Origin of the sequence: Chryseobacterium sp. RU37D (genome assembly GCF_900156075.1) — a bacterium.
Classification (GTDB): domain Bacteria; phylum Bacteroidota; class Bacteroidia; order Flavobacteriales; family Weeksellaceae; genus Chryseobacterium.
Window position 1 is genome coordinate 57,672 of record NZ_FTMM01000008.1, and the last position, 57,671, is coordinate 115,342.

Annotated in this window: 58 protein-coding genes and 1 pseudogene (2 of these 59 cut by a window edge); 31 read left to right on the forward strand and 28 right to left on the reverse strand. The window is 35.1% G+C overall.

Annotated features, from left to right (window positions below; translation table 11 throughout):
* From BW926_RS05640 to BW926_RS05705, 14 genes are all read left to right on the forward strand, one after another.
* A protein-coding gene (locus BW926_RS05640; protein WP_076445019.1) for a polysaccharide biosynthesis C-terminal domain-containing protein crosses the window boundary here: on the forward strand, positions 1–378 show its 3' portion. It extends 741 nt beyond the left edge of the window; only the last 378 of its 1,119 coding nucleotides appear in the window; the start codon falls outside the window, past its left edge; it ends in the stop codon at positions 376–378.
* 4 nt (positions 379–382) lie between these two features.
* Complete coding sequence (locus tag BW926_RS05645) at positions 383–1,642, forward strand: O-antigen ligase family protein (RefSeq protein WP_076445021.1); 1,260 nt, start codon at positions 383–385, stop codon at positions 1,640–1,642.
* Positions 1,590–2,726 (forward strand): non-hydrolyzing UDP-N-acetylglucosamine 2-epimerase, encoded by a 1,137-nt coding sequence (wecB, locus tag BW926_RS05650; RefSeq protein WP_076445023.1) that lies wholly within the window; start codon positions 1,590–1,592, stop codon positions 2,724–2,726. Before BW926_RS05645 ends, wecB begins: the two co-directional genes overlap by 53 nt.
* Positions 2,727–2,730: 4 nt before the next feature.
* Positions 2,731–3,945, forward strand: a complete 1,215-nt coding sequence (locus BW926_RS05655) for a glycosyltransferase family 4 protein (RefSeq protein ID WP_076445025.1) — start codon at positions 2,731–2,733, stop codon at positions 3,943–3,945.
* An 8-nt stretch (positions 3,946–3,953) separates the two neighbouring features.
* The gene (locus BW926_RS05660; RefSeq protein ID WP_076445027.1) at positions 3,954–4,565 is read left to right on the forward strand and encodes a sugar transferase; all 612 of its coding nucleotides are present in this window, start codon (positions 3,954–3,956) and stop codon (positions 4,563–4,565) included.
* On the forward strand, positions 4,558–5,526 hold the full coding sequence (locus BW926_RS05665; protein ID WP_076445029.1) for an ATP-grasp domain-containing protein: 969 nt from the start codon (positions 4,558–4,560) through the stop codon (positions 5,524–5,526). The genes BW926_RS05660 and BW926_RS05665 overlap by 8 nt, the downstream gene beginning before the upstream one ends.
* Positions 5,516–6,157, forward strand: coding sequence for an HAD family hydrolase (locus BW926_RS05670; RefSeq protein ID WP_076445031.1), 642 nt, complete (start codon positions 5,516–5,518; stop codon positions 6,155–6,157). Before BW926_RS05665 ends, BW926_RS05670 begins: the two co-directional genes overlap by 11 nt.
* 39 nt (positions 6,158–6,196) lie before the next feature.
* Positions 6,197–7,333 carry an aminotransferase class I/II-fold pyridoxal phosphate-dependent enzyme gene (locus BW926_RS05675; protein WP_076445033.1) on the forward strand — a complete coding sequence of 379 codons (1,137 nt, stop codon included), beginning with the start codon at positions 6,197–6,199 and terminating at the stop codon, positions 7,331–7,333.
* Positions 7,334–7,344: 11 nt separating this feature from the next.
* Positions 7,345–7,917, forward strand: a complete 573-nt coding sequence (locus tag BW926_RS05680; RefSeq protein WP_076445035.1) for a sugar transferase — start codon at positions 7,345–7,347, stop codon at positions 7,915–7,917.
* A 40-nt stretch (positions 7,918–7,957) separates the two neighbouring features.
* On the forward strand, positions 7,958–8,503 hold the full coding sequence (gene rfbC / locus BW926_RS05685) for a dTDP-4-dehydrorhamnose 3,5-epimerase (RefSeq protein WP_076445037.1): 546 nt from the start codon (positions 7,958–7,960) through the stop codon (positions 8,501–8,503).
* Positions 8,504–8,600: 97 nt separating this feature from the next.
* The gene (rimO, locus tag BW926_RS05690) at positions 8,601–9,902 is read left to right on the forward strand and encodes a 30S ribosomal protein S12 methylthiotransferase RimO (protein WP_076445039.1); all 1,302 of its coding nucleotides are present in this window, start codon (positions 8,601–8,603) and stop codon (positions 9,900–9,902) included.
* A 393-nt stretch (positions 9,903–10,295) separates the two neighbouring features.
* Positions 10,296–10,976, forward strand: a complete 681-nt coding sequence (locus BW926_RS05695) for a hypothetical protein (RefSeq protein WP_076445041.1) — start codon at positions 10,296–10,298, stop codon at positions 10,974–10,976.
* A 278-nt stretch (positions 10,977–11,254) separates the two neighbouring features.
* Positions 11,255–11,737: a hypothetical protein gene (locus tag BW926_RS05700; RefSeq protein WP_228403404.1), complete on the forward strand. Its 483-nt coding sequence runs from the start codon at positions 11,255–11,257 to the stop codon at positions 11,735–11,737.
* A gap of 370 nt (positions 11,738–12,107) precedes the next feature.
* Complete coding sequence (locus tag BW926_RS05705) at positions 12,108–12,479, forward strand: septal ring lytic transglycosylase RlpA family protein (RefSeq protein ID WP_076445045.1); 372 nt, start codon at positions 12,108–12,110, stop codon at positions 12,477–12,479.
* A 57-nt stretch (positions 12,480–12,536) separates the two neighbouring features.
* Here BW926_RS05705 and BW926_RS05710 read toward each other — a convergent pair whose 3' ends face one another.
* The 5 genes from BW926_RS05710 to hemB all read right to left on the reverse strand — a co-directional run bounded on the left by BW926_RS05710 (position 12,537) and on the right by hemB (position 18,007).
* Entirely contained in the window at positions 12,537–13,301 is a 765-nt protein-coding gene (locus tag BW926_RS05710; RefSeq protein WP_076445047.1) for an exodeoxyribonuclease III, read from the reverse strand.
* Positions 13,302–13,385: 84 nt separating this feature from the next.
* Positions 13,386–14,930 carry a T9SS response regulator signal transducer PorX gene (locus tag BW926_RS05715; protein ID WP_076445049.1) on the reverse strand — a complete coding sequence of 515 codons (1,545 nt, stop codon included), beginning with the start codon at positions 14,928–14,930 and terminating at the stop codon, positions 13,386–13,388.
* 224 nt (positions 14,931–15,154) lie between these two features.
* The gene (locus BW926_RS05720) at positions 15,155–15,712 is read right to left on the reverse strand and encodes a thioredoxin family protein (RefSeq protein WP_083672272.1); all 558 of its coding nucleotides are present in this window, start codon (positions 15,710–15,712) and stop codon (positions 15,155–15,157) included.
* Positions 15,713–15,729: 17 nt separating this feature from the next.
* Entirely contained in the window at positions 15,730–16,755 is a 1,026-nt protein-coding gene (locus tag BW926_RS05725; protein WP_076445053.1) for a YncE family protein, read from the reverse strand.
* A gap of 262 nt (positions 16,756–17,017) precedes the next feature.
* Positions 17,018–18,007, reverse strand: coding sequence for a porphobilinogen synthase (gene hemB / locus BW926_RS05730; RefSeq protein WP_076445055.1), 990 nt, complete (start codon positions 18,005–18,007; stop codon positions 17,018–17,020).
* 121 nt (positions 18,008–18,128) lie between these two features.
* On the opposite strand from hemB, the gene BW926_RS05735 reads away from it, so the two are divergent.
* The 3 genes from BW926_RS05735 to BW926_RS05745 all read left to right on the forward strand — a co-directional run bounded on the left by BW926_RS05735 (position 18,129) and on the right by BW926_RS05745 (position 20,809).
* Positions 18,129–18,479, forward strand: coding sequence for a T9SS type A sorting domain-containing protein (locus tag BW926_RS05735; protein WP_076445057.1), 351 nt, complete (start codon positions 18,129–18,131; stop codon positions 18,477–18,479).
* A gap of 105 nt (positions 18,480–18,584) precedes the next feature.
* Positions 18,585–19,496, forward strand: coding sequence for an ABC transporter ATP-binding protein (locus BW926_RS05740; RefSeq protein ID WP_076445059.1), 912 nt, complete (start codon positions 18,585–18,587; stop codon positions 19,494–19,496).
* A gap of 2 nt (positions 19,497–19,498) precedes the next feature.
* Positions 19,499–20,809 carry an ABC transporter permease gene (locus tag BW926_RS05745; RefSeq protein WP_076445061.1) on the forward strand — a complete coding sequence of 437 codons (1,311 nt, stop codon included), beginning with the start codon at positions 19,499–19,501 and terminating at the stop codon, positions 20,807–20,809.
* A 78-nt stretch (positions 20,810–20,887) separates the two neighbouring features.
* On the opposite strand, the gene BW926_RS05750 is transcribed toward BW926_RS05745, so the two are convergent.
* The 11 genes from BW926_RS05750 to BW926_RS05800 all read right to left on the reverse strand — a co-directional run bounded on the left by BW926_RS05750 (position 20,888) and on the right by BW926_RS05800 (position 30,313).
* Entirely contained in the window at positions 20,888–21,559 is a 672-nt protein-coding gene (locus BW926_RS05750; RefSeq protein ID WP_076445063.1) for a porin family protein, read from the reverse strand.
* Positions 21,560–21,580: 21 nt separating this feature from the next.
* Positions 21,581–22,453, reverse strand: a complete 873-nt coding sequence (gene sucD / locus BW926_RS05755) for a succinate--CoA ligase subunit alpha (protein WP_076445065.1) — start codon at positions 22,451–22,453, stop codon at positions 21,581–21,583.
* Positions 22,454–22,539: 86 nt separating this feature from the next.
* Complete coding sequence (locus BW926_RS05760) at positions 22,540–23,442, reverse strand: UDP-3-O-(3-hydroxymyristoyl)glucosamine N-acyltransferase (protein WP_076445067.1); 903 nt, start codon at positions 23,440–23,442, stop codon at positions 22,540–22,542.
* A 190-nt stretch (positions 23,443–23,632) separates the two neighbouring features.
* Complete coding sequence (gene efp / locus BW926_RS05765) at positions 23,633–24,199, reverse strand: elongation factor P (protein ID WP_076445069.1); 567 nt, start codon at positions 24,197–24,199, stop codon at positions 23,633–23,635.
* Positions 24,200–24,214: 15 nt separating this feature from the next.
* Positions 24,215–24,550 (reverse strand): hypothetical protein, encoded by a 336-nt coding sequence (locus BW926_RS05770; RefSeq protein ID WP_076445071.1) that lies wholly within the window; start codon positions 24,548–24,550, stop codon positions 24,215–24,217.
* Positions 24,551–24,568: 18 nt separating this feature from the next.
* The gene (lpxA, locus tag BW926_RS05775; RefSeq protein WP_076445073.1) at positions 24,569–25,363 is read right to left on the reverse strand and encodes an acyl-ACP--UDP-N-acetylglucosamine O-acyltransferase; all 795 of its coding nucleotides are present in this window, start codon (positions 25,361–25,363) and stop codon (positions 24,569–24,571) included.
* Positions 25,364–26,761 carry a bifunctional UDP-3-O-[3-hydroxymyristoyl] N-acetylglucosamine deacetylase/3-hydroxyacyl-ACP dehydratase gene (locus BW926_RS05780; RefSeq protein ID WP_076445075.1) on the reverse strand — a complete coding sequence of 466 codons (1,398 nt, stop codon included), beginning with the start codon at positions 26,759–26,761 and terminating at the stop codon, positions 25,364–25,366. It lies immediately after the preceding gene.
* Positions 26,754–27,785 carry a UDP-3-O-(3-hydroxymyristoyl)glucosamine N-acyltransferase gene (gene lpxD, locus BW926_RS05785; protein ID WP_076445077.1) on the reverse strand — a complete coding sequence of 344 codons (1,032 nt, stop codon included), beginning with the start codon at positions 27,783–27,785 and terminating at the stop codon, positions 26,754–26,756. Before lpxD ends, BW926_RS05780 begins: the two co-directional genes overlap by 8 nt.
* A gap of 80 nt (positions 27,786–27,865) precedes the next feature.
* Positions 27,866–29,083: an HD domain-containing protein gene (locus BW926_RS05790; RefSeq protein ID WP_076445079.1), complete on the reverse strand. Its 1,218-nt coding sequence runs from the start codon at positions 29,081–29,083 to the stop codon at positions 27,866–27,868.
* 133 nt (positions 29,084–29,216) lie between these two features.
* On the reverse strand, positions 29,217–29,948 hold the full coding sequence (locus tag BW926_RS05795; protein ID WP_076445081.1) for a hypothetical protein: 732 nt from the start codon (positions 29,946–29,948) through the stop codon (positions 29,217–29,219).
* Between the two features lie 74 nt (positions 29,949–30,022).
* Positions 30,023–30,313: a TM2 domain-containing protein gene (locus BW926_RS05800; RefSeq protein WP_076445083.1), complete on the reverse strand. Its 291-nt coding sequence runs from the start codon at positions 30,311–30,313 to the stop codon at positions 30,023–30,025.
* Between the two features lie 254 nt (positions 30,314–30,567).
* On the opposite strand from BW926_RS05800, the pseudogene lptB reads away from it, so the two are divergent.
* A pseudogene (gene lptB, locus BW926_RS05805) lies at positions 30,568–31,293 on the forward strand (LPS export ABC transporter ATP-binding protein); the annotation flags it as partial.
* Between the two features lie 466 nt (positions 31,294–31,759).
* Here the strand turns inward: lptB and BW926_RS05810 are convergent.
* Genes BW926_RS05810 through BW926_RS05815 form a run of 3 tightly spaced genes read right to left on the reverse strand, consistent with a single transcriptional unit; the run spans position 31,760 to position 33,431 of the window.
* Entirely contained in the window at positions 31,760–32,209 is a 450-nt protein-coding gene (locus tag BW926_RS05810; RefSeq protein ID WP_076445087.1) for an RrF2 family transcriptional regulator, read from the reverse strand.
* Positions 32,210–32,214: 5 nt separating this feature from the next.
* Positions 32,215–32,538 carry a ferredoxin reductase domain-containing protein gene (locus tag BW926_RS14520; protein ID WP_228403407.1) on the reverse strand — a complete coding sequence of 108 codons (324 nt, stop codon included), beginning with the start codon at positions 32,536–32,538 and terminating at the stop codon, positions 32,215–32,217.
* Complete coding sequence (locus BW926_RS05815; protein ID WP_228403405.1) at positions 32,490–33,431, reverse strand: globin domain-containing protein; 942 nt, start codon at positions 33,429–33,431, stop codon at positions 32,490–32,492. Before BW926_RS05815 ends, BW926_RS14520 begins: the two co-directional genes overlap by 49 nt.
* A 217-nt stretch (positions 33,432–33,648) precedes the next feature.
* On the opposite strand from BW926_RS05815, the gene BW926_RS05820 reads away from it, so the two are divergent.
* The gene (locus BW926_RS05820) at positions 33,649–35,376 is read left to right on the forward strand and encodes an ABC transporter ATP-binding protein (protein WP_076445141.1); all 1,728 of its coding nucleotides are present in this window, start codon (positions 33,649–33,651) and stop codon (positions 35,374–35,376) included.
* 60 nt (positions 35,377–35,436) lie between these two features.
* Positions 35,437–36,390, forward strand: a complete 954-nt coding sequence (locus tag BW926_RS05825; protein WP_076445088.1) for a helix-turn-helix transcriptional regulator — start codon at positions 35,437–35,439, stop codon at positions 36,388–36,390.
* A gap of 134 nt (positions 36,391–36,524) precedes the next feature.
* Here BW926_RS05825 and BW926_RS05830 read toward each other — a convergent pair whose 3' ends face one another.
* The gene (locus tag BW926_RS05830; protein ID WP_076445090.1) at positions 36,525–37,016 is read right to left on the reverse strand and encodes a DinB family protein; all 492 of its coding nucleotides are present in this window, start codon (positions 37,014–37,016) and stop codon (positions 36,525–36,527) included.
* Between the two features lie 377 nt (positions 37,017–37,393).
* On the opposite strand from BW926_RS05830, the gene BW926_RS05835 reads away from it, so the two are divergent.
* From BW926_RS05835 to BW926_RS05850, 4 genes are all read left to right on the forward strand, one after another.
* Complete coding sequence (locus tag BW926_RS05835) at positions 37,394–37,963, forward strand: cob(I)yrinic acid a,c-diamide adenosyltransferase (protein ID WP_076445092.1); 570 nt, start codon at positions 37,394–37,396, stop codon at positions 37,961–37,963.
* On the forward strand, positions 37,953–38,582 hold the full coding sequence (locus BW926_RS05840; RefSeq protein WP_076445094.1) for a thiamine diphosphokinase: 630 nt from the start codon (positions 37,953–37,955) through the stop codon (positions 38,580–38,582). The genes BW926_RS05835 and BW926_RS05840 overlap by 11 nt, the downstream gene beginning before the upstream one ends.
* Positions 38,583–38,787: 205 nt before the next feature.
* On the forward strand, positions 38,788–39,663 hold the full coding sequence (locus BW926_RS05845; protein WP_076445096.1) for a tyrosine-protein phosphatase: 876 nt from the start codon (positions 38,788–38,790) through the stop codon (positions 39,661–39,663).
* Between the two features lie 109 nt (positions 39,664–39,772).
* Entirely contained in the window at positions 39,773–41,167 is a 1,395-nt protein-coding gene (locus tag BW926_RS05850) for a type III PLP-dependent enzyme domain-containing protein (protein WP_076445098.1), read from the forward strand.
* Positions 41,168–41,275: 108 nt separating this feature from the next.
* Here the strand turns inward: BW926_RS05850 and BW926_RS05855 are convergent, their stop codons facing one another.
* On the reverse strand, positions 41,276–41,935 hold the full coding sequence (locus BW926_RS05855) for an HAD family hydrolase (RefSeq protein ID WP_076445100.1): 660 nt from the start codon (positions 41,933–41,935) through the stop codon (positions 41,276–41,278).
* 166 nt (positions 41,936–42,101) lie between these two features.
* Here BW926_RS05855 and speB point away from each other — a divergent pair, with 166 nt between their 5' ends.
* The 3 genes from speB to BW926_RS05870 all read left to right on the forward strand — a co-directional run bounded on the left by speB (position 42,102) and on the right by BW926_RS05870 (position 44,666).
* Entirely contained in the window at positions 42,102–42,959 is an 858-nt protein-coding gene (gene speB / locus BW926_RS05860; RefSeq protein WP_076445102.1) for an agmatinase, read from the forward strand.
* Positions 42,960–43,026: 67 nt separating this feature from the next.
* The gene (locus tag BW926_RS05865) at positions 43,027–43,869 is read left to right on the forward strand and encodes a bifunctional helix-turn-helix domain-containing protein/methylated-DNA--[protein]-cysteine S-methyltransferase (protein ID WP_076445103.1); all 843 of its coding nucleotides are present in this window, start codon (positions 43,027–43,029) and stop codon (positions 43,867–43,869) included.
* A gap of 188 nt (positions 43,870–44,057) precedes the next feature.
* Entirely contained in the window at positions 44,058–44,666 is a 609-nt protein-coding gene (locus BW926_RS05870; protein WP_410493249.1) for an alpha-ketoglutarate-dependent dioxygenase AlkB family protein, read from the forward strand.
* A 496-nt stretch (positions 44,667–45,162) separates the two neighbouring features.
* On the opposite strand, the gene BW926_RS05875 is transcribed toward BW926_RS05870, so the two are convergent.
* Together BW926_RS05875 and BW926_RS05880 are read right to left on the reverse strand one after the other, a co-directional pair.
* Complete coding sequence (locus BW926_RS05875; RefSeq protein ID WP_076445107.1) at positions 45,163–45,582, reverse strand: SH3 domain-containing protein; 420 nt, start codon at positions 45,580–45,582, stop codon at positions 45,163–45,165.
* A gap of 2 nt (positions 45,583–45,584) precedes the next feature.
* Positions 45,585–46,073 carry a BON domain-containing protein gene (locus BW926_RS05880; protein WP_076445109.1) on the reverse strand — a complete coding sequence of 163 codons (489 nt, stop codon included), beginning with the start codon at positions 46,071–46,073 and terminating at the stop codon, positions 45,585–45,587.
* A gap of 218 nt (positions 46,074–46,291) precedes the next feature.
* Between BW926_RS05880 and BW926_RS05885 the strand changes: the two genes are divergently transcribed.
* Positions 46,292–47,542 (forward strand): dicarboxylate/amino acid:cation symporter, encoded by a 1,251-nt coding sequence (locus BW926_RS05885; RefSeq protein ID WP_076445111.1) that lies wholly within the window; start codon positions 46,292–46,294, stop codon positions 47,540–47,542.
* 444 nt (positions 47,543–47,986) lie between these two features.
* Positions 47,987–48,700 carry a phytanoyl-CoA dioxygenase family protein gene (locus BW926_RS05890; RefSeq protein ID WP_076445113.1) on the forward strand — a complete coding sequence of 238 codons (714 nt, stop codon included), beginning with the start codon at positions 47,987–47,989 and terminating at the stop codon, positions 48,698–48,700.
* Positions 48,701–48,738: 38 nt separating this feature from the next.
* On the opposite strand, the gene BW926_RS14525 is transcribed toward BW926_RS05890, so the two are convergent.
* Together BW926_RS14525 and BW926_RS05900 are read right to left on the reverse strand one after the other, a co-directional pair.
* Entirely contained in the window at positions 48,739–49,134 is a 396-nt protein-coding gene (locus BW926_RS14525; RefSeq protein ID WP_076445115.1) for a hypothetical protein, read from the reverse strand.
* A gap of 371 nt (positions 49,135–49,505) precedes the next feature.
* Positions 49,506–52,307 (reverse strand): GH92 family glycosyl hydrolase, encoded by a 2,802-nt coding sequence (locus tag BW926_RS05900; protein ID WP_076445143.1) that lies wholly within the window; start codon positions 52,305–52,307, stop codon positions 49,506–49,508.
* 128 nt (positions 52,308–52,435) lie between these two features.
* On the opposite strand from BW926_RS05900, the gene BW926_RS05905 reads away from it, so the two are divergent.
* Together BW926_RS05905 and BW926_RS05910 are read left to right on the forward strand one after the other, a co-directional pair.
* A complete protein-coding gene (locus BW926_RS05905) occupies positions 52,436–53,542 on the forward strand; it encodes an Mrp/NBP35 family ATP-binding protein (protein ID WP_076445117.1) in 1,107 nt (368 codons plus the stop codon).
* A gap of 46 nt (positions 53,543–53,588) precedes the next feature.
* Positions 53,589–53,837 (forward strand): NifU family protein, encoded by a 249-nt coding sequence (locus BW926_RS05910; RefSeq protein WP_076445119.1) that lies wholly within the window; start codon positions 53,589–53,591, stop codon positions 53,835–53,837.
* A 352-nt stretch (positions 53,838–54,189) separates the two neighbouring features.
* Here BW926_RS05910 and BW926_RS05915 read toward each other — a convergent pair whose 3' ends face one another.
* From BW926_RS05915 to ppk1, 3 genes are all read right to left on the reverse strand, one after another.
* Positions 54,190–54,747: a Rossmann-fold NAD(P)-binding domain-containing protein gene (locus tag BW926_RS05915; RefSeq protein ID WP_228403406.1), complete on the reverse strand. Its 558-nt coding sequence runs from the start codon at positions 54,745–54,747 to the stop codon at positions 54,190–54,192.
* 72 nt (positions 54,748–54,819) lie between these two features.
* Positions 54,820–55,704, reverse strand: a complete 885-nt coding sequence (locus tag BW926_RS05920; RefSeq protein ID WP_076445121.1) for a Ppx/GppA phosphatase family protein — start codon at positions 55,702–55,704, stop codon at positions 54,820–54,822.
* A gap of 6 nt (positions 55,705–55,710) precedes the next feature.
* Positions 55,711–57,671 carry the 3' portion of a polyphosphate kinase 1 gene (gene ppk1, locus BW926_RS05925; RefSeq protein WP_076445123.1) on the reverse strand. The gene runs 103 nt beyond the window's last position, so only the last 1,961 of its 2,064 coding nucleotides appear in the window; the start codon falls outside the window, past its right edge; the stop codon is at positions 55,711–55,713.

Consider the following 57,671-nt stretch of genomic DNA (forward strand, 5'->3'; position numbering starts at 1 on the left):
AAAAATCATTATCCGGTTAAATTTACCCAACATACCGATCCGAGAGGAGCTTTTGTTGAAGTAATCCGACTCGGAATTGGAGGGCAGTGCTCGTTTTCAACGACAGTTCCGGGAATTACGAGGGGAAATCATTATCATACCAGAAAAATAGAAAGATTTGCTGTTATTAAAGGGAAAGCATTAATACAATTAAGGAAAATAGACACAGACGAAGTACTGGATTTTTATCTCGACGGGAACGAACCTGCTTATGTAGATATGCCGATCTGGTACACCCACAATATCAAAAATATAGGAGAAGAAGAGTTATATACGATTTTCTGGATTAATGAACCTTTTAATCCAGAAGATGCAGATACGTATTTCTTAGAAGTATAACCGGATGGAAAGAACAAGCCATTTAAAGCCGTCAATAATAAAAGATCAGGAAACGTATTTTCTGATCATGGTTTTATTTGGTTATATTCTTGCGTATATAGATCCTTTTTCATCCAAAGGATTTCCCTGGTATATCAATTTTTTAATCAGGGGCGGAATCTTTTTACTTTCAATATATTTTATAGTAAAGAATTTTCATATTGTTCAAAAAAGAAAAACAGTCATTATTGTATTTGCTTTGTTTTTCTCTTTTTATTTATTTAAACTTTATAAGACGATTCCCAGTTTTACCGTTCCTCCGGAAGTTTTTACCGGATTGAAGAATTCTATTTATTACTATGGGTTTATGGTGATCCCTTTACCGGTAATCGCTATTTTGAGCTTAAATTATCAAGAAATAGATTTTAAAAAGTTTTTCAGGATTATTTTTTTCGGACTTCTTATTATTTTCGGAATTAATTTTCTTTACACCCATTTTGTATTCGAATCGTACAGAAGCAACGGGAGAAGTGGTATTTTCCGGTCTTATTATATTCTGGTTGGGCATTATGGGTTGAGCCTGGTGATCATGTCATTATATGGCTATTTATTTTTAAAAGCTAAAGGATATTTTTACGCATTGGGGATTTTACTGGGATCTTTTGCCATCTTCGTTTCTGCTGCCAGAAGTCCTGTTTTGGCACTTTTTGTTATTCTCTTTGTCTTTTTGATCGCGATTAATAATAGAAAATATTGGCTCTGCTTTTTGGGAGCGGTTGTGTTGGCTTTTGTTGGGCTTTTTGTTATTTATCGAACCGGAATTGGTGAAAATTCTATTTTTTTTGAGAGGTTAAATGGGGCTATTTTCGAAAGAAATGCTTCCGGAAGATCATCATTTTTTAGCAGGGGAATAGAAATATTTCTCAATCATCCGCTGTTCGGAGGGAATGCATTATTTGAAGACGGTATGTATTCTCACAATATTTTTGTTGATATATTAATGTCAACAGGAATATTCGGTATAGCTCTGTTTATAATTTATTTTAAATTTGTAGTTCAGAGTTTTATTAAAATTTTGAAACATATTTATAAGTATAAAGAAAGCGGGGTTGTGATCTTCTTTTTCTTGCAATATTTTATTTTGGCTCAGACATCGGGAAATCTTTACTTATCATTTGAGTTTTGGTATTTTGGTGCGGCAGTTATAGGCTTAGGGTATATAAATTTTACAAATGAAGAAATTAAAAGTAATGACAGTCGTGGGAACACGACCGGAGATTATTAGACTATCAAGGGTATTATCGGCTTTGGATGCTTCTGAGGCTGTTGAGCATATCATCGTTCATACAGGACAAAATTATGATTATGAACTTAATCAGATTTTTTTCGAAGATTTAGGTCTTCGCAAACCGGATTATTTTTTAGAAGCCGCCGGAAAAACGGCTACGGAAACGGTGGGAAATATTTTAATTAAAATAGATCCGCTTCTGGAAGAATTAATGCCGGATGCTTTCCTTGTTTTGGGTGATACCAATTCTTGCCTTTGTGCAATTCCCGCGAAAAAAAGACAAATCCCGATTTTCCATATGGAAGCCGGAAACAGGTGTTTCGATCAGAGAGTTCCTGAAGAAACCAACAGAAAAATTGTAGATCATACCTCAGATATCAATTTAACCTATTCGGATATTGCAAGGGAATATCTGTTGAGAGAAGGGCTTCCTGCAGACAGAATTATTAAAACAGGTTCTCCCATGTTCGAAGTTCTCAACCATTATCTTCCCCAAATTGGAAGCTCCGATGTCTTGACCCGTCTAAATCTTGAAGAAGGAAAATATTTCGTTGTATCCTCTCACAGAGAAGAAAATATTAATTCTGAGAAAAATTTTAACGGATTAATAGAAAGCCTTAATGCAATTGCTGAAAAATTTGGTTTCCCAATTATAGTTTCTACCCATCCGAGAACCAGAAATATGATCGACAAAATGAAGGTGGAGGTAAGACCTGAAATTCAGTTTCTAAAACCTCTAGGGTTCCATGATTATAATGCTTTGCAGATGAGAAGTTACGCCGTTCTGTCGGATTCGGGAACCATTTCTGAAGAATCTTCAATTTTAAATTTCAGAGCCCTGAATATCAGAGATGCCCACGAAAGACCTGAGGCAATGGAAGAGGCATCTGTTATGATGGTTGGTTTATCTCCCGAAAGAATTTTACAGGGGTTGGTTCAGCTTCAGCAGCAAAAAACGGGAAAGGAAAGAAATTACAGACCGGTTTCAGATTATTCGATGCCGAATGTTTCTGAAAAAATGGTGAGAATCATTTTGAGTTATACGGATTATGTTAACAGGGTAGTTTGGAGTAAGAAATAATATAATGAACGTACTGTTTCTTACTTTAGTGAAAATTGATACTTTACAACAACGGGGTATCTATCATGATTTGATGCGCGAGTTCTCTGCTCATGGGCATAATCTTTATATTGTATCACCATTAGAAAGAAGGGAGAATAAAAAAACCTGCATTAAAACAGAGGGAAATACAAAATTCCTGAATGTAAAAACCTTAAATATCCTGAAAACCAATTTTATTGAAAAAGGAATTTCTACATTATCAATAGAAAAATTATTCTTAAGAGCGATAAAAAAGTATTTTTCTGATGTAAAATTTGATTTGGTTATCTATTCTACACCACCCATTACTTTTACAAATCTTATTAAGTTTATCAAAAAAAGAGATAACGCAAAAACATATTTGTTGTTAAAAGATATTTTTCCTCAAAATGCTGTAGATATGCAGTTTATGTCCGAAAAAGGAATTTTTTATAAATATTTCAGGAATAAAGAAAAGGAACTTTACAATATTTCGGATAAGATTGGATGTATGTCAAAAGCCAATGTTGATTTTGTTTTGAGGCACAATTCCTATATTCCAAAAGAAAAAGTAGAGATCAATCCAAATTCGATTCAAATACAAGGTTTTGAAGAAATATCCTGTGAAGATAAAAATCAAATTAAATCTAAATATAATATTCCGACAGATAAAAAAATATTTATCTACGGTGGAAATCTTGGAAAACCACAGGGTATAGATTTTCTCATTAAAACTTTAAATGCGGAAAAAGAAAATAAAAAAGGATTTTTCGTCATTGTCGGAGCTGGAACGGAATTTGAAAAAATTAAGGATTGGATTGATAAGGTAAATCCTCAAAACGTATTATTAATTTCATTTTTACCTAAAAATGATTACGATCTTTTAGTACGGGTTTGTGATGTAGGATTAATATTTTTGCATAAAGATTTTACGATTCCGAATTATCCTTCAAGATTGTTATCATATCTTGAGTACAAAATTCCTGTAATTGCGGCTACAGATAAAAATACAGATATAGGAGAGGATATTGTAAACAATAATTGTGGGGCAGCAGTTTGTTCAGATGATATAGAATCTATGATGAAAACCGTAAATTTGTTCGCTGAAATGGATAAAGCTGAATTTGAGAAAATGAGACAGAATAGTTGGGATTTTTTAGAAAGGGAATTTCAGGCTTATATGTCTTATGAAAAAATAATGAAATCGTTGAACGAATAAAAAACCAGGTGTACAGAAATTTCTTCAAAAGAATTACGGATTTTTTAGTGTCAATAATCGGACTGCTGATGCTAAGTCCTATTTTTCTATTGGTCATGATATGTTTATTTTTTGCCAACCAGGGTAAACCTTTTTTCTTTCAAAAAAGACCGGGAAAACATGGCGAGATTTTTAGTATCATAAAATTCAAAACCATGAATGATAAGAAAGATAAAAATGGAAATCTCTTATCAGATGCTGAAAGATTGACACCTGTTGGTATTTTTGTGAGAAAAACTTCTTTAGATGAAATTCCGCAATTGATCAATGTAATAAAAGGTGATATGTCACTCATCGGGCCGAGGCCTCTTTTGGTGCAATATTTACCCATTTACAATAATCATCAGGCAAGACGACATGAAGTAAGACCGGGAATTACAGGATGGGCACAAGTAAATGGAAGAAATGCTATCTCATGGAAACAAAAATTTGATTATGATGTTTGGTACGTGGATAATATCTCTTTTTTACTCGATATAAAAATTATTTTTCTCACCATAAAAAAAGTGTTTATCCGAGAAGGAATTTCCCAGGAAGGTCAGGCTACAATGGAATTTTTTACCAACAACGAAAATGAATAATATACTAATAACTTCCGCTGGGCAAAGGGTTTCTTTGGTTCGTGCATTTCAAAAGGAAATAAAAAAGATTGATGAGAATGGTAAAGTTTTCACGGTAGATCTTAATCCGGTTTTAGCGCCTGCTTGTCATGTTTCAGATGGATACAAACAAATTAACAGAGTTACAGAATCAAATTATATTGCTAATCTGCTAGAGATTTGTAAAAGTTGGAATATTAAAATCATAATTCCTACTATCGATACAGAACTTCTTATTTTAGCAAAACATAAATCTTTCTTTCTGGAAAATGGGATTATTCCTATTATTTCTTCAGAAAATTTTATTGAAAAATGCAGGGATAAAAGGATCATCAACAAATTTTTCAAAGAAAAAAATATAGAAATTCCAAAGCAATTCGATAAGGATAATATGTCGTTTCCTTTATTTATAAAACCTTACGACGGATCCTTAAGTAAAGATATATTTTTAATAAAAGAACCTTCGGAACTTACTGATTATCATATGCAAAATCCTAAACTTATGTTTATGGAGTATATAGATCAGACTATTTACGATGAATACACGGTGGATACTTATTATGATAAGAAGGGAGAGTTGAAATGCGTGGTTCCAAGAAAACGTATTTTTGTAAGGGCTGGTGAAGTAAATAAAGGGGTAACGCAGAAAAACGAGATAGAAAATTATGTAAGACAAAATATTCCCCAGATTGATGGCGCGGTAGGCTGTCTTACGATGCAGTTCTTTTTTCATCCGGGAAATAAAAGAATTATTGCCATAGAAATAAACCCTCGCTTTGGTGGAGGTTATCCTTTAAGTTATCTTGCGGGAGCAAATTATCCGGGATGGATTTTAAAAGAATATTTATTGGGTGAACATATTTCTTATTTTGATGGCTGGGAGAATAATTTATTAATGCTTCGTTATGATGATGAGGTTTTAATTCATAATTATGAAGGGTAAATATATTATATTTGATCTGGATGATACGCTCATGTATGAAATTGAGTATCTGGAATCGGCATATCATGAAATTGCAGAATTATTGGATATTCAAAATAAGGAAATGCTTTATCAGGATATGATCAATTGGTATCATGATAGAAAAGATGTTTTCGGAATTTTGGAAGGGAAATATTTACATGCAAAGATTGATTTATTGGATATTTACCGAAATCATTTTCCTAAAATTAAAATTGCGGAAGAAGTAAAATTTGTTTTAGATTATATTATAGGGAAGTCCTATAAATTAGGATTAATCACAGACGGAAGGTCAGTAACTCAAAGAAATAAATTACGGGCTTTGGATATTGAAGACCTTTTTGATAAGATTATTATTTCTGAAGAATTCGGAAGTTCAAAGCCGGATTTTAAAAATTATGAAGGATTCATGGGCACAGAAGATCTCGATTATTTTTATATCGGTGATAATACAAAAAAAGATTTCATAGCACCTAATAGCTTAGGCTGGATTACCATCGCATTGAAAGATACAGGAAAAAACATCCACAAACAGGATTTTGATTGGTCAGAACAACACAGACCACAAATAATAGTAAATAATATTAAAGAAATCATTAGTTATATAAACTAAGTATTTTTAAGTTTTGATTTTATAAAAAATATACACACAATGTCACAAAAAATCTGGTTATCATCTCCACATATGGGAGGGAATGAACTAAAGTATATCAATGAAGCTTTCGCTGAGAATTGGGTGGCTCCTTTAGGGCCGAATGTAAATGGTTTTGAAGAAGACCTTGAAAAATTTTTAGGAGAAAATACCAAGATTGCTGCCTTATCAGCTGGAACTGCGGCTCTGCATTTAGCCTTAATTCAGTGTGGAGTACAGTATGGAGATGAAGTGATTTGTCAGTCGATGACGTTTTCTGCATCAGCAAATCCGATCGCTTATTGCGGTGCAAGTCCAGTTTTTATAGACAGCGAACCGGAAACATGGAATATGTGTCCCGTAGCTCTTAGAAATGCTATTGAAGACAGAATCCGAAATGGGAAAAAGCCAAAAGCCATCATTGTAGTTCATCTTTACGGGATGCCTGCAAAAATGGATGAGATCGTTTCTATTGCAAAAGAATTTGATATTGAACTGATTGAAGATGCTGCAGAAGCATTAGGATCTACATATAAAGGTCAGGCTTGCGGAACTTTCGGACGTTTTGGAATTTTAAGTTTTAATGGAAATAAAATTATTACTACTTCCGGAGGCGGGGCCTTGGTTTGTCATTCTCAGGAAGATAAGGATAAAATCGTTTTTCTTTCTACTCAGGCAAGAGATAATGCACCTCATTATCAGCATTCTCATATTGGGTTTAATTACAGAATGAGTAATATTGTGGCCGGAATTGGCAGAGGGCAGATGGAAGTTCTGAAAAACAGAGTGGAAGCCCGCCGTTCTATGCACGATTTTTATGTGGATTTATTTAAAAGTATTGATGGAGTGACTGTATTTTCCGAGCCATCTTCAGATTTTTATTCTAATCATTGGCTTTCTGCAATTATAATAGAAACTTCTGTCACACGTAAAACAAGAGAAGCACTTAGACTGGCTTTATTGGAAGATAACATAGAATCTCGGCCGTTGTGGAAACCGATGCATCTACAGCCAATTTTTGAAAATGCACCGTATTATGGGACAAATGTTTCGGAAAAACTTTTTAATGACGGGCTTTGTCTCCCTTCCGGATCAAATCTTACGGAAGAAGAAAAGGTGAGAATCGCTAAAGTGATCAACAACTTTTTTAGCAATTAATTCTGGAATAAATGAATCAATACAGGTATTGGAAGGTTATTTTCGATTGTTTTTTTGCAGCAGTTCTTATCATTCTGTTTTTACCGTTATTGATTATATTATTTATTGTAGCAAGTGTAGACACCCGATCCAATGGTATTTTTTGTCAAAAGAGAATCGGACAATATGGAAAGCTGTTTATTATTTATAAATTTAAAACCATTCGGGATAAAGATGAATATTGTTCCAAAACCGGATCGGTATTAAGAAAATATAAACTTGACGAATTGCCACAATTATTTAATATCATAAAATGCGAAATGAGCTTTGTAGGTCCCAGGCCTGATATTGAAGGGTATTACGACAAACTTCAGGGTGACGACAGAAAAGTTTTAGAACTAAAACCCGGAATCACTTCAGAAGCAAGCATTAAATACAGTAATGAAGAAACAATATTAAAAACCCAGAACGAACCGTTGTTTTATAATGATGAGGTTCTATTTCCGGATAAGGTTAAAATGAATTTAATATATCTGGAAAATATGTCTTTGTCAAATGATATTAAAATCCTCGCAAAAACTATAATTAAAATATTCATAAAATAAGATTAAACTATTTAATTTATTTTTGCTCATTATTTAGATTATGAAAATAAAAGAAACCCCACTTAAAGACTGTTACATAATAGAGCCCACCATCTTTGAAGACGACAGAGGTTATTTTTTTGAAAAATTTAATGAAAAGAAATTCGAAGAACTTACCGGGATGAACGGGCACTTCGTTCAGGATAATATTTCAAAGTCTTCTTATGGAGTTCTTCGAGGGCTTCATTTACAGAAAGGTGAGCATGCACAGGCAAAATTGGTTTCCTGTCTGGAAGGCAAGGTTTGGGATGTAGCAGTGGATTTAAGGGAAGATTCTCCTACTTTCGGGCAATGGTTTGGAATAGAGCTTACAGAAGAGAATAAATTACAACTGTACATTCCAAGAGGATTCGGACATGGTTTTTCGGTATTGAGTGAAACAGCTGTTTTTGCTTATAAATGCGACAATTTTTACAATAAAGAATCGGAGGGAAGTGTAAAATACAACGCTCCGGAACTAAATATCGACTGGAAAATTGAAGACAAAGATGCCGTTCTTTCTGAAAAAGATCAGAATGCACCGAGTTTTAAGGAAAAGAATTTTTAATTCATCATATTGGAAGCCACTTTATTAAAGGTGGTTTTTATTTTTTAACCCAAGACTCTTCAATATTTTGTATCTTTGCAAACTCAAAATCAAAAAGATGCGCACAAAATCTGTAGGTAAGAAGAAAATTAATGTTGTAACGCTTGGATGCTCCAAGAACGTATATGATTCTGAAGTCTTGATGAGCCAGCTGAAAGCCAACGGTAAAGAGGTTGTTCATGAAGACAAGGGAGATATTGTGGTCATCAATACTTGCGGATTTATTGATAATGCAAAGGAAGAATCCATCAACACCATTTTGGATTATGTAGAAGCAAAAAACAGAGGTGAAGTTGAAAAAGTTTTTGTGACAGGTTGTCTTTCAGAAAGATATAAGCCAGATTTAATAAAAGAAATTCCGGATGTGGATCAATATTTTGGGACAAGAGATCTTCCGATTTTGTTGAAGCATTTAGGTGCAGATTATAAGCATGAGCTGGTAGGAGAAAGAATGACAACCACTCCGAAGCATTACGCTTATTTAAAGATTTCCGAAGGTTGCGACAGACCTTGCTCTTTCTGTGCAATTCCTTTAATGAGAGGAGGACACGTTTCCACGCCGATTGAAAAACTGGTTACCGAAGCACAAAAATTAGCAAAAAAAGGAACTAAAGAATTAATTTTAATTGCTCAGGATCTTACGTATTACGGACTGGATATTTACAAGAAACGTGCATTGGGAGATCTTTTGAAAGAATTGGTAAAAGTAGAAGGCATCGATTGGATTCGTCTTCATTATGCTTTCCCGAGCGGTTTCCCAGAAGATGTTCTGGATATTATCCGTGAAGAGCCGAAAGTTTGTAATTATATTGACATTCCTTTACAGCATATTAATACAGACTTATTAAAGTCAATGAAAAGGGGGACTACTCACGAAAAAACTGATGCTCTTTTAACAAAATTCAGGGAAAAAGTTCCGGATATGGCCATCAGAACAACGCTTATTGTTGGTTATCCCGGAGAAACTGAAGAAAGATTCCAACAACTGAAAGATTGGGTTAAAGAGCAAAAGTTTGACAGATTGGGTTGTTTTACCTATTCTCATGAAGAAAACACCGGAGCGTATATTTTAGAGGATGATATTCCACAAGAAGTAAAAGAAACAAGGGTAGAAGAGATAATGGAGCTTCAGTCCCAAATTTCGTGGATGAAGAATCAAGAAAAAGTTGGCAAAATATATAAATGTATTTTTGATAGAAAAGAAGGTAATTATTTTATTGGCCGAACTGAGTATGATTCTCCTGATGTAGACAATACAATTCTGGTTAATGCTGAAAACACTTATATATCTATTGGAGATTTTGCCGAGGTTAAAGTAATCTCAGCAGAAGAATTTGATCTTTATGGAGAATTGGTTTAAATTATTCCCATATTGTTGATTTTTATTTAATTTTATTATATAAAAATCATATTTTAAAGATTATTTTTAAGTGTTAATAAAATTTAACATTAATTAATTATTTTTAGCATATTTATTAATGTATTGATAATCATTGCTTTGTAGTTTTTTGTTTTTTATTTTTGAAACTTTTTGGTCTATTATTATGTAGATTGATAATAAAGTATTAACTTTGCGACATGGATAGACTATAATCAGTTTATTCATTGGATTGTAAGATATCTAATAAAATAATAAAAACTAAAGCAACAATTAAAATTTTTAGTTTAATTTAGTAACGCACAAGTTGGGAAAAATTCCCATTTGAAATATAAATATCATTGATGAAAATGTAATTTAAATCTTTAAAAACTTATGAAAAAAATTTTATTAACAGCGACTATGATAGTCGGCTTTGCGGCGGTTTCTCAGGCTCAGCAAGGGCGTGTAGGGGTTAATACAACAACTCCTGCAGCTACTTTAGATGTTGTAGCAAATACAACAGATGCTACTAGACCTGATGCGCTATTGGTCCCTCGTATGTCAAAAACTCAATTAGCAGCTAAAGATGCGGTTTATGTTGCAGCTCAAAATGGAGCTTTGGTATTTGTTACTGATGCTACTGGAACAGCAACAACAAAAACGGCAAATGTTAGTGCGCCTGGTTTTTACTATTATGATTCAGCAAACTCTGTTTGGGTTGCTGTAGGTGGTGGTGGTGCTGCTACCCCACAAAGATATGAAGTTATTAGAGGTAATGTTGCAACTGTAAATCAAGCTAACTATACAGTTCTACCGACAGATAATCTTGTTGTTACAACATTTAATGCTAATGTTAATATTACTCTGCCTACGCTTACGAATACCGTGGCTGATATTGGTCGCGTAGTTAAATTCGCAAACAACAATACAGCACCCAGTTCATTAATTTTCTTTGATGGAAGTGGAAATGGTACTGGAACAAGTACAATTCTGAAAGGTAACTTTATTGTTAATCAAAACAGAGGTATTGAATTAATTTGGACTGGAACTACTTGGTCGTCACCTCAAAAATAACCCTTTAAATTCAAAATAAGATGAAAAATATATTTAGTTTTTTAGCTATCGTAGCTTTCGGTTCTCTAATCAATGCTCAGGTAAATATTAATAACGGTTTTCAGACTAATATTAATGGTTCAAATGTAGCTTTAGATCTTAGTAGTGCTTTCAGTGATGAATCAGGTGCTGGTCCTTATATTGGTAAAGGGATTGTTATTCCAAGTGTTGATTTAGTAAATTTTCAATTTGATATTAGTTATGCAGATACTAGTACGTTACCTACTTGGTTTGATGGTATGATTGTTTACAACAGATCTACTGGTACGACTCTTACTACCGGTAATCGTTCTTCGACTGCTACTGCAGTAACCCCTGGTTACTACTATTTCTATAATCCGAATGGTAGTGCTAATGGAGCAGTACAACCAGGTGTATGGAGACCTCTAGGTAGTGATCCAAGATTTAACGTTACTACAAGCGAAACTACAACAAATACTCAGATTAATGGTGCTCCAGTATATGCTAAGAAAGGAACTTTTACAGTAAGTGGTTCTTCTACAGCTCCTACATCTTATACTCCAGCTCCTATCACAGTTCCTGCTAGTGGAACAGCTGGGATCTATAGAGTAACTGTTTACAAAGCTGGTACTGGAAGCGTTTTTGCTAACGGGGTTTATTCTTATGATATTACAAACGGTAACCTTATTACTGGTTCTCCAAGTATGTCAGTAGTTTATCCGGCAGGTACTTATGATTATGTAGTAGAATATACTAAATAAGAATTAATCTTTATAAAAACAAAAACCGATGAATTTTTCATCGGTTTTTTTATGTATTTATCTGGATATACTCTCTATTTTTTTTGAATAATATGTAAAGATTTTATAAATTGACGGATTTATATACTGCTGATTATCAATTTTTTATATCCTCAATATTGGAGAGATTATTTATAAACCGTTAATTTTGTTAACATTCATCTTTATTTTTTAACATTTTTTAACAGCATGCCGTGAAAGCCCTAATAATAGGTAGTTATAGGTTGAATTAAGATAATATTTAGTTTTTATTAACGTTTGTTAATGTTCTGACTAGGCACTTTAAAAGTTTCCTGATACATTTGCCCTGTCAAACCAATAAATATTCAAAGTGATGAAAAGATTTATTCTCGTAATCATAATGATGATTTCAACCTTTGGTATTTATTCTTTCAAGAATAATGCCACTGATGCAAAAAAAACAAGTTATGCATCTTACTACCACAATAAATTTAACGGTAGAAAAACAGCAAGCGGAGAGATTTTTGATAATTCAAAGTTTACCGCAGCAAACCGAACGCTCCCTTTCGGGACAACTATTAAGGTAACAAACCTTAATAATGGTAAAGAGGTAATAGTGAAGATAAATGACAGAGGGCCTTATCATTCTTCAAGATCTTTAGACATGTCTAAAGCTGCGTTCGACGAAATCGGAGATACCAAGAGGGGTACAATTCCGGTGGAATATGAAATTGTCGATTAAAAAATTTATGATTTAAAATTAAAAAGCCAACTGCTACAGTTGGCTTTTTGCGTGATATTATATCTCAAATTCCAGTAAGGCAGGACAGTGATCAGAATGTACCGCTTCCTTTAAAATTATTGCTCTTGAGAGTTTTTCTTTTAATGAATGTGAAGCAAAATTATAATCCAATCTCCAGCCTTTATTCTTAGCTCTTGAATTTTGTCTGTAACTCCACCAGGTATAATTATCGGGCTGGTCATTAAAGAACCTGAAACTATCGATTAATTCACATTCATTAATAAAATTGGTCATCCATTCCCTTTCCATTGGTAAAAAACCGGATACATTCTTTAGACGCACCGGGTCATGAATGTCGATAGCCTGATGACAAATATTGAAATCCCCGGAAATTGTTAAGTTGGGAATTTCTTTTTTTAAGTTTTTTATATATTCTAAAAAGTCATGGCAGAACTGCATTTTAAAATCCAGTCTTTCAATATTAGAAGCGGAAGGAACATATACGGAAATGGCAGAAAATCCATCAAAATCTGCACGAATGATTCTTCCTTCACTATCATAGCTTTCAATGCCGCAACCATATTCTACATGATTAGGCCTTATTTTTGAGGCAATCCCGACTCCACTATAGCCTTTTCTTATTGCAGAGTGCCAATAGCTATGATAGCCCAGCTTCTCAAGACTTTCGATATCTATTTGGTCGTTTCCGGCCTTGCTTTCCTGAATACAGATGACATCAGGATCTGCCGTTTTTAGCCAGCCTAAAAAATCTTTTGTGAATGCAGCCCTGATTCCGTTTACATTATAAGTGATTAATTTCATGTCTCAAAAATATTAATAAAAACGAAGCGGAAAAAATCTATAGATTTTTTCCGCTTCGTTTGGCCCAAATTTAGACTATGAAAATTATTTGGGCTCTAGAATACTTATAGGGATAATACACTCTTCTAATGAAATCCCTCCATGCTGGTAAGTTTCTTTATAATAGTTTACAAAGTGATTATAATTTTTAGGATAAGCTAAAAAGATATTGTTCTTTGCAAAAATATATTTTGAGCTTAGATTACCTTTGGGTAAAAACAGTTTTTCGGGGTTTGTGATTGCCCATACATCGCTATCGTCATAAGTTAAGCTTTTACCTGTTTTATATCTGATATTGGTTGAGGTTTCCCTGTCGCCGACTACTTTACTCGGTTTCTTTACATAAACCGTTCCGTGATCGGTGGTGATCACCAGTTTGAAGCCGTTTTCAGCAGCTATTTTAATAATCTTCATTAATGATGAGTTTTCAAACCAATTGAATGTCAGAGATCTGAAAGTTTTATCATCACGAATTAACTGATCTACAATGTGATTATCTGTTTTTGCATGAGAAAGGATATCAATAAAGTTGTAGACGATAACCAGAAGGTCATTGTTTTTATGCTGATTAAAATCATCAAAAATCTTTCTTTCAAAATCTGCATTCAAAACTTTTAAATATTTCATCGATTTTGATCCTAAGCCGATTCTTTTCATCTGATCCTCAAGGAAATCACGTTCAAATTCGTTTTTATTTCCATCTTCATTATCATTGAACCATTTATCCGGAAAGCGCTTTTCTATTTCAGACGGCATCAGACCCGCAAAGAATGAATTTCTTGCATATTGTGTGGCAGTAGGCAAAATGCTGTAATAATAATCCTCCGATATTTTATTGTAGTATTTTGTAAATAAAGGCTCTATTACTTTCCATTGGTCGTATCGAAGATTATCAACCATTAATAAAAGTACCTTTTCTTTTTCTACTTCCTGCTTTACTTTTTCTTTGAAAAGGGTATGGCTCATGATGGGCTTTTCCGTATCATGAAGCCAGTCTTCATAATTGTTTTCGACAAATTTTGCAAACTGAATGTTGGCTTCCTCTTTCTGAGTCTGAAGAAGGTCTGCAAATTCATTATCCGTTACTTTATCAAATTTGATTTCCCAATTAAGGATTTTCTTATAATACTCAGCCCAGTCCTGATATGTTCTTAAATAAGACAATTCCATAGAAAGGTTTCTAAACTCCTGCTGATATTGCAAAATAGTTTTCTGCTCAACCAGATTATCCTGCTGAAGGTTTTTCTTTAATGATAAAAGAATCTGATTGGGGTTTACGGGTTTTAAAATATAATCGGCAATCTGAGAACCGATGGCTTCTTCCATAATGTGTTCTTCTTCACTTTTGGTGACCATTACTATTTTTAAAGAATTATCTTTATCTTTAATCATAGGAATGGCTTCCAGCCCAGAAATTCCGGGCATATTTTCATCAATAAGCGTCAATGCGAATTTTTCTGAATCCATTAATTCCAAAGCCTCATTCACGTTGTTAACAGGGGTTACCTGATATCCTTTTTTTTCTAAGAAAACGATGTGAGGTTTGAGTAAATCTATTTCATCATCTATCCATAATATCTTTTCTGACATAATTTATTTTTTACATGGTTATAGTATCAAATTGCTGACCAAAGGTTTTTAAAATATCCCAATTTAGCGTGGTAAAAGGTTAAATATTAGTTAAAACCAATACTTGAAATCAACAATTAATCTGACTATGAATGTACTGCTTTTTATTTTTGAAAGAGGTTTTATCAAAAGTCATAAGTTTGAAAATAAAAACCAACTGCTATGTGCAATTGGATTAAATTGATTTACAAGATTTCCAGAATTTCTTCTACAATATCGAAGCCGTTGTTGTGATCATAATATTCATGAAGATCTTTTAAAAAATATTCTCTGGGATAATTTTCAGGATCACTTTTGAATTTTTCTAAAAGTTCTACTCCATGTTTTGTACGAGGCCCCCAATGGGTGATTAGATTACAATTGCTATCAAGAAATAACACAATAGGAACGGCCTCATTTCCGTTGGTCAGAAATAATTGCATCAGGTCAGGATTTTCGTCACGGTAAAGAATTCTTATCGGATTTTTGTCTCCGAAAAATTGCTTTATTACCGGTACCGACTGGCTACAGTCTCCGCACCATCCTTCTGCAATGATTAAAATATTTCCATTAAAATTCTTTGTGTTGAATTTTTTTCTTTGCTCAGGATCGGGATGATAATTTTTTATAACCCGTTCTGTTCTTTCAACGAAAAGCATATGTTTTGTTCCAAGCTCTTTTTCATCGTACATACCGGCTAAGTCCTGAACCCTGCTGAGATGTGACTCAAAAGAGATTCCTTTTTTCCAATAAGATTGTAACATGATTTGTGTTTTTAAAATTAATTTGTTTTTCTTTTATAATAAACAATTCCAAAAGGATTAGCTGCAGTTGTAAACGAAGCAGCATTGGATAAAGTCCCGGCTGAATTTATATTGTAAACGGAAACAGTACCTGCAGCTCCGGAATGTGTTACAAACATTTTGTCACCATGATTATTTGCCGTAATGTTATGCGGAATAGCAGCTGCTGAAGGAATGGAAGAGATCTGCTCTCCTGAAGTCGAATTAATGGAAAATAATTGATTTCCGGTAATGTTACTTACAAAAATTTTAGATTGATCCGGAGAGGCAAAAATCCCGTGTGCATTGGAGTAATCCTTCTCTAGGGTAACACTCATCGTATTAGGATTTACAACGTAAAGTTTACCGGATTGACAGGGAATATACAGATTATTGCTGTTTGAAAGATGGAATAAATGCGGTTCTTTCCCCACGCTCACTTCTCCTGTTTTTGTATAGCTGGAAAGGGAATATCTATAGACCTTATCAGCAGTTGAGCTACCCGTAAATACTGAAACAAAAGCCGTAGTGCCATCTTTGGTCAGAAATACATCATGGGGTTTCATATCTACATTAATAGTATTACTGACAGTACTTGTAGCAAGGTTGATCACAGATATTGTATTATCAATGTCATTCGTAACCCACAGCTCTTTGCCAAGCCCGTCTGCCCACATATGGAACACACCGTTTCCTATACTTATAGAATGTTCAACTTCCTGAGTTTTAGGATTAATAATATGTACTTTTTTCCCCATCCTGTCACCTATATAAAGCTTGTCATTTTGAGGAACATATACCACGTACATTGGCTCAGAATTAGGTATTGAAAGGGTTTTGGAGACACTATTATTCATAGCATCTACAAAACTTATGCTTCCTGCACCACGGTTGGTAACCACTACTTTTTCCTCAAAAGTTTCAGGTGCTATTGACATTTCGTTTTCACTGCACGAGACAGTAGCAATTAAAAAGATAGCACACGGCTTAAGCTTTAAGGGCTTGATTGAAAAATAATTTTTCATAAAAATTTGTTTTAATTCGACTTATATTTTAGTTCAGACATCCAGACAGTGGATGTTAGTTTTGCATAAAAGTCATCCCTTATAAGTAAAGTCGTGCGTATTTTGAATTCCTGACATTAAATATATGAAAAATATTTATATTTCATTTAATTATCTGTAATTCAATATGTTATTTTGTGATTCGTTTTTAATTTCAACGTAAAAAAAATAAAAAGGCCACAAAGATTTAAAATTTTTGTGGCCGAATAATTTTAGGCTTGATTTATTTATTTAAAAGCATTGCCGCTTCTTTTGCAAAATAAGTAAAGATCATATCTGCACCGGCTCTTTTAAAGCAGGTAAGACTTTCAATAATTGTTTTGTCATTATCCAGCCAGCCGTTTTGTGCGGCAGCTTTTACCATTGCATATTCACCGCTTACATTATAAACTGCTATCGGTAGATCAATCGCCTCACGAACTTTCGAAACGATATCAAGGTAGGGAAGTCCCGGTTTGATCATGATAATATCGGCACCTTCGTCAATATCTTTGAAAACTTCATTTAACGCTTCTCTCGAATTATGAAAATCCATCTGATAGGTTTTTTTATCCTTCGGAATTTCCATATTGTCTTTCGGAGCACTGTCTAATGCACTTCTAAAAGGGCCGTAAAAAGAACTGGCATATTTTGCAGCATAACTCAGAATACCCACGTCAGAAAATCCGCTTTCTTCCAAAGCCTCACGAATAACCTGGACTCTGCCGTCCATCATATCACTTGGCGCGACAATATCGGCTCCGGCTTCTGCGTGAGAAACTGACATTCTTGCTAGTGCGTCGTTGGTAGCATCATTTGCAATTTTTCCGTTTTCGATAATTCCGTCGTGACCGTAGATAGAGTAGGGGTCTAAAGCTACGTCCGGCATCACTACCATTTCGGGAACTGCATCTTTGATCGCCCTTATGGTATTTTGCATCAATCCGTTTTTGTTCCATGCTTCCTTTCCGGTGTTATCTTTCAGATCATCGGAAACTTTCATATATAAATTGACCGCCTTTACTCCCAAAGAAAATAATTCCTTACATTCTTTTATCGTCAGATCAATGCTTCTCCTGAAAATTCCCGGCATCGACAGGATAGGTTCCTCCTTATTTTCGCCCTCCATTACGAAGATCGGCATTACAAAATCATTGGTTGTAAGGGTGCATTCTCTTACAAGACTTCTCACAGACTCATTTACTCTAAGCCTTCTGTTTCTTGAATGTATCATTTTTGGAATACTTTTTGAATGAATTTTAATGCAAATTTACTATAACTTATACAAAAAACTATTGCGTAGAATTGTAGAATTATTTATTTTTGTTGTAAAATACTTGAGAAATTATTATTTGATGAAAAAACTTTTACTTTTATTTATCTTTTTAGGCACTTTTGTTGGGTTTTCCAACAATATGAAAGCTCAGATAAAAGAGCCAGCGTCCATCTCTCAGAAGTCTGATGATGGTGTGTTTGTTGCCTATCCAAATCCTGCGAAGGATTTCCTTATCATTAAGGCAAAAGATTCTAATTTAAGAATCAAAAGTGTGACTTTTTATTCAATCTTGGGTACACAGGTTGCTAATTATGCAGTGAATATGAACTCGGGGGAGATCAATATAGAAAAATTGAAACCCGGGAAATATCTCATTCGTTACATTTTGAGTGACAATACCATGAAGGTTACCCAAATCGTGAAACAATAAATTAATCCTGATAATCATCAGGATTTTTTCTTTTAGCTTAATTCTGTTTTAATAATTCCGTAACTTTCGGGACTTTATTATACTAACTAAAGTAAATACAATTTAATGCTAAAAGCTGAACATATTAGAAAGACCTATAATGCCGGTAAAAAGGTAGCTTTGGATGATTTCAGTATCCATGTCCCGAAAGGGTGTATTTATGGTCTTCTTGGCCCGAACGGAGCCGGAAAAACATCTTTTATCCGTATCATCAATCAAATTACACAGGCAGATTCCGGAGAAATCCAAATTAATGGACGTAATCTTAATCCTGATCATATCAAAGACATCGGCTATATGCCCGAGGAAAGGGGGCTGTACAAAAACATGACGGTCGGTGATCAGCTTCTGTACTTCGGTGAACTGAAAGGAATGAGTAAAAATGATGCTCTGCAGGAGGCTAAAAAATGGTTCGATAAGCTTCATATTGATCAGTGGTGGAAAAAAAAGCTGTCTGAGCTTTCAAAAGGGATGGCTCAAAAAATCCAATTTGTAGTGACTGTTCTGCACAGACCACATCTTTTGATTCTTGATGAGCCTTTTTCTGGTTTTGACCCGGTAAATGCGAATTTAATTAAAGATCAGATCATCGAGCTTAAAAATAACGGGACTACAATTATCCTTTCCACGCATAGAATGGAAAGTGTAGAGGAAATGTGTGATTATGTAGCTTTGATCAACAATTCAAAAAAGATTATAGACGGAAGGGTTTTTGATGTACGAGAAAAGTTCAAGAAAAATATTTTTGGAGTTACACTTTCTGAAATAAACGATTCTCAATTGGAAATTTTTAAAAATAAATATGAAATTTTCAATATGATATCAGAAAATAACCTGGTTTCTTTTGATCTAAAAAATGAAGCCGATCAAAACCATATTCTACTGGATTTGGTAAACGTAGGAAAAGTAAGATCGTTTGACGAAAAAATTCCCAGTATGAATGAAGTGTTTATTAATGCCGTAAGTAATCATTCTTAGTTATGAATAATATTTTTTTAATTACAAAAAGGGAATTTCTTACGCAGGTAAAGAAAAAATCCTTCATTATATTAACTCTCCTGGCTCCGATTATGCTGATTGCTTTTGGCGCAGTAATCGGATTGATGTTTAAAGCGAATGAGTCTCATAGTGTGATTGATGTGGTGGATAAGAGCGGACTTTTTAAAAATCAACTGAAATCCAATGATAAGCTGAACTATATTTTCGTTGCTGCAGCTGATGAAAAGTCTAAAATTAACAATCTGAAAGAGAATGAATCTCTTGATGGAATTCTAATTTTACCGGAACTGAAAGATCAAAATTTTGAAGACTTACAGAAGAATGCAAGGTTGGTTATCAATAGTAAAATAGCGTTTGATACGAAGCAGAAAATCATTTCGGATATCAGAGAAGTCATTAAAAAAGAAAAGATTAAGCAATTGGGAATTGCAGAAGCTCAATTGATTAATCTGGACAAAAGCTTTACCCTGAAAACCATCAATGTTTCCGAAAACAATAAAGAAGATTCTGATCTTGCCCTGGGAGTGAAAAGCGGATTGAGTATCCTACTGATGTATGTTACCTTCATGTTCATTATCATTTATGGGGTAAGGGTTATGCGCAGTGTTCTCGAGGAAAAAAATAACCGTGTAGTGGAAATTATTATTTCTTCGGTAAAGCCTTTTGAATTAATGATGGGGAAGATTTTAGGGGTAACTTTAGTTGCCTTGACGCAGTTTACGGTTTGGATTACCATGTCTGTGATAGGAGCTTTAGTCTTGAATACAGGATTTGCCTCTATACAGAAAAATATTCCGGGAGGAAATGAAGAGCTGGCCAGCAAGCTTGATATTACGCAAATCGCAACCCAGGTTTCTCATAGTTTACTCGAACTGAACTTTCCTTTGATTATCTTCGTGTTTATCGTATTTTTCCTTTTAGGATATATCTTTTACAGCTCTATTTATGCAGCAATTGGTTCTGCAGTAGATAATGAGACTGAAACGCAGCAATTCACATTATTTGCCATCCTTCCACTGATGCTTGGGATGTACGGAAGCTTTTCTCTGATGAATAATCCAGATGGTCCGCTTGGTTTCTGGTTGTCTATTATTCCGTTTACTTCTCCGGTTGCGATGATTGCAAGGATTCCGTTTGGTGTTCCGGCCTGGCAGATTGTATTGTCAATTACCTTGCTTCTGGGTACGACGATTTTCATGATTTTCGTTGCCGGGAAAATATACAGAGTAGGGATTTTAATGTACGGTAATAAGGCTACTTTAAAAGAGCTTTGGAAATGGATTAAAGGATAACATGCAGAGCAAAATGATCATATAAATAAAAAACCCGAAACTTAAGTTTCAGGTTTTTATATTTAATAAAATAAATTATTACTTAAAGATATAGCTTAAACTTAAGCTGAGAACCTGCTCAGACTTTTTCTTGTCGGATCCTTTTGGCTCATAAGTAAGTCCTGGATAGGTATTAGACAGGCCAAAATCATATCTTGCCGTAAGTTCTAATTGTCTTTTGTAGCTGTAACCAACACCTAATCCGATCGCGAAGTTGAAACCTTTAGCTTTTCCGTTCAGCTGCGGGTTTTCAGCTGTTGGCTGGAAATCCGGATCATAATAAGGTCTGGATATTGGAGCATTTTTCACCTTCTGACTTAATAAGAAATTAAATCTAGGACCAATCAAACCAAAGAATTCTGATTCAGATTCAGAGAAATAAGCTTTAAAGCTGATGGGAACACTTAAATAGTTATTGGCATAAACAGCGTCATAACCATCAGCTCCTTTAGAATCTTTGTTTTTACCAGTTTCTCCTGCACCATAGTATTGTACTTCCGGCTGAATGAAAAACTGATTTTCCGAACCTAGAGGAATCTGAGCTAAAACCCCGGCCTGAACTGAAAATCTTTTTCCTGAGGGATTGTGGGCATTTTTTACCCCTGAATAGTCGCCTCCGACACTTACACCAAATCTTGTACTCTTCAAATCTATCTGAGCGAAAGACATTGTAGAAAGTGCCATTGCGGAGGCTAATAAAAATTTTTTCATATTGTTGGTTTTTGTATTATTTTAAGCTAAAATTTTTGCTATAGTAGCACCGATGTCAGCCGGAGAATCTACAACAGTAATACCGTTTTCTCTCATAATTTCCATCTTAGCCTGAGCTGTATCTTCAGCCCCGCCTACGATAGCACCTGCGTGGCCCATTGTTCTTCCTTTAGGAGCCGTTTGCCCTGCAATGAAGCCTACAACAGGTTTTGTAGAACCGCTGGCTTTATACCATCTTGCTGCTTCAGCCTCAAGACCACCACCAATTTCACCAATCATTACAACCGCTTCTGTTTCAGGATCGTTGATAAATAGTTCCAAAGCTTCTCTTGTGGTAGTCCCGATAATTGGGTCGCCACCGATACCGATCGCTGTAGAAATACCGAAACCAGCTCTTACGACCTGATCTGCAGCTTCATAAGTAAGAGTTCCGGATTTTGAAACAATGCCTACTTTACCTTTTTTGAAAACAAAACCTGGCATAATACCAATTTTAGCTTCTTCAGAAGTAATGATTCCAGGGCAGTTCGGGCCGATTAATCTGCAATCTCTGTCAGCAATGTAAGATTTTACTTTCACCATATCCGCTACCGGAATACCTTCAGTAATACATACGATCACTTTGATCCCAGCTTCAGCAGCTTCCATAATAGCGTCAGCGGCAAATGCAGGCGGTACGAAAATAATACTTACATTAGCTCCAGCCTTTGTAACAGCATCAGCTACAGTATTGAATACAGGCTTTCCTAAGTGCTCGCTTCCTCCTTTTCCCGGAGTAACACCGCCTACAACGTTTGTTCCGTATTCGATCATCTGGCCAGCATGGAAAGTACCTTCGTTCCCTGTAAATCCTTGTACAATTACTTTAGAATCTTTGTTTACTAAAATTGACATTTTTATTATTTATTTAATTTATTAATTTTTAGTGCACACAAATTTAATTAAATTTCTTTGATTAAAGATAAATCTAAAGAATTTGTTTATTTGAGATTTCTCAGCTTTACTTCTTTTTTCAAATATGATTTGAAATCTTCTGCAAACATGCCGATGTAAGTTCCTTTTTCAAGATCCCTGTTGACTCCTGTTTTTCCTAAAAGTACAGACCCACTTTCAATTTTATTTCCTGAAGCGATACCAACCTGTCCCCATAAAGTTACTTCATCACCAATCACACAACATCCTGCGATTCCCACTTGAGAAGCAATCAGACATTTTTTACCAATAATTGTATCGTGGCCAATCTGTATTTGATTGTCTAAAACTGAGCCCTCGCCGATAATTGTAGAATCTGTAACCCCTCTGTCGATGGTACAGCCGTTTCCAATTTCTACATTGTTTTCGATTACAATGTTTCCTACCGAGATCAAGCGGTCAAAATTTCCATTTAATTTTCTGTAATAAAAAGCGTCACCACCTAAAACAGTATTCGCCTGGATGATCACATTATCACCTATCACCGTTCTGTCGCCGATTACAACATTTGGAAAAATAAGAGTGTTTTTTCCTATTTTTACATTATTTCCGATCACAGCGGAGTGGTGGATCTTTGTTCCTTCGCCAATTTCTGCATCGTGAAGCTCTTCGGTGAAATTATATATTCTCGTAAAGTGAGTATTAATTTTATTAAAATCCCTGAAAGGATCATCAGAAACCAAAAGCGCTTTTCCTTCGGGGCAATCTACTTCTTTATCAATTAGGATAATGGTAGCAGCGGAGTTTAGGGCTTTGTCATAATATTTGGGATGATTTACAAAAACTATATCTCCCGGTCTTACCATATGGATCTCGTTGGTCCCCAGTATTTTAAAGTCTTCAGGACCGACAAATTTAGCTCCGATAAGATCTGCAATAGTTTTCAGTTTTTGTGGCTGATGAAACGTCATATTTTCTAAAAATGTTTTAAATTTTCAATCGTGTTAAGGTTCCAAACTTTGTCACGGTTTGGTTTTTCAACTTCAAATTGCAGCTGGTTTGAACCTTTTACTCGCTCTGGGTAAATAAACTAGAAAGCTGCCATATAAAAATGAAAGCTGAAAGTTTTTATACTTCCAGCCTCATATTATTTTTGAATAATTATTCTTTTACTCTTTCCAAGTAAGAACCGTCTTCCGTGCTTACTTTGATCTTATCTCCAGGCTCGATGAACAAAGGAACCATTACTCTTGCTCCTGTTTCCACGATTGCGTTTTTAAGGGCATTGGTTGCTGTATTTCCTTTTACCCCCGGATCAGCTTCCACTACTTCTAAATAGACAGACTGCGGTAATTCTGCAGAAAGCGGTGTTTCATCAGCTTCTTTCAATATGATGGTAACTTCTTCACCTGCTTTCATTAAGTTTGAGTTTTCAATCATATCTTTATTTAAGTATAATTGAGAGAAGTCGTCATTATTCATGAAGTGGAAACCATTCTCATCATCATAAAGATATTGGTATTTTCTTGTAATAACTTTTACTTCGTCGATTTTGTGACCTGCAGAGAAAGTATTGTCGATTACTTTTCCGTTGGTTACAGATTTTAATTTTGTTCTAACGAAAGCAGGACCTTTTCCCGGTTTTACGTGTAAGAATTCAATAACCTTAAAAATATCGTTGCTGTACTCAATGCAAAGTCCTTTTCTGATATCGTTACTTGTTGCCATTAATTTTTATATATTTTATTTTCTTTTATTAAACTGTATTCCCTGGCCCTGAGGCATCATTTTGTTGAATGTATTATTGTTGAACGTATTCACATTATTATTTAGTCTGTTTACATTCATCTGAACTTCAGAGTTGTACTGGTAGGTCGTTCCTAAAATAGAACTTCCTGTATTCTGCTGCTTCAGGATATTATTTAAATTATTTTTAGCAATACTGTCATTAGATTTAGTGGGAAGTTTTCTTTCCATGATGGAAGTCCTGGTTGTTTTTTCAGTTTTTAATCCTTCTGTTTGCTGTCCAAACAAAAAAGATGTCACAGAAAGCGTTATGAGTAAGATTAAACTTTTCATGATAGTATTTTTATTAATTTATTCTCTATCTTTCCCTGTTCCGTACCCTTTTACGATACCTCTCGGGGAGTTTTGGATAAATTGCAGGATTTCATCTCTTTCCGCAGTAGGAAGCATTTCCTTTTCAATATGTGTGATCGCTTGGGAAACATTCATCTTCATCTGGAAAATTGCTCTGTAAATTTTCTGGATTTCAAAGATTTTTTCGTTGGTAAAACCTCTTCTTCTCAAACCTACAGAATTGATTCCTGCATAAGACATCGGCTCTCTAGCTACTTTTACATAAGGTGGAATATCTTTTCTTACCAAAGTACCACCAGAAATCATTACATGTTTTCCTATTTTACCAAACTGGTGAACTGCCGATAAGCCTCCCATTACCGTATAATCACCAATTTCTACGTGACCTGCAATACCGCAACCGTTTACGATGATAACGTGATCTCCGATAACACAGTCGTGAGCAATATGAGAAGTCGCCATAATCAAGCAATTTTTCCCGATTTTTGTATAACCAAGAGCTTTCGTACCTCTGTTTACTGTTACACACTCTCTGATTGTTGTATCGTCACCGATAATTACCTGTGTATCTTCACCATCGAATTTTAAATCCTGAGGAATTGCAGAAATTACTGTCCCTGGAAAAATTCTACAATTTTTACCTATTCTTGCTCCATCCATGATGGTAACATTGGGACCAATCCATGTTCCTTCCCCGATTTCCACATCCCCTGCAATAGTAGTAAATGGTTCTACAATTACATTTTTGCTGATTTTCGCACGTTTATCTACGGCTGCTAATTGATGAATCATTTAATCAACTTTATTTTTTGCAACTTGGGCCATTAGTTCAGCTTCTACAGCTACCGTATCTCCTACGTAACCATAGCCCTGCATATGAACAATTCCTCTTCTGATAGGCTCTATCAATTCAATTTTGAAAATAAGCGTATCTCCGGGAATTACTTTTCTCTTGAATTTTACTTTATCTATTTTAATAAAATAAGTAGAGTAGTTTTCAGGATCCGGTACACTTGCCAATACAAGGATTCCTCCTGTCTGTGCTAAAGCTTCCACTTGTAAAACTCCTGGCATTACAGGTTCTTTAGGAAAATGTCCAACGAAGAAAGGTTCATTCATTGTAACATTTTTAAGACCTACAACATGAGAATCTGAAAGCTCAAGAATTTTATCAATTAATAAGAACGGAGGTCTGTGAGGCATCAACTTCATGATTCCGTTGATATCGAAAACTGGTTCTTTTGTTAAATCAAAATCAGGAACGTTTTTCTTTTTCTGCAATTTCCACTGACGGTTCAGTTTTTTAGCAAATTGTGTATTTACGAAATGTCCTGGTTTGTTGGCAATTACCTTGCCTTTTATTTTTACTCCAGCCAAAGCTAAATCACCGATTACATCAAGCAATTTGTGTCTTGCGGCTTCATTAGGATAGTTTAAATTTAAATTATCAAGAATTCCGTTTGGTCTAATAGATACATTATCTTTACCAAAAGCTTTCTTTAATTTTTCCGTAGTTTCAGGAGTCAGATCTTTATCTACATAAACGATCGCATTAGAAATATCACCACCTTTGATCAAACCATGATCAAGAAGTGTTTCCAATTCATGCAGGAAGCTGAAAGTTCTTGCAGATGAAATTTCTTCTTTAAATTCTGAAATATTTTTAAGTGTAGCATTTTGAGTCCCTAAAACTTTAGTTCCAAAATCTACCATTGTAGTAATTTCGTAAGTATCCGAAGGAATGATTGTAATTTCCGAGCCTGTTGTGGGATCATTATACGTAAGGACTTCTTTTACCACAAGATATTCTCTTGCCGTATTCTGCTTTACCACTCCAACACTTTCGATCGCTTCTACAAAAAACTTTGAAGATCCATCTAAAATTGGTGGTTCAGATGCATCCATTTCAAGAATGGCATTATCAACATCACAACCTACCAGAGCAGCTAGAAGATGCTCGCAGGTATTGATCTTTACGCCTAATTTTTCTAATGTTGTTCCTCTTTCTGTTGCTACTACATAATTAACATCAGCTTCCACCTGAGGATGTCCTTCCAGATCTGTTCTTACGAATACAAAACCTGTATTTTCTTTTGCGGGTTTCATGGTAAGTTTTACTTCTTTACCAGTATGAAGTCCGATTCCGGAAAGGGTCACTTCCTCCTGAAGTGTTTTTTGCATATCACTCATTAGTTTTATCTTTTGAGTTATTCTCAAGATTATTTATTCTGTTAACTATTTCAGTAAAGTTTCTGAAATGAACATAATTTCTAAGGTAGTCATTATAACTGATTGCCGGTGAACCGTACAATGTTTCTTTATCATTAACGCTTGAATTCACGCCGCTCTGAGCCTGAATTTTTACCTGATTTCCTATTTTAATATGGCCAACAACACCCACCTGGCCTCCAATCTGGTTCCAGTCGCCGATAGTTGTAGAGCCTGCAATTCCTGCTTGAGCAGCGATTACGTTGTTTTTCCCTATTTTTACGTTATGTGCAATCTGGATCAGATTGTCGATCTTAGTACCTTTCCCTATAATTGTGGAACCTATGGTAGCTCTGTCTATGCTACAATTGGAACCGATTTCTACATCATCTTCAATAATCACATTTCCTAGTTGAGGAATTTTTTTGAAACCCTCAGGAGTAGGTTGAAAGCCAAATCCATCTCCACCTACGACCGTATTGGAATGAATCACACAATTATCCCCGATAATACAGTAGTCATAAATTCTCGCTCCGCTGTCAATCTTGCAGCTTTTCCCAATTTTTACTCCTTTTCCTATATATACCTGAGGATAGATCTGTGTACCTTCTCCGATTTTTGCCTTTTCAGAAACGTAAGTGAAAGCCCCGATATATACTCCATCACCAATCACGGCAGTATCGTGAATCGAAGAACCATCCTCAATTCCTTGTTTTCTACCCTGCATTTCCTGATAAAGATTCATCAGAACCTGAAAAGAAAGATAAGCATCTTTTACTACAATAATAGTGGGATTGTAAGTATCTTTTATCAAAAGTTTTTCCGAAACTATGATGACGGAACATTTTGAAGTATCCAAATAATGCGAAAACCGATCTTGTGCTATAAAAGAAAGGTGTCCTGATTCCCCCTGTTCAATTGGTGAAACTCCTGTAATAAGCATATTTTCATCGCCTATTATTTTACCGTCAATAAAACTTGCAATTTGCGAAGCTGTAAATTCCATATTCTGCAAAGATAAGAAATTCTCTAATTCACAAACATTTTTTGGTTTTAGGATAGTGAATTTTAATATACTTTAAGAATTTATTTTGCAATGTCTCTCGGATAAGTAAAAATATACCGTGTCGTTTTGTTGATCATAAGCCCTGATAAAAGTTGATCCTGAGAATCTTCGAGGCGTATTTTTTTACCATTTTTCTGCAAGAGATAAATAGGCTGTTTTTCAGTATTGTAGGGGAGGAGTTTTCTTTTAATTTCGTGTACTAATTGTTCTCCATTATCGATTCCGAAAAATTCATTGGTTTTTCTTATTTTTTCTTCAATAAATTTAGCGCCAAATGAATGGGACGAAATAATTGTTTTAGGAAGGTTTCTCTGAATCACACAGGTACACCAATAAGACAGTACAAGATCGTTGGAATTCTGCCAGATTTTCATAGCTTGAATGACATCATTGTCGTCCAGCTGAGTAAATCTTTCTATATCTTCATCTGTCGCAGCGCTTTTTCCACGGTAGAGAAAATATTTCAGGTTTTCTGCAGCATCCAGATCTTTGCCCTGGGAAACAAGGTATTTTGCTCTTTCTAAAATTTTAACCAACAAAAACTCCGCTAAAGCCGAGGTTTTATGATAATACACCTGCCAATACATGAACATTCTGGCTGTGAGGAAGTTCTCAATAGAATAAACCCCTTTTGCATCAATCACAAGCTCGCCTTCGTCACAAACATTCATCATGGAAATGATTCTCTGTGTATTGATGCTTCCTTCAGACACTCCGGTGAAAAAGCTATCACGTTTTAAATAATCAAGCCTGTCAACATCCAGCTGGGAAGAAATAAGCTGATTGAAAAATTTTCTATGATATTTCCCTTGAAACATTTCAATAGCACAAGAAAGCTCACCATTAAACTCTTCATTTAATCTGTTCATTAATAGTAAAGAAAGGTTTTCATGATGCCAGTCGTCCATCAACATACTTTCCAGTGCATGGGAAAACGGCCCATGACCGATGTCGTGCATTAAAATTGCAAGCATGGCGCCTTTTTCTTCTTCTTCAGAAATTTTCACCCCTTTTTGTTTTAATGTTTCCAGAGCGATAAACATCAGGTGCATAGCTCCCAGCGCATGATGAAACCTTGTATGGGTTGCCCCAGGGAAAATCAGATTTAAAAGCCCAGTTTGTCCTATTCTTCTTAATCTCTGAAAATAAGGATGCTCTATAATATCGAATAAAATTTCGTGTGGAATTTTAATAAAACCGTGAACCGGGTCATTAATGATTTTGAGCTTGTTCTGCATTGAAACGTCAGTATTAATAGACAAATTTAGGGATTTTTAAATTTAAAACATATTGAGTGATGGATTATGAGTTAAGAATTAATCTGTAAACGAACTATTTTTTAACTCATAATTCACTATTCATAACTTATTATTATTTAAAAATATTAAAATCCTTTCCTTTTGTAAATTTTGCTGCAAAAGGCGCCTGATTTCCAGAATATTTTAAGACGAAATGTTTTTTTGTGTCTGTATCTGCTTTGGCTTCTACTTCTACATTTTCTGTCTGAAAGCTTATATCAATGCCAACCCCGGAGTCTTTTTCAAGATAAATTTCTACGCTTTTCGCAAAGAAAAGTGAGGTGCTTAAATAATTAAACTTAATGTTTTTTCTGTAAGTCCGTGATTCATTTTGAGTGAATTCAGAATAGCTTCTTAAAATTTCAATTCCGGGCAAATCAATATTGGTAATTCTTGATTTCGTTACTCCGTTTACCCTTACAGAAAAGCTTTTAGCGTTGCTTATATTTCCGTTTACCCCGATATTGAAAAGGGAAGGGATGGAAAATCCGTACTCAATCATGCTGTCTTTTGTGAATTCAAAATCAGGGATCATTGCAGGAAATTTCTGCACATTGATAAGCTGATTTTTAACCGTATTCAGCTGTTCACCGGAAAAGAGATATCCGATGAGGTTATTATTGGTTGTCCGCCAGTTTCTTCCGTTCCATTCGTAAATTTCGCAAAGCATGGTATCCATGGAAGAATGGGGAAGGAGATCTATATCCTGCCATTTGAAGACTTCCTTTGCATACGGTCTTCGGTTGTTAATGGTGATGCCTAGGTCAAGAGCCAGAAGGTCGGTCAGCTGTTGATTATTTTCCATAATAATTTTTTGTGTTAATTGGTATTATAAAATTATGGAAATAAAATAGAATGATCCAGAATTTATTTTAAATCTTACAGCCAGCCTTTTTTACCATACACATAGGTGTCATCAAATTGCTTGTCGCTCATGAAAAGGTACAAAATCCCTTCAACAAAAGGGATAATTGATGCTGCACCGAAAGTAACAACATTTAGTATAAGCTGAATAATTCCTTCTTTTGTGTAACCCAAATAAAATTTATTTAATGCAAGCCATCCTACAAGAATTCCCAATATAGCTGCAGGGATTTTCTTTTCTGAGCGGTAAGGTGCATTGCTTTGCAGACTATCATTTTCAGTTTTTGTATAACCGTAATTTTCCATTTTTTAAAGATTTTAAGTGATTGTCTTTTAATTGGTAGTTTTAAGACGTAAGATGTTACATACTAATATATTAATTTAATACAAGAAACTTCTACAGGCTCAGCATGAGATCTCTAATACTTACAGTTTATGAGCGGCTTATTTGTAATGAAGCCCGTCGAAGAATTCAATAAAACATATTAAAATTTCATAAAACTTCGGCCTCTATTTTTCAACCTAAAATTTGAATTCAAAAAAACTTTATCTTTGCTGCTATGATTTTACGCGGAGAAAACTTAATCAAAGAATATGGTCCTAAAAAAGTTGTAAAAGGGGTTTCTGTACAGGTTCAGCAGGGAGAGATTGTTGGTTTGCTTGGCCCGAACGGGGCGGGGAAAACCACTTCATTTTATATGATTGTTGGTTTGGTTAAGCCTACTTCCGGTAAAATTTTCTTAGACAAGCAAGAAATAACTACCGATGCCATGTACAGGAGAGCTCAGAAAGGTATTGGTTATCTTGCTCAGGAAGCCTCTGTTTTCCGAAAACTGTCGGTGGAAGAGAATATTATGGGTGTTTTGCAATTGACAAAGCTTTCAAAACGCGAGCAGCAGATTAAATGTGATGAGCTTATTGAAGAATTTTCTTTGCAACACGTCCGTAAAAACCGTGGTGATCTTCTATCCGGTGGTGAAAGACGTAGAACGGAAATTGCCCGTTGTCTTGCAACAGACCCAAGCTTTATTCTTCTGGATGAGCCTTTTGCCGGGGTAGATCCTATAGCCGTGGAAGATATTCAGAAAATTGTAAGAAGCCTTACGGATAAAAATATAGGTATTCTGATTACCGATCATAATGTACAGCAAACGCTGGCCATTACAAATAAAACTTATATTATGTTTGAAGGAAGGATCTTAAAAGAAGGCCTTCCGGAAGAGCTGGCCAATGATCCGCAGGTAAGGGAAGCATATCTTGGTGAAAACTTTGTTTATCAGAGCATTTTTGACAAGCCGAAAACGAAAAGCTATGTTTATAATATCTGGGCCGGAAATTTTGAATCTAAAAATCAGCTACAAAGCTTCGTCAATGAGAATTTTGCGCAGTTTGATGATTTAAGGTTAATGTACGGTTTTGAAGACATCAGCTTTGCTTCGCTGGCGAATTCTGAAATAGAATATATTTTTAATGATGTGGTCGATAAAAATGCGAATAACTCATTTGTGTTCCAGAAGAAAGAGATCAATTCCCAATATTCTCTGGAACAGGCAAAAGCAGAATCTGAGGCGTCAAGTAAACCGAAACTGCATTATTTGACCACCTACGTTTATGAAGGGTAACAGAAATATTAAAGCTTGATTATTTTTCTCAAATTCTTATAAAGGAAAAGCTAGGTTTGATTAAAAATCTTTTCTTACATTATTGATTAAATGCAAATATTGATTAAATGCAAAGGTAATTCATGCATTTTTAAGTAAGGTGTTTGTCATTGAGATGATTCATGAATATACTTTCCCAGTCGGTGAAGATTAAATCCTTAAGTTTATGCTGGTTCATATTGTCTAAAAATGCTTGGTAAGCTGCATTAAAAAATACTTTTAGCCGACAGCTGTAAGAAATAAAAATACAGGCTTTGGTGCTACAGTTTATTATAGGTGAATCGTCTTGTTCTAATAAATGGATCAGATCACCCAAACCTGTGATATTGGCTTTTTCAGATATAATAATTCCCCCGCCTTTTCCTCTTTTGGTAATTACCATTTCTTTTTTAGCCAAAAACTGAACCACTTTAATCAGATGATTGCGTACGATATTTAGCTTGGAAGAGAGCTCATCCAAAGAGCTTGGTGCTGTATTGCTTTTTTTGTGTAAATAAATTAGCACACGTAGACTGTAATCCGTAAAATGGTTCAGTTTCATAAGTTTTAATTTAATTGAATCAATTGAGGTCCGAATTCTTCGAAATATATATCTTCCTTAGAAATGCCCAATTGCACTAAAGAATTGTATTGTACCTTTATGAAGGCTTCGGGGCCACAAATATAATACTTTGCATTATCAATAAGAATTTCATCTTTGATGACGCTTAAATCTATTCGTCCTTGTTTTATCGAATTATTTTTTTTATGATCAAAATTTTCATCTATTGTTTCATAAAAAATGTGAGTAAATAGCCAGTCGTGATTTTTATTTAAGTCTTCTAAATAGTCTTTAAATGCATGGACTTTCTCATTACGGCAGCTATGCAGCCATACAACTGTTTTTTTTTAACACTGTTTTTGTTTGCTTCCAACATGCTAAAAAGAGGAGTTATCCCAACACCACCGCTTATCAGTACCATCGGATTTTCGGAATGCGTATCCAAGTGGAACACCCCTGAAGGCGCACTTACCTCAATCTCATCCCCGATATTTTTTTTGTGTAGTATATTGGAAACAATACCATCAGGAAGATGCTGATTGTTTTGATCTTTTTTTACCGAAATCCTGTAGTATTCCGGATTGAAAGCAGAAGACAGGCTATACTGTCTCGGTTGCTCGTGCTGAAGCTCAGGTACAAATGTTTTTACAGAAATATATTGTCCAGGGTGGTAATCTGTGATTGTTCCTTTATCTTTTGGTTTCAGGTAAAAAGACTTAATCTCTGCACTTTCTTCTACAATGTCTGAAATGATGAATGTTCTCCAGCCTTTCCAACCTCCTGTCTTTCTCACCTTAGATTGGTACATTCCGTCTTCGAGAGAAATCATGATCTGTGCAAGCTCGTTGTATGCTTCTGTCCACGCTTCAATGATTTCGGCTGTAGCAGCATCTCCCAATATAGCTTTTATTGACGAAATGAGATAATGTCCTACAATTTTGTATTGTTCAGGATGAATATTTAAGCTTACATGTTTGTTTCCGATACCTTTTAGAATATTAATAAGAACGGTAGGCTTTTCAATATTTTCGGCGTAAGCCAATACAGTGTTTGCCAATACATTTTGCTGTCTTCCACTTGCCTGATTGCTTATATTGAAAAGATTATTCAATTCGGGATTTTCTGAAAGCATTGTTGCATAAAAATGTTTTGTAAGATCGGTCCCATTTGTTTTTAAAAAAGGGATGGTTGCTTTAATTAAGTTTTTTTGATTGGTATTCATCTTTTATTATTTGAATTAATGATACAAACCTAATAAATAAACATTTAATTGTTTCATTTAAAATGAAACAATTTATTAAAACATGTTCAAAATCATATTTTAAAAAGAACTAATTTTACGGTATAACTTGAAAAACATGGCAAGACCTTTCAACAGAACTGTCACTTTATTTGGAATTTATAAACAACTAGTTTCCTTTATTAAACCTTACCGGTTAATGATTTACGGGACATTATTCCTTACATTTCTGGGAGCTTTGGCGGCGCAAGTGAATCCTATTGTATTAAAATATACAGTGGATGAGGTGACTAAGATTACCCATCTTTCGCATCCGATGTCTGAGGGAATTCATATTCTGGTAGTGATTTCCGTGATCTTGTTGGGAAAAGAGCTGCTGAATATTTTTATTAATTTCGGGCAGAAATTTTATGGGGAAAAAATTAGAATTAATGTAAGTTCGGTGCTGGCGCAATCGGCAATTGATAAGATTTTAACCTATAAAGTGGCTTATTTTAATGATGACAATCACGAATCCGGCAAGCTGCAGATAAGAATCGACCGTGGAATAGAAAGTCTTACGAGGCTGGTGCAAAACTTCTTTATCGACATGCTTCCATTGTTTTCAAATTCAATTATAGCATTGGTGATTATGTATATGCAGAATGTGTATGTAGGAATTGTTTCTACTATTATTGTTCCTATTTACTTTTATGTAAGTTCTTTACAGGCAAAAAAATTAAGCGGTGTGAGACGTACTTTGAGAAATCAGCGGGAGCAGAAAACTTCAGGTCTTTTGAATCTAATCAATTCCATTATGGTGATTAAAAGTTTTGTCCGCGAAAAATTTGAAGGAAAAAAACAATACGATTTGCAGATGCAATTGATGGAAAGCCAAATGTTTACCCGAAAAACAAATTTTATTTACGATGGTTTAAAAACTTTTATCGAGCAATTCGGGGTGGTTTTAATTATTCTTCTGACGGTTTATCTGGTGCTGGATCAGCAAATGACTATCGGGGCGATCATGCTTCATATTATGCTTTTTAATAATGTTTCGGCACCGATTCGCCAGTTGCACAGGATTTATGATGATATGAATGATGCGATGATCTATGCAGAGGGCTATTTTGATATTTTAAATGCTGACAACGAAAAAGAGCCAAGCGGAAGGTTTGTAGAAAAAGATATCAAAGGAAATTTTGAATTAAAAAATATCAATTTTACTTACCCGAACGGAACTCAGGCGCTTCACGATGTTTCCATGAAAATTGAAAATGGGAAAACGACTGCTTTGGTAGGGCTAAGTGGTGCCGGAAAATCAACAGTCATTAATCTTTTGTGTAAGTTTTACCTTCCTGATTCCGGAAAAATCCTGCTGGACGGAGTTGATCTGAATGATTTTAACAATACTTATTTAAGGGATGATCTGGGATTAGTTCTTCAGAAAAATCATATTTTCCAGGGAAGTATTGAAGATAATATCCTCTACGGAAATATGAATGCAACTTTCGAGGAAATAGAAGCTGCCGCGAAAAAAGCTTATCTACATGAGCAGATTTTAGAGCTTCCTGATGGCTATAAGCATGATGCAACCCAGCTTTCTGGAGGGCAGCAGCAGAGAATTGCTATTGCGAGATTATTTTTAAAAGATCCGCCGATTATTTTTCTCGATGAACCAACAGCAAGCCTTGATGCAATCGCCACGGAACAAATCAAAAACTCTCTGGATGCCATAAAAGAAGGCAGAACGGTGATTATTATCTCTCACTCTTTGTCGCAGATTTTAGACTCGGATAAAATTTATGTAATGAAAAAAGGCAGGGTAGTAGAAAGCGGAACTCATAATGAACTGGTACAGATCAACGGAACATACAGGGAAATTTTTGATGCTTCGGCAAGAAGTTTAAATTTAGATAAACTGGTAAATACTTTTAAGGATAATTAATTTTTGATAAAAGATAAAAGATAACTTTGCTAACCCTAAAAACTCCAACCATCCAATCCAATGAACGACCATTACCTAAAAAAGATTGACCGAGTTACCGCCATTCTTACACAATTACAATCAAAACCGATTGTAAGGGCACAGGATCTTGCCCAAAAGTTTGAAGTAAGTGTCCGTACCATTTACCGTGATGTAAAGACATTGGAAAATGCTGGTATTCCTATTGTGGGTGAAGCAGGAAGTGGTTATTCTCTTATGGATGGCTATAAACTTCCGCCGGTGATGTTTACGAAAGAGGAGGTTTTAAGTTTCATTACCGCCGAAAAACTTATGCAAAAATTTTCTCATCAAAGCTTGGGAAGCCATTATCAGACGGCGATGGAAAAAGTACGTTCGGTACTGAAATATTCCGACAAAAATTTAATCCATAATATTGAAAAACAGATTGATATTTTTCAGTATCAGGCAAAAACGGAAGATACCATAAAAGATGTTATCCCGACCATTCTGGAAAGCATTGCCGAGAAATGTCAGCTGATCATAGAATACAGAACCGTTGATAACACAATTTCTACAAGAACCATTGAAGCAGTGGGGGTTTTCTTTGAATTTAATTACTGGTATATCATGGCTTTCTGCACGTTAAGAAATGATTTTCGGCAGTTTCGGGTAGACAGGGTTTTGAAGATTTCAAAAACGGAAAACCCTTTTTTACAGGAATATGGGCAAATCACAGATTACAGGAAAAAAAGAAACGAAAATAAAATCATTGTAAAACTCTTGGTCGAAAAAAAAATCATGGGGCATCTGGTAAATTCTAAAAAATATTACGGATTAATCAATGAAGTTGATACAGAAAACGGAGTAGAGCTTACCTTTGAAACAGACTGGCTTAATGAAGGTTTTCCACGCTGGCTGATTACGTTTGCCGACTATGCAACGATCCTGGAACCTGAGATTCTTCAGACAAGATTAAATCAATTATTAGAAAATATTTCCAATAAGCATAAATAAAGCCCCGACGGATTTACCGGGACTTTTGCAATATTAATTTAATTGGAGGAGATTTTATGTTTTTAAAGCTTATGAATGATTTTTCATATTGATATTAATCAAAGCTCTTAGTTTGATTAAAGGAATCAAAGATCCTAAAATCTCTCCCAAAAAAAAGGTGGTTCAATTCCTAAGGCTCTCAGATAAACATATCCTTGCCCACGGTGATGAATTTCATTATCAACGAAATACAGGATATTCTGGTATACCGGGAACTCATACTGACCAAATAAATTGAAGGTTTCCTGAAAGCGCTCTTCAGAAATCTGCGAAAAATAATGGTTAATGGTTTCAGTTTCATCATCCCATTTTTTCAAGATATCCTCTTTGGTTTTCGGGTTAAATCCTTCTTCATTATAAGCTTCAATATTTTTTTCAACGATCCCTTTCAAAGCCGGTCCTCCGATGCTAATGAGCTCCACTGCTAGTTTTGCAAAAGGTCTCATTCCGCCTACCGAAAACTCGAATAATTCTTTTTCCGGGAACATTTCAATTACCTTTCTTGTCAGATTTCTGTGCCCTTGCCAGTGTTCCAATAGCTGTTCTGAAGTCATGAATTTTTTTGTAATTGTTACTGTAGTTGTCATAATTTTAATATTGTTTGTTATTGTTAATACAAAGATAGAGTAGTGTGATGACAACAGTTTGTCAGTAGGAATTTTAATGAAGAAAAATATTTTTAAATTTTCAAAATAATGTTGCTGAATTTTCCGTTAAAAGGATATACTTACGACATTGTTAGGTAAAATAAATAATTTGAAAGTGATTGGTCTTTTAAGGCCGATCATTTTTTTTCGTACTCTTTATAGTTCAAATATATAAAAGGCTGATCTGCATAAAATCTAAAAATGAAAAGATAAAAACGGCCAGACAGAAATATAATGATGAGTTTATCTGTATGTTTTATTCTAATTTATAAACTTTATTGCTTTTTACATTGTATAAAATAAAGTAAATTAGTACTATGAAAATTTATACAAAAACAGGCGACAAAGGCCAGACTGCTTTGTATGGTGGAACAAGAGTTTCAAAAGCCAGTGCAAGAGTCGACAGCTACGGAAATATAGACGAATTAAATTCATTCATCGGGATTGCCAAGAGCCATATTGAAGATCAGGAGGTTTTAAAACAACTAGAGAAAATCCAGTTTGACTTATTTACTGTGGGTTCAGAAGCTGCCACACCGATCGATAAACTAATGCAGGCCAATGGAAAATCACGTCTCCCATTGGTTATTTCTGATGATGAAATTGAAGAGCTAGAAAACTGGATGGATGCTTTTGACGAAAAATTAGACCCTCTTCAGTATTTTATTCTTCCAGGAGGCGGAAAATCAGCGACATTTTTACATGCGGCCAGAACAATCTGCAGAAGGGCAGAGCGCTCTTTAGTTTTCTTAAATGAGTCGGAAGAAGTGCGCCCGGAACTGATTAAGTATTTAAACAGGCTTTCAGACTACCTGTTTGTTTTGGCAAGATATATTTCAAAAATCAATAACGAGCCTGAAGAATACTGGAATCCTAATGAAAGATAAGGTGTTACTTTTCATCAACGGTGATCCTCCAAAATCTTTCCCGAAAATTGAAGACTATGGCTTAATTGCCTGTACAGACGGAGCTTTTCATTATTTAAAAAATTTAAAATTTCCTTTGGAAAAGCTGGATTTTATTTCCGGGGATTTTGATTCGCATTCCGGCTCAGATGAAGATATTTACAAGGAAAAATTCATTTATACTCCGGATCAGAACAAGACAGATTTTCATAAAGCGCTGGAAATAATCTTGGAAAGAGGCTTTACAGATATTAATGTTTTTGGAGCCAGCGGCGGAGAGCAGGATCATTTCCTGGGAAATCTTACGGTTGCTTTTGGGTTTAAAGATCAGCTAAGCATCAAATTTTATGACGAGTTTTCAGAATATTATTTCATTCCTAAAAATTTTACTGTAAAAGGTGTAAAGAATAAAATGATTTCCCTCTATCCGTTTCCGCTGGTTGAAAATATTACAACCAAAGGATTGAATTGGCCTTTAACCAATGGAAATCTAAGCATCACCTCAAGAATAGGGACAAGAAATTTTGCCATTGAAGACGAAGTTTCCATTGAATATAAAAAGGGGGATTTGCTGATTTTTACAGGAAGGAATTATTTGTAGTTTAAATATTAATTCCACTAATTTTTCACAAATAACACAGTTTGATTTTCATAGGAAATTAAAAATATAAAAAATATTTGTAAACATCAATAGGAACGGGCTTTAGCCCGTTTTCAAAAGAAAAATAATCAATTGGCTTTAGCCAAAACATAAAAATAAAACCCAAGCATCTCTATAAATCCGTGGAATCTGTGGCTAAATAAAAATGAAAAAATCAATAAAAATATTATTTTTAACCATTTCAATATTCTGCAATTACTCATGTAAAACGCAAAGCTTTTCTGTACCCGAATACGGGAAAAATAAAACAGAAAGATATTTTAAGATTAAAAAAATTCGTAATTTTCGAACAATCGGTAGCATTAAAAATATTGACGGAAAAACTTTAAAACCAAGAAAGTTTTACAGAAGCGGCCACCTTCATCAATTAAAGAAAAAATCTTTCGATAAATTAGAAAGCTTAGGAATTAAGGAAATTATCGATCTTAGAAATTCAAAAGAAATTGCCCGAAAACCGGATCATATTCCAGATGATATATTATATAAAAACTATTCGGCTTTTGAGGACAAAGGAGATCAATTGGATCAGGCAAAAAAGTTAGTACTAAAAGGTAAAGTGAAAGGTTCCGACGCAGAGGTAACAATGCTTGATTTTTACAAAGATTACCTCACGGAGAACCCCGAAACCATCAAAAACATCATTACAGAAATTTTGGAATCAGATCAGCCGGTTTTGTATCACTGTACGGCAGGTAAAGACCGCACAGGAATCATTACTGCATTGATCCTGACAATTTTAAAATTTAATAAAGAGGCCATTTACAATGAATATCTTTTATCCAACAATTACAGAAAAAAAATAGTTGAAAAGAGGCTTACCCTTGCCAAAGACCTGCATTTTCTTTACCCGAAAATGGATGTAAAAGTCCTTGAAAAACTAAGCTGGGTTGAAAAGGATTATCTGGATGCTGCTTTTGATGAGATTAATAATAAATATGGTTCAACAGATGTTTATATTCAAAATGTCTTAGGAATTTCTGAAGATAAAAGAGATGAATATATCAGGAAGTTTACATATTAATAATCTGCAATAGTTTTCTGCTTAAAAAGTGAGCGAAATTTAAATAATTTTAACGCTCAAAAACCAAACTTTTTTAGCAATTTTGCATTCTTAATTCACTTGTCAAGAAATGAAAATAAAATACTCGGAACTTATTGATCAGACATTGTATTTTCCAACAGAAGAATTTAATGTTTCTGAGAACAATTTGTTGTTTCACGACATTCCCTTGATGGATGTTGTTGAAAAATTTGGCACCCCGCTAAAGATTAGCTACCTGCCGAGAATTTCTCAAAATATTCAAAAGGCCAAGAGCTGGTTTAAAGAAGCCTTTGAGAAGACCGATTATAAGAAGAATTATACATATTGCTACTGTACAAAATCAAGTCATTTCAAATTTGTACTGGAAGAGGCGCTGAAAAACAACATTTCAATAGAAACTTCTTCTGCTTATGACATGGATATCGTAAAATCTCTTTACGAAAACGGCAAAGTAGATGAAAAAATAGAGGTTATCTGTAATGGTTTTAAAACAGATGATTATCTAGCGAAAATTTCAGATATGATCAATAGCGGTTTTGAAAATATTACACCGATTCTGGATAATTACCGCGAATTGGATAAATTAACGGAAAGTATTGATACAACATTTGATATCGGAATCAGAATTGCATCTGAAGAAGAGCCGAAGTTCGAATTTTATACCTCAAGACTAGGAATCGGATATAAAGACATTATTCCTTATTACAGCCAGAAAATTGCTGAACATCCGAATGCAAGATTGAAAATGCTTCACTTTTTCATCAATACCGGGATCAAAGACACAGCGTATTATTGGAACGAATTGTATAAATGTCTTCGTGTTTATGCACGTTTGAAGAAAATTGCCCCGGAAGTTGATTCATTGAACATCGGTGGTGGTTTCCCAATTAAAACTTCTTTGAACTTTGACTACGATTATCAGTATATGGTGGAGGAAATCGTTTCCCAGATCAAGAAATTCTGCGAAGAAGAAGGGGTAGAAGAACCAAATATTTATACTGAATTCGGAAGTTTCACGGTTGGAGAAAGCGGTGCCAATATTTATAAGATCATTTCCCAAAAACGCCAAAACGACAGAGAAAAATGGAATATGATCGATTCATCTTTCATGACCACTCTTCCTGATACCTGGGCAATTTCAAGGCACTTTATTATGCTTCCGCTGAACAGATGGGAAGATACTTATGAAAGGGTTTTTCTGGGCGGGTTGACCTGTGATTCAGATGATTATTATAATTCTGAACAGCATACCAACGCAATTTATCTGCCGGTTTTCAGTGATACAAAACCTTTATACATCGGGTTTTTCCATACTGGAGCATATCAGGAAACCATCAGTGGATTTGGTGGAATTCATCACTGCCTGATGCCTCAGCCGAGACACGTTCTGATTCAGAAAGATGAAAACGGTGAACTGCAATACGAGATTTTCCGTGAAAAGCAGGAGCCGGAAGATGTATTAAAAATTCTAGGTTACAAGTAGCTCATCAATAGAAATGAGCTTTAGCCCATTTAGCAAAAATTATGATCAAACTGGCTTTAGCCAAAACGTTAATAACAAAAGCTCTCAAAATTCGAGAGCTTTTTCTTTTTAAAAATATTTTGAAATCTTATCCAGTTGAAGATCTTCATAATCCGAAACTACCATATCCGCCAACGTATAATCCTGATTTTTAGAGTGCGGACTTCTATACGCTGCACAGAAAATTTTCGCCCGATGTGCTGCTAGAATTCCATTTGTGGAATCTTCGATGACCATACAGTTTTCAACCGGCTCACCAGCTATTTCTGCTGCCAGAAGGAACACTTCAGGATGAGGTTTTGATTCTTTCAAATCAGCACCGCTTATTTTCCCGTTGAAATATTTTTCAAGGTCAAATTTTTCAAAAACCATATTAATTGTGGTCATAGTAGCAGAAGAAGCCAAAATTAATTTGATTCCGTTTTCATAGTAGTGCTGAATAAGCTCTCTTACTCCCGGAATCAAATCAAATCCTTCATCATTGTAAAAATAATCCTTGAAATAATCTCTTTTGCTTTTAGCAATTTCTTCACGAGTCTGATTTAAATTAAATTTATTAATCAATGTTTCACAAACTCTTTTTGTTGAAGCTCCTGTAAAAGAGGTATATAATTCTTCGGAAACAGCAATTTCCAACTCGTCAAAGGTTTTAAAATAAGCTTTCCTGTGCAATGGTTCTGTGTCCACAATTACGCCATCCATATCGAATAGCACAGCTTTTAGTGACATAAAATTAAATTTTTAACAAAAATAACTTTTAAAATTTAAACATTAAAGGATTTAAAAATTAAAATAATTGGAATGAAGGTTAAAAATTCATAACTCATCACTCACAATTTATAACTCGGAGACTATTTTGTATCTTTGCCGAAATCATTTAATTTTAAATAAAGACATGAAAACATACGCAGGAATTCCTGAAGAAAATGCATCATTAGAGAACTCAAAAGTAATGTTGGTAACGGTTCCTTACGACGGAACTTCTACTTGGGGAAAGGGGGCAGACAAAGGCCCGGAATTGTTTTTAGATGCTTCCGAAAATATGGAGCTTTACGATATTGAAACTCAAACAGAGCCTTATTTGGAAGGGGTTTTCCTGGCTGGTGAGGTTGCTGAAAATTCTACGCCGGAAGCCATGACAGAAGCAGTTTATCAAAAAACAAAAGAGCTTTTGAACAATGATGGTAAATTATTCACACTTTTCGGTGGAGAGCACTCTGTTTCTATCGGATCGATTCGTGCGGTTGGGGAAAAATTTGAAAACTTAACGGTTCTTCAGCTGGATGCTCACACAGACCTTCGTCCGGAATTCCATGGTTCTACTTCTAATCATGCCTGTGCGGTTTTTGAGGCAAATCAGAAGCACAATCTGGTACAAGTAGGAATCCGCTCTATGGATATTGAAGAAGCGGAATATTTACCGGAAGGAAGAGTATTTTTCGCTCACGAAATCGCCAATAACGAAAATTGGGTAAATGATGTATTGGAAAAAGTTTCAGGAAATGTATATATCACCATCGACCTTGATGCTTTTGATCCTTCACTTTGCCCATCAACAGGTACTCCTGAGCCAGGCGGCTTACAATGGTATCCGACTTTGGAGTTATTAAGAAAAGTATTTGAAAAATGTAACGTTGTAGCGTTTGATATTGTAGAATTAATGGACTCTCCTATGGTAAAACCAAGCGCGTTCCTGGCGGCGAAGTTATATTACAAAATGCTTGCGTATTATCATCTTTATAAAAACAACTAAAATTCCGCAAGAATCGGATTTTTTCTGCCATAAATTCTTTGGAACTTTGTGAGGTAAATTCAATGTTATGTCTACACAAAATCAGATAGATTACGAAAGAATTGCGAAAGCGATAGAGTATATCAGAAGCAATTTTAAGCTTCAGCCAGGTTTGGATGAAGTGGCGGAGAAAATTAATTTAAGTCCGGCTCATTTTCAGAAGATGTTTTCTGATTGGGCAGGAACAAGTCCGAAGAAATTTTTACAGTTCATCAGCCTTGAACATGCTAAAAATTTATTGAAGGAAGAAAAGGCGAGTTTATTTGATACAGCTTACGAGACAGGATTTTCGAGTACAAGCAGGCTGCATGATCTGTTTGTGAAGATTGAAGGAATGTCTCCTGCAGAATATAAAAACGGAGGAAAAAGTCTCAATATTAATTACAGTTTTTCTGAAACACCCTTTGGAAATGTAATTACAGCTTCCACAGAAAAAGGGATCTGTTATATGGCTTTTGAAACCATTAAAAATAAAGCATTGGGAGATTTAATTTTAAAATTTCCTAATGCTTCTTTTTTTGAAAGACAGGATGATTTTCAGAAAAATGCGTTATCCATTTTCAACAAAGACTGGACAAAGCTCAACACCATAAAACTCCATTTAAAAGGTACCGATTTTCAATTGAAAGTCTGGGAAAGTCTTCTTACGATTCCTATGGGCAAATTATCAACGTATGGAAGTTTAGCCGAAAAGATAGGAAATCCAAGCGCTTCAAGAGCAGTCGGAACTGCGATTGGAAGTAATCCCGTTGCCTTTCTCATTCCATGTCACCGCGTAATTCAGTCTTCCGGCAATCTTGGCGGTTATCGGTGGGGAAGTGAAAGGAAACAACTGATTATAGGGTGGGAGAGTTCTAAAATATATTCTTAAGCATAAACACAAATTTTACTAATTTTTTTCAAGAATAATACGAATAAATTTGTTTAAAATTTTAAAAGTATAAATTATTCCATCAATAGGAAACGGGCTTTAGCCCGTTTAAAATAATCAATTAATTCAATTGGCTTTAGCCAAAATCTATTTTAATAAAAATTAAACACAAAATCTTAAACTTTATGATAAGTTTATTCGAAGACATACCCGATTACCCTTTAAATATTCTTCCCAACGACGGAACGGTCTACTATTATGGAAAGGTTTTCTCCAAAGAACAGTCAGATTTTTATTATGATTATTTACTTGATCAGATTCCATGGGAAAATGATGAGGCAATAATTTTTGGAAAATTAATTTTCACCAAAAGAAAAGTCGCATGGTTTGGTGAAAAACCATTTGAATACACCTATTCAAAACGAACAAAATATGCAAAATTCTGGTCGATTGAATTATTGGAATTAAAGCAAAAATGTGAAGAAATTACAGGAGAGACATACAATTCCTGTTTGTTGAACTTATATCACGACGGAAGTGAAGGCATGGCCTATCACAGCGATGCAGAAAAGGATTTGAAAAAACACGGTGCTATTGCTTCTCTGACCTTCGGAGCGGAAAGAAAGTTTTTATTCAAGCATAAAACTACGAAAGAAAAAATAGAGATATTCTTGGAAAACGGAAGTTTACTGGTAATGAAAGGAAACACTCAAGATCATTGGTTGCATAGGCTTCCCCCGACTACAAAAGTGAAAGCACCGAGAGTGAATTTGACTTTCAGAACGATTGAAGAATGATTTTATACAAAATTGGGTGTTAAGTTTGTCATACTGAGAGTATCTAAATAGAGTTGTATAAATACTTTGTTGAGATGCTTTCCATATGACAGAAGGATGATTATATTCTCTCGCAGACTTTATAGGAGAGTGTCTTATAACGCAATTATTTGCATAATCTACGATAAATAAAAAACAAAAATGATGACCTCGAGAACCTTAACCTTAACCACCATCAATATTATAAAGATTGTTTTCTTATTTTAAAGCCCCAATTTCAATTGAATTGTAAAATTTTTGCATCAGAAACGGGTATTTGTTCTTGTTTGAAATATCTTTTGGAATGTGAAGCAGTGATTACTACTTCTCCAATACTTGAAACATTGTATTTATCAAGTTTAATTTCATTTAAAATAAATAATTATTTCATTAAAATTTTTTTTAACTTGCCAAAATATAAAAAAACATCCCTATATAGGGATGCTTTTATTTAAATAATCTTAAAGTTTTTGAATAATTAGGCTTTCAAATATCTTGAATAAGCATAACCTTCCTGTCCATCGGCAGTCTTCACTTTCCACCAATCGTCAGATGTCTGTTCGATTAATGTTACTGAATCGCCTTTTGCAGCTTTACCTACAACAGCAGCTTCTGTAGATGGCTCTTGTCTAATATTTAGATTGGATTCTTCAGTTGCGACTGTAAGGGCAGCACCTGCGGCAAGGCCTGCAACCTGTACGTCAATATTGATGTCTGAAGCAGAATAAGTAGAATCAATAGCTCCTAAAGCGTTCCATACTGCATCTTTAGCAGCCGTATTTGGAGCATTTCCGGAAACATAAAGGATTCCATCCTGTTCCTGAATCTGTAAGTTTGAGATTCCTGCAGACTGGGCAGCAGAAACTACGCTTGAATATTTATCTTGTAATGTGCTCATTTTTATTTTTTTACAGTATAGTTATAATTCACTTTTCCAACTTTTAAAGCATCTACAGATTCTTTAATTTTTCTTGCATCTGCAGAAGAAACCGTTCCCGTAAGGGTTAATTCTCCATTCACAGTTTCAACTTTCACTGATGGGAAATCTTTCACCGCATCCTTAACTTTTTGCTGAACAGCAGGGTCAACTAAATCCTGATTTTTAACAACAACAGGTGCAGCAGGACCTACAGTTGCCATGTCATGGACATTTTTGATACCATTGATTGCTTTTAATTTAGCAATCATAGCATCTTTGGCCTCCTGACTTTCAAAAATTCCGCTTAGATGTGCCTCACCATCTTTTACTTCTACAGAAGCATTCGGATTTGATACTACTACAGTTGTAGCTTGAGTTTGAAGATCGGCATCAGAAACTTTCTTTTTACAAGAAACCGCCCCGAAAGATACAGCTACAGCCAATGCAGCCATCGCGATAGTTTTTTTCATAGTTGTATATTTTTAATGTTGTTAATACAATCAAATGTAATAATAAAATTTATACCAAAAGAATAAAATTTCAATAAATGTTGATGAAATTTTTTATAATATTTTATAAATCAACTTGTTAATTTTAATATAATTTTAATTTAACATAAAATTAATTCTTTCCGGAAATCTTCCACCAATTGTAAAAATATTATATTTGCGAAACTTGAATTAATTTTATGAAAGGACAAAATAAACTGTTTGTAGCCATAGTCATTGCGCTTATTTTAGGAGTTGGTATTGGTGGATTTGTGCATGTAAAATATCCTGAGAACGCAGAACCTTTTTCTAAAAATATAAAGCTTTTGGGAACGGTTTTCATTCGTCTGGTGCAGATGATCATTGCTCCGCTGGTTTTCACTACATTGGTGGTGGGAATTGCAAAAATGAGTGATATCAAAATGATTGGAAGGGTAGGCACAAAGGCTATGCTATGGTTTATATCTGCTTCCTTGATTTCACTTTTTATCGGGCTAATGCTGGTCAACTGGCTTGAGCCGGGCCACGTTACAAAACTTCCTATTCAGGATGCGGCTTCTGCGGAAGAACTATTAAAAAGTAGCAAAGGGTTTTCTATGGAAGATTTCGTAAAACACGTGATTCCTAAAAGTATTTTTGAAGCTTTTGCAACCAATGAGGTTTTACAGATCGTTGTTTTTTCAATCATGTTCGGTATTGCTTTGGCTAATTTAGGAGAAGAATACTCTCAGCCTGTCATCAAATTATTTGACATTTTTGCCCACGGAATCTTAAAGATGGTAGGTTACATCATGTGGTTTGCGCCACTTGGAGTTTTAGGTGCTATTGCAGCCGTTGTGGCTACCAATGGTTTTGAAATATTTAAAGTATATGCTATTTATTTAAGAGATTTTTTCTTTGCTCTGGCTGTACTTTGGCTTGTTTTATTATTAGTTGGATATTTTATTTTAGGAAATCGTCTTTTCGAGTTGCTTAGAAGAATCAAAGAACCTTTACTGATTGCATTTTCCACGACAAGTTCCGAGGCAGTCTTCCCGAAACTGGTTGAAGAGCTGGAAAGATTCGGATGTAATAATAGAATAGTATCCTTTATTTTACCTTTAGGATATTCTTTTAATCTGGATGGAAGTATGATGTATATGACGTTTGCGTCAATTTTTATAGCCCAGATCTACGGAATTGAAATGTCTGTAGGACAGCAAATCACTATGCTTTTGGTCTTAATGCTTACTTCAAAAGGCATTGCAGGAGTTCCGAGGGCTTCCCTGGTGATCATTGTGGCAACCTGTTCGATGTTCGGGATTCCGCCGGAAGGTATTGCTTTGATCCTGCCCATCGACCATTTCTGCGATATGGGAAGAAGTATGACGAACGTTCTTGGAAATGCACTTGCTACATCAGCCGTTTCGAAATGGGAAGGCCAGTTGGATGATCGTGGCGGGAAGATGTAAAAAATTAATTTAGCTTAAGTAAAGAATAGTCAATGGTGAATTAAGGTTCGTTATAGACCATTTATTTTTGAAGCTATTTCCCGCTTTCCGTACTCGCTATTTTATTTTATTGGTAGCGGCGGCGGAGCCGCCGCTACCAATAAAATAAAATGAGCTCAAACAAATACTTCAATCGGGGCTAGGGTTGTAGACATTACTTCCAATACTAGGAATAACCGCAAAGTTTGTCATTTCGCAGGAATCTAAAAATAGTATTAGAAATATAATATGGAAAAATTCGAGCTTAGGTCCCTATGGGAAGATAAGCTTCGTGGAAATAAATTAAAAGAGAAAATAAAAGTTTAAATGGCTTTGTTATCATTAGCAGAAAAAGGCCTTTACTAACAAAAAATAACTAAAGAAATCTTTACGATCTTTGCATTAAAATAAGTTCAATAAAATCGAATGAATTTACAAAATCATAAAAACTTAATTCAAGAAAAAGGATTTACGGTAATCAACAATATTTTTTCGAATGAAGAAATAGAAAAGATTAGCAGCAGCATCCAAAATATAGATACATCAAAAGAAACGTTCAGAAAATCAAAAGATCTCTTTGCAATAAGGCAGTTGTTAAAGGAAATTCCTGAAGTGCAGGATTTGGTTTTTAATGATAAGATTAAAACCATTATTAACGAAATCTTTGGAGAAAGATATTTTGTTGTAAAAAGCATTTATTTTGATAAACCTGAAAGATCAAACTGGTATGTTGCTTATCATCAGGATTTAACCATTTCCGTTGATAAGAAAATAGATATGGAAAATTTCGGACCGTGGACTACCAAACAAAATCAGTTTGCAGTTCAACCTCCATTGGATATTCTTGAAAATATTTTCACCATCAGGATCCACCTGGATGATACGGATGAAAATAACGGAGCTCTAAAAGTTGTTCCAAAATCTCATTCAAAAGGTATTTACAGAGCAGAAACGATCGACTGGAATTTGGAAATAGAAGAGATCTGCAAGGTAGAAAAAGGAGGAATAATGATTATGAAACCTTTACTTCTTCACGGCTCAAATCGTACTACAAACAGTAAAAAAAGAAGAGTCATCCATATCGAATTTTCTGATGCCGAACTTCCGGAAATCCTGAATTGGTCGGAAAGATTAAATTGAATAAAAAAACCTCTTTCAAGTTAAAAGAGGCTATGTTTTTACCGTTCGCTATTGATTACTTCTGCGTACTTTTTATCTATATTTTCCTTATTATATAAAAAAAGGATTAGGTATTCTTGTTGGAAGGCATCATCGAATCCCGGTCTATCAACAATCATGTTCTTTTTTAAAATATTTTCAATTTCTTTGTCTTTATTTCCGAAAGTTGTTATGGGTGTTAATTCCTCAATTTCAGATCGATCATTAACCTTGACTTTGTATATTGCAAATGGGCTTTTAGGTGAAAAGTCCTTAATATAAGAAAGTGCAGACTTATCATCAGTTTGTAATTTATCAAAGCAGGTGGCAAATGTAAGACCGATAAATCTAAATTTATTTTTATCTATATACGTGAAGGTTTTTTCTAAAGTTTCTAATTCCACTTTTTCTTTCATATTAAAACTATATTTAGCAGAACATGACGAAATAGAATACATGCCTCCGTATTTTTTTAATAGAATAAGATATGTTTCATTAGGTTTCACATCCACTTCACAGGCACCTGAATAAGAATTTCCAATTAAACCTCTTACATTCAGTGTTTTGAACTTTTTACCTTTGTATATTTTTTCAAATTCAATATCAGCTTTATAAGTTCTGTTTTCCTGATTTTCACCATATACTTTTATAATTTTAATAACTCCTAAAACATCCGCAGATAGATAATTTTCTGCTAATGGTGCTTGGTTACATTTGCAAGCAGAAACTTGTATAGTGCTGATTATTAAAAATAATATGAAGAGGAATTTTTTTCATTGACATAAATTTATTTCACAGCAATTTCATCAATAAAGATATAAGATTCACCTCCCGCTCCCAAATGCCATTCCGGAAGGATTCCGAAATGATAGGCCTTTACCTTGATGTATCTGGCCTCTGTAGGAAGGATATCTGCTGTGAAATCTTTCCTTTGGATGGTTTCATCTTTTGGATCAACGGTATTCTCGACGGTTTTCAGTAAAATGAAATCCTTGCCGTTGTTTGAAGCATAATATTCCACTTTTTTAGGCATTAAAATCCATGCTTTGCTGTCCTGAAGATAGGTAGAAGATAATTGATTAACCTGTTGCGGTGATTTCATATCAATAATTGCTTCAAAAGTCTGGCCCTGGTATCCAAGCCATTCTCCTTTTCTCCAGTTGATATCACCTAAGATCCCATCAATTAAAGATAATTTTCCACTTGCTGTATATTGCGGAGTCGGAGTAGAATTTACCGTGATATCCCAGTTATTAGGTCTTCTATTAAAGTGGGCTGTCACAATGGAACTTTTTCCGCCGTTCCTTTCTGCATAAGCAGAAACATGGGTAGTTTTTGTAATGGTAAAAGGTTCTTTGTAAGGTTTGAAAGTCTTTCTTACGTTGGCATCGCCCTCATCCATAGTCATGTAATAAAGCTTATCATCAGGATGTAGTGGGGTGATCGTTACTTTTGTATTAAAATCAAAAATTCTGTCAGCAGCAATTACCGGACTGGCTGTTAATTCATCATATCTAAAATCTTTGAATGTTTTTGCATTTTCAAAACCTAATCTCTTAAGCTCTTCTTTGCTGGTATTCTTGGTGATGATTCTTTTGGTCCCGTCCTCAAGGTGAAGCTTTACTTCATCAAAATAAGGTGTAGTAGTCTGCCATTCAGGTAATCCCGGTGTTACGGAATAGATTCCTAAAGCGCTCAAAATATACCATGCACTCATCTGTCCGCAATCTTCATTCCCGATCAGGCCGTCCGGTGCGTTTTTGTAATAATGATCAAGGATATATTTGATTTTTGCATTTGTTTTTTCGGGTTTGCCAACATAATTATAGAGGTAGGCAATATGATGACTTGGTTCATTTCCCTGTGCATATTGTCCCATAAGGCCTGTGATATCCACCTGTTCTCTACCCATAGTTTTATCCGGAGCGGCAAAAATGGCGTCAATGAATTGTTCAAATTTTTCTTTTCCCCCATGAATTGCGATAAGTCCAGGGATATCCTGCTGTACGGAGTAGGAGTAATGCCAGGAATTTCCTTCCGTATAATTATTATTCACTTCTCTTGGCTCAAACGGTTCATACCAGTTTCCATTTTTTCTTGGCTGCATGAATCCGTTTTTCGGGTTGTACAGGTTTTTCCAGTTCTGGGAACGTTTCATGAAGTATTGGTAATCTTCTTTTTTGCCTAAAATTTTAGCCATTTGTGCGATACACCAGTCATCATAAGCATATTCCACGGTTTTGGAAACGCTTTCGTGCTCATCGTCTATGGCGATAAAATTATTTTGTTTATAAGCATTTAAGCCGAAAATATCAAGCATTGCAGAATGTTTGGAAGCTTCAAAAGCTTTTTCATAATCAAAGCCGGTGATTCCTTTCGCCATCGCATCTGCAATCACGGAAACGGCGTGGTAGCCGATCATGCATTCTGTTTCATTGGAAGCCAGCTCCCAGACAGGAAGTTTCCCGCCTTGTTCGTACTGCTTAATGAAAGTATTGATGAAATCTGCCGTTCTTTTTCTGTCTATTAAAGTCATTAAAGGATGCGCTCCTCTGAAGGTATCCCAAAGAGAGAAGACAGAGTAGTAATCGAAACCTTTGGCCATATAAAATTTGTTGTCGCGGCCTCTGTATTTGCCGTCAGCGTCCATATTGATGTTAGGTTGTGTAAAAAGATGGTACATTGCGGTGTAGAAGACCGTCAGTTTATCTTTATCGGAAGATTTTACTTCAATTTTTGATAATTCTTTATCCCAGTCTGCCATAGCCTGTCTTCTGATGGCTTCAAAATCATTAGATTTGCCTTCTGCGAGCATATTTTTTCCTGCGCCTTCATAGCCGGTCGGGGAAATGGCAACTTTTACATCGATTTTTTCTCCTTTTTTTACGTTTGTGGAAAATGCCAATGCTAGTTTTGTTCCGGTGAAAAAATTATTTTCATCTTTACCGTTTACCAGTTTTTTTGAAATTTTCATAGGCTTTGAAAACTCTATTCTAGCATAGATTTGTTGATTCGTAGCCCAGGCTTCGCTTCTTCGGAAAACTTCGATGGTTTTGTTGTCAATTACTCTTACTTCACCTTCCAGCAGCTTATCCCTGTGATTGAGGTCTAAAATAATATTGGCGTTTCCTGGATTATTGAAAGTGTATTCGTGATAGCCGACTCTTTTTGTCGTGGTAAGGCGTACGTCAATATTATTTTTTTCTAATGTAACGGAATAAAAACCCGCCGAAGCTTTTTCATTTTTATGCGAAAATTTAGATGAATATTCCATATTATTCAGGCTTGGATCTCCCATCGTTGGCATCAGCATAATGTCTCCATAGTCGTAAACACCTACACCGTTTAAATGGGTGTGGGAAAAACCGTAGATCACAGAATCTGAGTAGTGATACCCGCTGCAACCGTCCCAGCTTCCGTCCACTCTGGTGTCAGGAGAAAGTTGCACCATCCCAAAAGGAACGATAGCGCCCGGAAATGTGTGCCCGTGACCACCGGTTCCTATGAAAGGATTTACATATTGCGAATAATTTTGTGAAAATAAATTATGAGCAATAATTCCTAAAAGAACGACTAATATTTTTTTCATCATCTAAAAAATTAAAGTTCCCCTAAAATACTACAAATTTTGGTTTCACAAAAGAAAATATCTATCATTGAGTTTACTTATTCTAAATAGCTTAATTTTTCGTAAATTTGTAAACAATTTATTAGTTTATGTTGACGAAAGAAAAGGTACAGGATTTCCTTAAAGAGATAGAAGTTGATGATTTGGTGAATAACCTTCAGATAATGGGTAATGATGTATATATTGATATGACGGCCCATTCACCAGCAATGCACGAAAAGAAAAAGCTTGAGGCTGCTATGAAACAGGCTTTTGCCAGTGAATTTGGGGAGGATATTCATTTAAAATTAAAGATCGTTTCTCCGGAACCCAGTGAAATTCAGCAAAGCCAGATTAAAGGAAAACAAATCCCAGGGATTCAGAATATTATAGCCATCGCTTCCGGAAAGGGAGGTGTTGGGAAGTCTACAGTTTCTGCAAATATGGCAGTTACCTTAGCAAAAATGGGCTTCAAAGTAGGTCTATTGGACGCAGATATTTACGGGCCGTCTGTTCCTACCATGTTTGATACGGAAGGCCAAAAACCAATTTCAGTAGAAGTGGATGGTAAAAACCTGATGAAACCCATTGAAAATTATGGTGTAAAAATGCTTTCGATAGGATATTTTTCAGGAGCTAACCAGGCAGTGGTATGGAGAGGTCCTATGGCTTCAAAAGCATTAAACCAGATGATCAGGGATGCGGCCTGGGGAGAATTGGATTTTTTATTAATCGACCTTCCTCCGGGAACGGGTGACATCCACTTGTCAATCATTCAGGAAGTGCCTGTAACAGGTGCGGTGATTGTGAGTACCCCTCAGCATGTGGCTCTGGCGGATGTAAGAAAAGGAATCGCGATGTTCCAGATGGAAAGTATTAACATACCTGTTCTTGGATTAATCGAAAATATGGCGTATTTTACACCGGAAGAATTGCCGGAAAATAAATATTATATTTTTGGACAGCAGGGAGCGCAGTATTTAGCGGACGATTTAGGGATTCCTGTGTTGGGAGAGATTCCATTGATCCAAAGTATCAGAGAAGCGGGTGATGTAGGTAGACCAGCTGCTTTACAGGAAAGTTCTAAGATTGCAGAAATCTATATGGAAACTGCCCGTAAAATGGTAGAAAGCCTGGTAGAAAGAAATAAAAACCTTCCTCCGACTGAAGCTGTAAAAATTACGACAATGGCAGGCTGTTCTCCAAAAGCAAAATAATTATTTTTCAAAAAATTTGAAAAAAACCGATTGAACTGGAAAAAATATGGAAACAAAGATAACACACGAAGAAACAGTAACGAGAGTAATGGAAGCTCTGGAAAGCATCCGTCCGTTTTTGAATAAGGATGGTGGCGATATTGAGCTTATTGATGTGAAGGATAATCTGGTTTATGTAAAGCTTTTAGGAAACTGTTCCGGTTGTTCATTAAATTTTTCAACTTTAAAACTTGGAGTTGAGAATACTATCAAGCAGCACGCTCCGGAAATTGAAAAAGTAATAAGCGTAGAGTAAAAATTAAAAAATATATATTTTTTTAAAGACAGACTTAATAGGGTCTGTCTTTTTTATTTTAAGAAAATCTTAAAATAAATAGGATTATTTTCATAGAATTAATTACTATCGTCTAATACTAAGGTTCAATATTTTTTAAAAAGGTCTGCAAGAGAAATATCAAATCTAAATTCTAAAAAAGTTATTTGGTAGCTATATATGATCTACTATTAATAAATGTTAATCCAAAGAAGGATTTCTACCAGTGTGTGTTTCTATTCATTGAATATTTATGCATATAAAAATACCATGAAATAGATTTTAAAACGGATAATATAAAAAACAACCAGAAAAATTCTTTTTATCATTTCTTTTATATTGCTAAATTTTTAATGTCTTTAATTTCTAATGTTGAGGTAGGATATCCTTTCTGTACAGCATGGATCATGGCTCTGCCTACTTCGTGTAGATTTAGTGATTTTGAAGGTAATAACACAGGGAAAAACCAAATAAAAGGTTTAAAGAACCATTTTACATTTTGCTGATCTTCAACAGGTTTCATGAATCCCGGACGAAGATTATATACTGTCCTGAAGCCCATTTTCCGCAGAGCATTTTCTGTTCGGCCTTTTACTTTGGCCCACATGATTTTTCCGCTTTCTGTTCTGTCGCTATGAGCTCCGGAAACATAGTTGAATACCATTTCCGGGTTTTGACCGAGAACAGCTTTTGCAAAATGAATTGTAGTGTCATAAGTAATTCTGGTGTAATCTTCTTCATTCATACCAATACTGCTGATTCCGGCACAGAAAAAGACGGCATCATAACCTTTGAAATTTTCATCATTGAGGTTGATCTGTAGAACATCTGAAACAATGTATTCTATTTTTTTGGTTTCGGCGCGGCGGCGAAGCCGCCGCGCCGAAACCAAAAAAATATCGAGTGCGGAAAGCGGGAAAATAGCTCCTAAAAAACAAAACCGATCGAATTGACCGGTTGGAAATTATTTTTTATCCTGTAATTTACTGTAAATATTGTGAATAAGCCCATCGGCAACAGAAATTTTCGGAACAAAAATCCGGTTGATTTCAGACCATGACATGACATTGTTGAAGATTTTCAGGGCATGCACCAAAACATCGGCACGGTCTTCGCGCATATTGTATTTTGTCATTCTTTGATCTACGGTCATATCGTCGAATTCTTTGTAGACTTTTTTTAGGTGGGAAAGGGACATCGGCTTACCGTCTTTGGTTTTGCTCATGGAGAATACTTTATTGATATTTCCTCCCGAACCGATGGCTACGATTGGCTTTTTACTGTTGATGTTTTTTCTTATATCTTCCTTCATATCCTTCCAGTTATCCGCAGTTACCAGGTTGTTTAGCAAACGGATGGTTCCGATATTGAAAGATTTTTCGTAGATCATTTTTCCGTTTTCGTAGAAAGTGAGCTCTGTAGAACCTCCCCCCACATCGATATATAAATAAGCAAATTCTTTATCGAGCCCTTCTGCAATATGATTTTCAAAAACTAAAGTGGCTTCTTCATCTCCTGAAATGATTTCAATATCGATTCCTGAAGTTTTTTTGACCTCTTTGATGATTTCCTTACCGTTTGCGGCGTCACGCATGGCGCTTGTAGCACAGGCTCTGTAATGTTCAACCTTATAGATTTTCATCAGGTCGCTGAAGATTTTCATGGAGTCGATCACCATTTTTTCTCTTTCTGCCCCGATTTTTCCTAAGGTAAAAACATCCATTCCTAATCTTAAAGGGATTCTTAAAAGATTAAGCTTAATAAATTCCGGCTGTTTGTTATTGAATTTAACTTCATTAATCAAAAGTCTGGCAGCATTACTACCAATATCTATGGCTGCAATCTTCATTTTTTATTAGTTTTTGCTTTTTAAATATTTATATGTTTCTATCTGAGAACGGCATTCCTCTTTTTTATTGTTGATGTACTCGTTGCTCAATTTTTTGTCTAAAATACGTGCTTTTATGTTATCTCTCAACTGTATGTCCAGAATATCTTTTAATTCATTCTTTAAATTTTTATCCGTGATTTTGGCTGCAGCTTCTATCCTGTAGTCGAGATTTCGGGTCATCCAGTCTGCGGAAGAAATATAGATATCTTCCGCGCCTTTGTTATAGAAATACATTACTCTTGCATGTTCCAGATATTCATCCACAATACTGATTGCTTTTATTTTTTCCTTAAAATCTTTCTGATTGATCGCGCAATAAATTCCTCTTACAATCATTCTGATCACCACACCAGCTTGAGCTGCTTCATATAATTTTTCTATTAAAGCCCTGTCACTTACGGAATTGGCCTTGATGATCATTTCCGCTTTTCTTCCGGATTTGGCTTCCTCAATTTCTTTGTCAATATGATGAACGATCTTTTCGCGCATAAACTGAGGACAGACCAATAGGTTTTTGCAGGTTTTCAAAACAGGTATATAATCATCTTTTGGTTTTTTTAATACATTAAATACCTTATTAATATCGGCCATTATACCACGGTCGGCAGTCATCAGCAAATGGTCGCCATAGATTCTGGCTGTTTTTTCATTAAAATTTCCTGTGCTTATAAACCCGTATTGCACTGTTTTATTATGAACCCTCTTTTTAATTACACACAGCTTGGCGTGTACTTTTTTGTTCGGAAGTCCGATCAATACAGTGATTCCTTCAGGTTCCAGCATTTCTTTCCATTCCAGATTAGATTCTTCATCGAATCTTGCCTGAAGCTCAAGCATTACGGTTACTTCTTTGCCGTTTCTTGCTGCATAAATTAATGCATTAATAATTTTTGAACTGCTTGCTAGGCGATAAGCAGTAATCTGAATAGACTTCACATCCGGATCCATTGCCGCCTCGCGCAGAAGGTCAATTACAGGGTTATATTTATGATATGGGAAAGTTAGGAGTACATCATGTTTCAGGATAATATCCGTTACCCTTTCGCCATGCTCAAAAGCGGGATGGGTAAAAGAAGTTCTCTCGACAGGCCTTTCATAGGCCTGGAAAACATCAGGAAAATCCATAAAATGTTTAAAATTATGAATCTTTCCGCCGGGAATGATACTGTCTTTTTTCGTTAAATTTAATTTTCGGATCAGCATTTCAAGAAGCGCTTTATCCATGTCTTTGTCAAAAACAAAACGGGTGGGTTTTCCTTTTCTTCTGTTTTTTAATCCTTTTTCAATTTTTTCTGCAAAATTGGTTCTGATATCATTATCCAGATCCAGTTCAGCGTCTTTTGTCACCTTGAAAGCATTGGAGGCAAATTCGTCGTATCCAAAATAGGAGAAAATATGCGGTAAGTTGAAGGCAATTACATCTTCCAGAAGCATGACTTCTTTTTCCTCCGGATCTTCTGTCGGAAGCAATACAAAACGTCCCACAAAACGGGAAGGGATTTCAATGATGGCATAATTGCTGGAATACTGCCAGTCTTTTTTCCGCATCGCAACGCCCAGGTAAAGACTTTTGTCTCTCATATAGGGCATTGGCGTGTTTTCATGTAAAAGAATGGGAATGACATTAGATTCTACTACTTCATCAAAGTATTTTCTTACAAATTCTTTTTGTTTTGCTGTTAAGTTCTTGGAAGTTTTAATGAAAACCTTATGTTCAGCCATTTCTCCCTGGATTTTTTTCCAGGTTTTATCAAAATTCTGCTGATGCCGCATAACGATGTCATTGATCTTCTGAAGGATTTTTGAAGGCGGCTGGTAAAAGGATTCTGCAATTACTTTTTCCTTAAAATCCATCGCACGCTTTAATCCGGCAACCCGTACTCTGAAAAATTCATCTAAATTATTAGAAAAAATTCCTAAAAATC

Bases quoted from the DNA above. Each gene is read 5' to 3' on its own strand.
- BW926_RS05645 (WP_076445021.1), top strand. From the start codon at position 383: ATGGAAAGAACAAGCCATTTAAAGCCGTCAATAATAAAAGATCAGGAA.
- wecB (WP_076445023.1), top strand. From the start codon at position 1,590: ATGAAGAAATTAAAAGTAATGACAGTCGTGGGAACACGACCGGAGATT.
- BW926_RS05655 (WP_076445025.1), top strand. From the start codon at position 2,731: ATGAACGTACTGTTTCTTACTTTAGTGAAAATTGATACTTTACAACAA.
- BW926_RS05665 (WP_076445029.1), top strand. From the start codon at position 4,558: ATGAATAATATACTAATAACTTCCGCTGGGCAAAGGGTTTCTTTGGTT.
- BW926_RS05670 (WP_076445031.1), top strand. From the start codon at position 5,516: ATGAAGGGTAAATATATTATATTTGATCTGGATGATACGCTCATGTAT.
- BW926_RS05675 (WP_076445033.1), top strand. From the start codon at position 6,197: ATGTCACAAAAAATCTGGTTATCATCTCCACATATGGGAGGGAATGAA.
- BW926_RS05680 (WP_076445035.1), top strand. From the start codon at position 7,345: ATGAATCAATACAGGTATTGGAAGGTTATTTTCGATTGTTTTTTTGCA.
- rfbC (WP_076445037.1), top strand. From the start codon at position 7,958: ATGAAAATAAAAGAAACCCCACTTAAAGACTGTTACATAATAGAGCCC.
- rimO (WP_076445039.1), top strand. From the start codon at position 8,601: ATGCGCACAAAATCTGTAGGTAAGAAGAAAATTAATGTTGTAACGCTT.
- BW926_RS05695 (WP_076445041.1), top strand. From the start codon at position 10,296: ATGAAAAAAATTTTATTAACAGCGACTATGATAGTCGGCTTTGCGGCG.
- BW926_RS05700 (WP_228403404.1), top strand. From the start codon at position 11,255: ATGATTGTTTACAACAGATCTACTGGTACGACTCTTACTACCGGTAAT.
- BW926_RS05710 (WP_076445047.1), bottom strand. From the start codon at position 13,301: ATGAAATTAATCACTTATAATGTAAACGGAATCAGGGCTGCATTCACA.
- BW926_RS05715 (WP_076445049.1), bottom strand. From the start codon at position 14,930: ATGTCAGAAAAGATATTATGGATAGATGATGAAATAGATTTACTCAAA.
- BW926_RS05720 (WP_083672272.1), bottom strand. From the start codon at position 15,712: ATGTTACAATCTTATTGGAAAAAAGGAATCTCTTTTGAGTCACATCTC.
- BW926_RS05725 (WP_076445053.1), bottom strand. From the start codon at position 16,755: ATGAAAAATTATTTTTCAATCAAGCCCTTAAAGCTTAAGCCGTGTGCT.
- hemB (WP_076445055.1), bottom strand. From the start codon at position 18,007: ATGATACATTCAAGAAACAGAAGGCTTAGAGTAAATGAGTCTGTGAGA.
- BW926_RS05735 (WP_076445057.1), top strand. From the start codon at position 18,129: ATGAAAAAACTTTTACTTTTATTTATCTTTTTAGGCACTTTTGTTGGG.
- BW926_RS05740 (WP_076445059.1), top strand. From the start codon at position 18,585: ATGCTAAAAGCTGAACATATTAGAAAGACCTATAATGCCGGTAAAAAG.
- BW926_RS05745 (WP_076445061.1), top strand. From the start codon at position 19,499: ATGAATAATATTTTTTTAATTACAAAAAGGGAATTTCTTACGCAGGTA.
- BW926_RS05750 (WP_076445063.1), bottom strand. From the start codon at position 21,559: ATGAAAAAATTTTTATTAGCCTCCGCAATGGCACTTTCTACAATGTCT.
- sucD (WP_076445065.1), bottom strand. From the start codon at position 22,453: ATGTCAATTTTAGTAAACAAAGATTCTAAAGTAATTGTACAAGGATTT.
- BW926_RS05760 (WP_076445067.1), bottom strand. From the start codon at position 23,442: ATGACGTTTCATCAGCCACAAAAACTGAAAACTATTGCAGATCTTATC.
- efp (WP_076445069.1), bottom strand. From the start codon at position 24,199: ATGGCAACAAGTAACGATATCAGAAAAGGACTTTGCATTGAGTACAGC.
- BW926_RS05770 (WP_076445071.1), bottom strand. From the start codon at position 24,550: ATGAAAAGTTTAATCTTACTCATAACGCTTTCTGTGACATCTTTTTTG.
- lpxA (WP_076445073.1), bottom strand. From the start codon at position 25,363: ATGATTCATCAATTAGCAGCCGTAGATAAACGTGCGAAAATCAGCAAA.
- BW926_RS05780 (WP_076445075.1), bottom strand. From the start codon at position 26,761: ATGAGTGATATGCAAAAAACACTTCAGGAGGAAGTGACCCTTTCCGGA.
- lpxD (WP_076445077.1), bottom strand. From the start codon at position 27,785: ATGGAATTTACAGCTTCGCAAATTGCAAGTTTTATTGACGGTAAAATA.
- BW926_RS05790 (WP_076445079.1), bottom strand. From the start codon at position 29,083: ATGCAGAACAAGCTCAAAATCATTAATGACCCGGTTCACGGTTTTATT.
- BW926_RS05795 (WP_076445081.1), bottom strand. From the start codon at position 29,948: ATGGAAAATAATCAACAGCTGACCGACCTTCTGGCTCTTGACCTAGGC.
- BW926_RS05800 (WP_076445083.1), bottom strand. From the start codon at position 30,313: ATGGAAAATTACGGTTATACAAAAACTGAAAATGATAGTCTGCAAAGC.
- BW926_RS05810 (WP_076445087.1), bottom strand. From the start codon at position 32,209: ATGAAACTGAACCATTTTACGGATTACAGTCTACGTGTGCTAATTTAT.
- BW926_RS05815 (WP_228403405.1), bottom strand. From the start codon at position 33,431: ATGAATACCAATCAAAAAAACTTAATTAAAGCAACCATCCCTTTTTTA.
- BW926_RS05820 (WP_076445141.1), top strand. From the start codon at position 33,649: ATGATTTACGGGACATTATTCCTTACATTTCTGGGAGCTTTGGCGGCG.
- BW926_RS05825 (WP_076445088.1), top strand. From the start codon at position 35,437: ATGAACGACCATTACCTAAAAAAGATTGACCGAGTTACCGCCATTCTT.
- BW926_RS05830 (WP_076445090.1), bottom strand. From the start codon at position 37,016: ATGACAACTACAGTAACAATTACAAAAAAATTCATGACTTCAGAACAG.
- BW926_RS05835 (WP_076445092.1), top strand. From the start codon at position 37,394: ATGAAAATTTATACAAAAACAGGCGACAAAGGCCAGACTGCTTTGTAT.
- BW926_RS05840 (WP_076445094.1), top strand. From the start codon at position 37,953: ATGAAAGATAAGGTGTTACTTTTCATCAACGGTGATCCTCCAAAATCT.
- BW926_RS05845 (WP_076445096.1), top strand. From the start codon at position 38,788: ATGAAAAAATCAATAAAAATATTATTTTTAACCATTTCAATATTCTGC.
- BW926_RS05850 (WP_076445098.1), top strand. From the start codon at position 39,773: ATGAAAATAAAATACTCGGAACTTATTGATCAGACATTGTATTTTCCA.
- BW926_RS05855 (WP_076445100.1), bottom strand. From the start codon at position 41,935: ATGTCACTAAAAGCTGTGCTATTCGATATGGATGGCGTAATTGTGGAC.
- speB (WP_076445102.1), top strand. From the start codon at position 42,102: ATGAAAACATACGCAGGAATTCCTGAAGAAAATGCATCATTAGAGAAC.
- BW926_RS05865 (WP_076445103.1), top strand. From the start codon at position 43,027: ATGTCTACACAAAATCAGATAGATTACGAAAGAATTGCGAAAGCGATA.
- BW926_RS05875 (WP_076445107.1), bottom strand. From the start codon at position 45,582: ATGAGCACATTACAAGATAAATATTCAAGCGTAGTTTCTGCTGCCCAG.
- BW926_RS05880 (WP_076445109.1), bottom strand. From the start codon at position 46,073: ATGAAAAAAACTATCGCGATGGCTGCATTGGCTGTAGCTGTATCTTTC.
- BW926_RS05885 (WP_076445111.1), top strand. From the start codon at position 46,292: ATGAAAGGACAAAATAAACTGTTTGTAGCCATAGTCATTGCGCTTATT.
- BW926_RS05890 (WP_076445113.1), top strand. From the start codon at position 47,987: ATGAATTTACAAAATCATAAAAACTTAATTCAAGAAAAAGGATTTACG.
- BW926_RS14525 (WP_076445115.1), bottom strand. From the start codon at position 49,134: ATGAAAGAAAAAGTGGAATTAGAAACTTTAGAAAAAACCTTCACGTAT.
- BW926_RS05900 (WP_076445143.1), bottom strand. From the start codon at position 52,307: ATGAAAAAAATATTAGTCGTTCTTTTAGGAATTATTGCTCATAATTTA.
- BW926_RS05905 (WP_076445117.1), top strand. From the start codon at position 52,436: ATGTTGACGAAAGAAAAGGTACAGGATTTCCTTAAAGAGATAGAAGTT.
- BW926_RS05910 (WP_076445119.1), top strand. From the start codon at position 53,589: ATGGAAACAAAGATAACACACGAAGAAACAGTAACGAGAGTAATGGAA.
- BW926_RS05920 (WP_076445121.1), bottom strand. From the start codon at position 55,704: ATGAAGATTGCAGCCATAGATATTGGTAGTAATGCTGCCAGACTTTTG.